Annotated in this window: 47 protein-coding genes, 2 tRNA genes and 4 pseudogenes (2 of these 53 cut by a window edge); 29 read left to right on the top strand and 24 right to left on the bottom strand. The window is 55.2% G+C overall.

Annotated elements, in window-relative coordinates; all coding sequences use genetic code 11:
• A protein-coding gene (gene fumC, locus ACL2XF_RS08255) for a class II fumarate hydratase (RefSeq protein WP_410015062.1) crosses the window boundary here: on the bottom strand, positions 1-819 show its 5' portion. The gene continues 579 nt to the left of window position 1, outside the view; 819 of the gene's 1,398 nt are visible here — the first part of the coding sequence; its start codon is at positions 817-819; its stop codon lies off the left edge, out of view.
• Between the two features lie 181 nt (positions 820-1,000).
• Between fumC and manA the strand changes: the two genes are divergently transcribed.
• From manA to ACL2XF_RS08240, 3 genes and pseudogenes are all read left to right on the top strand, one after another.
• Positions 1,001-2,176 carry a mannose-6-phosphate isomerase gene (gene manA, locus ACL2XF_RS08250; RefSeq protein WP_410015061.1) on the top strand — a complete coding sequence of 392 codons (1,176 nt, stop codon included), beginning with the start codon at positions 1,001-1,003 and terminating at the stop codon, positions 2,174-2,176.
• Between the two features lie 135 nt (positions 2,177-2,311).
• A complete protein-coding gene (locus ACL2XF_RS08245) occupies positions 2,312-3,829 on the top strand; it encodes a YdgA family protein (RefSeq protein WP_413728407.1) in 1,518 nt (505 codons plus the stop codon).
• Between the two features lie 42 nt (positions 3,830-3,871).
• Positions 3,872-4,462 (top strand): annotated as a pseudogene (locus ACL2XF_RS08240) (adenosine deaminase family protein); the annotation flags it as partial.
• A gap of 232 nt (positions 4,463-4,694) precedes the next feature.
• On the opposite strand, the gene ACL2XF_RS08235 reads toward ACL2XF_RS08240, so the two are convergent.
• From ACL2XF_RS08235 to ACL2XF_RS08225, 3 genes are all read right to left on the bottom strand, one after another.
• Entirely contained in the window at positions 4,695-6,377 is a 1,683-nt protein-coding gene (locus ACL2XF_RS08235; RefSeq protein ID WP_410015059.1) for a S8 family serine peptidase, read from the bottom strand.
• Between the two features lie 302 nt (positions 6,378-6,679).
• Positions 6,680-8,431 (bottom strand): S8 family serine peptidase, encoded by a 1,752-nt coding sequence (locus ACL2XF_RS08230; protein ID WP_413722881.1) that lies wholly within the window; start codon positions 8,429-8,431, stop codon positions 6,680-6,682.
• A 129-nt stretch (positions 8,432-8,560) separates the two neighbouring features.
• Positions 8,561-10,324, bottom strand: coding sequence for a S8 family serine peptidase (locus ACL2XF_RS08225; protein WP_413728406.1), 1,764 nt, complete (start codon positions 10,322-10,324; stop codon positions 8,561-8,563).
• A 336-nt stretch (positions 10,325-10,660) separates the two neighbouring features.
• On the opposite strand from ACL2XF_RS08225, the pseudogene ACL2XF_RS08220 reads away from it, so the two are divergent.
• Both ACL2XF_RS08220 and add read left to right on the top strand, forming a co-directional pair.
• Positions 10,661-11,209: pseudogene (locus ACL2XF_RS08220) on the top strand (YdgA family protein); the annotation flags it as partial.
• 230 nt (positions 11,210-11,439) lie between these two features.
• The gene (gene add / locus ACL2XF_RS08215; RefSeq protein WP_413722883.1) at positions 11,440-12,435 is read left to right on the top strand and encodes an adenosine deaminase; all 996 of its coding nucleotides are present in this window, start codon (positions 11,440-11,442) and stop codon (positions 12,433-12,435) included.
• Between the two features lie 190 nt (positions 12,436-12,625).
• Here add and ACL2XF_RS08210 read toward each other — a convergent pair whose 3' ends face one another.
• The 8 genes from ACL2XF_RS08210 to ACL2XF_RS08175 form a co-directional block, all read right to left on the bottom strand.
• Positions 12,626-14,422, bottom strand: a complete 1,797-nt coding sequence (locus ACL2XF_RS08210; protein ID WP_410015054.1) for a S8 family serine peptidase — start codon at positions 14,420-14,422, stop codon at positions 12,626-12,628.
• Positions 14,423-14,535: 113 nt separating this feature from the next.
• A complete protein-coding gene (locus tag ACL2XF_RS08205) occupies positions 14,536-16,314 on the bottom strand; it encodes a S8 family serine peptidase (RefSeq protein WP_413722885.1) in 1,779 nt (592 codons plus the stop codon).
• A gap of 632 nt (positions 16,315-16,946) precedes the next feature.
• Positions 16,947-17,960 (bottom strand): bile acid:sodium symporter family protein, encoded by a 1,014-nt coding sequence (locus tag ACL2XF_RS08200; RefSeq protein WP_413722886.1) that lies wholly within the window; start codon positions 17,958-17,960, stop codon positions 16,947-16,949.
• 66 nt (positions 17,961-18,026) lie between these two features.
• Positions 18,027-19,073 carry an oxidoreductase gene (locus ACL2XF_RS08195; RefSeq protein ID WP_410015051.1) on the bottom strand — a complete coding sequence of 349 codons (1,047 nt, stop codon included), beginning with the start codon at positions 19,071-19,073 and terminating at the stop codon, positions 18,027-18,029.
• Positions 19,074-19,168: 95 nt separating this feature from the next.
• A complete protein-coding gene (gene araC / locus ACL2XF_RS08190) occupies positions 19,169-20,104 on the bottom strand; it encodes an arabinose operon transcriptional regulator AraC (RefSeq protein ID WP_410015050.1) in 936 nt (311 codons plus the stop codon).
• Between the two features lie 115 nt (positions 20,105-20,219).
• On the bottom strand, positions 20,220-21,203 hold the full coding sequence (gene araH, locus ACL2XF_RS08185; RefSeq protein ID WP_410015049.1) for an L-arabinose ABC transporter permease AraH: 984 nt from the start codon (positions 21,201-21,203) through the stop codon (positions 20,220-20,222).
• Positions 21,204-21,220: 17 nt separating this feature from the next.
• A complete protein-coding gene (gene araG, locus ACL2XF_RS08180; protein ID WP_410015048.1) occupies positions 21,221-22,750 on the bottom strand; it encodes an L-arabinose ABC transporter ATP-binding protein AraG in 1,530 nt (509 codons plus the stop codon).
• A gap of 156 nt (positions 22,751-22,906) precedes the next feature.
• On the bottom strand, positions 22,907-23,896 hold the full coding sequence (locus ACL2XF_RS08175; protein ID WP_413722887.1) for an arabinose ABC transporter substrate-binding protein: 990 nt from the start codon (positions 23,894-23,896) through the stop codon (positions 22,907-22,909).
• 377 nt (positions 23,897-24,273) lie between these two features.
• Between ACL2XF_RS08175 and ACL2XF_RS08170 the strand changes: the two genes are divergently transcribed.
• Entirely contained in the window at positions 24,274-25,959 is a 1,686-nt protein-coding gene (locus tag ACL2XF_RS08170) for a ribulokinase (RefSeq protein ID WP_413728405.1), read from the top strand.
• Positions 25,960-26,032: 73 nt separating this feature from the next.
• Positions 26,033-27,538 (top strand): L-arabinose isomerase, encoded by a 1,506-nt coding sequence (gene araA, locus ACL2XF_RS08165; protein ID WP_410015045.1) that lies wholly within the window; start codon positions 26,033-26,035, stop codon positions 27,536-27,538.
• A gap of 126 nt (positions 27,539-27,664) precedes the next feature.
• Here the strand turns inward: araA and ACL2XF_RS08160 are convergent, their stop codons facing one another.
• A complete protein-coding gene (locus tag ACL2XF_RS08160; RefSeq protein ID WP_413728404.1) occupies positions 27,665-28,702 on the bottom strand; it encodes a S66 peptidase family protein in 1,038 nt (345 codons plus the stop codon).
• 239 nt (positions 28,703-28,941) lie between these two features.
• On the opposite strand from ACL2XF_RS08160, the gene ydgT reads away from it, so the two are divergent.
• The 11 genes and pseudogenes from ydgT to gstA all read left to right on the top strand — a co-directional run bounded on the left by ydgT (position 28,942) and on the right by gstA (position 38,390).
• Complete coding sequence (gene ydgT, locus ACL2XF_RS08155) at positions 28,942-29,157, top strand: transcription modulator YdgT (protein WP_331120310.1); 216 nt, start codon at positions 28,942-28,944, stop codon at positions 29,155-29,157.
• Positions 29,154-29,597, top strand: a complete 444-nt coding sequence (locus ACL2XF_RS08150; RefSeq protein WP_413722889.1) for a DUF2569 domain-containing protein — start codon at positions 29,154-29,156, stop codon at positions 29,595-29,597. Before ydgT ends, ACL2XF_RS08150 begins: the two co-directional genes overlap by 4 nt.
• Positions 29,598-29,706: 109 nt before the next feature.
• Entirely contained in the window at positions 29,707-30,288 is a 582-nt protein-coding gene (gene rsxA, locus ACL2XF_RS08145; RefSeq protein ID WP_410015042.1) for an electron transport complex subunit RsxA, read from the top strand.
• Positions 30,288-30,867 (top strand): annotated as a pseudogene (gene rsxB / locus ACL2XF_RS08140) (electron transport complex subunit RsxB). Before rsxA ends, rsxB begins: the two are co-directional and overlap by 1 nt.
• Positions 30,860-32,716 (top strand): annotated as a pseudogene (rsxC, locus tag ACL2XF_RS08135) (electron transport complex subunit RsxC); the annotation flags it as partial. The pseudogenes rsxB and rsxC, both read left to right, overlap by 8 nt.
• 24 nt (positions 32,717-32,740) lie before the next feature.
• Positions 32,741-33,793, top strand: a complete 1,053-nt coding sequence (gene rsxD, locus ACL2XF_RS08130; RefSeq protein WP_413728403.1) for an electron transport complex subunit RsxD — start codon at positions 32,741-32,743, stop codon at positions 33,791-33,793.
• Between the two features lie 9 nt (positions 33,794-33,802).
• A complete protein-coding gene (gene rsxG, locus ACL2XF_RS08125; protein ID WP_413722891.1) occupies positions 33,803-34,438 on the top strand; it encodes an electron transport complex subunit RsxG in 636 nt (211 codons plus the stop codon).
• Entirely contained in the window at positions 34,431-35,123 is a 693-nt protein-coding gene (locus ACL2XF_RS08120; protein ID WP_410015038.1) for an electron transport complex subunit E, read from the top strand. Before rsxG ends, ACL2XF_RS08120 begins: the two co-directional genes overlap by 8 nt.
• Before the next feature lie 4 nt (positions 35,124-35,127).
• A complete protein-coding gene (gene nth, locus ACL2XF_RS08115) occupies positions 35,128-35,772 on the top strand; it encodes an endonuclease III (RefSeq protein ID WP_413728402.1) in 645 nt (214 codons plus the stop codon).
• A 306-nt stretch (positions 35,773-36,078) separates the two neighbouring features.
• Positions 36,079-37,614 (top strand): dipeptide/tripeptide permease DtpA, encoded by a 1,536-nt coding sequence (dtpA, locus tag ACL2XF_RS08110; protein WP_413722893.1) that lies wholly within the window; start codon positions 36,079-36,081, stop codon positions 37,612-37,614.
• A 170-nt stretch (positions 37,615-37,784) separates the two neighbouring features.
• Positions 37,785-38,390, top strand: a complete 606-nt coding sequence (gene gstA, locus ACL2XF_RS08105) for a glutathione transferase GstA (RefSeq protein WP_410015035.1) — start codon at positions 37,785-37,787, stop codon at positions 38,388-38,390.
• A gap of 41 nt (positions 38,391-38,431) precedes the next feature.
• Here gstA and pdxY read toward each other — a convergent pair whose 3' ends face one another.
• From pdxY to anmK, 5 genes are all read right to left on the bottom strand, one after another.
• Positions 38,432-39,295, bottom strand: coding sequence for a pyridoxal kinase PdxY (gene pdxY / locus ACL2XF_RS08100; protein ID WP_410015034.1), 864 nt, complete (start codon positions 39,293-39,295; stop codon positions 38,432-38,434).
• A gap of 82 nt (positions 39,296-39,377) precedes the next feature.
• A complete protein-coding gene (gene tyrS / locus ACL2XF_RS08095) occupies positions 39,378-40,652 on the bottom strand; it encodes a tyrosine--tRNA ligase (protein WP_413728401.1) in 1,275 nt (424 codons plus the stop codon).
• A gap of 65 nt (positions 40,653-40,717) precedes the next feature.
• Positions 40,718-41,368: a pyridoxamine 5'-phosphate oxidase gene (gene pdxH, locus ACL2XF_RS08090; RefSeq protein ID WP_413722894.1), complete on the bottom strand. Its 651-nt coding sequence runs from the start codon at positions 41,366-41,368 to the stop codon at positions 40,718-40,720.
• 72 nt (positions 41,369-41,440) lie between these two features.
• Positions 41,441-41,749 carry an MliC family protein gene (locus ACL2XF_RS08085; protein ID WP_410015031.1) on the bottom strand — a complete coding sequence of 103 codons (309 nt, stop codon included), beginning with the start codon at positions 41,747-41,749 and terminating at the stop codon, positions 41,441-41,443.
• A gap of 148 nt (positions 41,750-41,897) precedes the next feature.
• Positions 41,898-43,001, bottom strand: coding sequence for an anhydro-N-acetylmuramic acid kinase (gene anmK, locus ACL2XF_RS08080; protein ID WP_410015030.1), 1,104 nt, complete (start codon positions 42,999-43,001; stop codon positions 41,898-41,900).
• Between the two features lie 331 nt (positions 43,002-43,332).
• Here anmK and slyB point away from each other — a divergent pair, with 331 nt between their 5' ends.
• On the top strand, positions 43,333-43,800 hold the full coding sequence (slyB, locus tag ACL2XF_RS08075; protein ID WP_410015029.1) for an outer membrane lipoprotein SlyB: 468 nt from the start codon (positions 43,333-43,335) through the stop codon (positions 43,798-43,800).
• A 112-nt stretch (positions 43,801-43,912) separates the two neighbouring features.
• Here the strand turns inward: slyB and slyA are convergent, their stop codons facing one another.
• Together slyA and ACL2XF_RS08065 are read right to left on the bottom strand one after the other, a co-directional pair.
• Positions 43,913-44,347 carry a transcriptional regulator SlyA gene (slyA, locus tag ACL2XF_RS08070; protein ID WP_162365814.1) on the bottom strand — a complete coding sequence of 145 codons (435 nt, stop codon included), beginning with the start codon at positions 44,345-44,347 and terminating at the stop codon, positions 43,913-43,915.
• Between the two features lie 574 nt (positions 44,348-44,921).
• Entirely contained in the window at positions 44,922-45,167 is a 246-nt protein-coding gene (locus ACL2XF_RS08065) for a DUF1289 domain-containing protein (RefSeq protein WP_413728400.1), read from the bottom strand.
• Between the two features lie 225 nt (positions 45,168-45,392).
• Between ACL2XF_RS08065 and gloA the strand changes: the two genes are divergently transcribed.
• Positions 45,393-45,800: a lactoylglutathione lyase gene (gene gloA, locus ACL2XF_RS08060; protein WP_413728399.1), complete on the top strand. Its 408-nt coding sequence runs from the start codon at positions 45,393-45,395 to the stop codon at positions 45,798-45,800.
• 119 nt (positions 45,801-45,919) lie between these two features.
• The gene (rnt, locus tag ACL2XF_RS08055; protein WP_410015026.1) at positions 45,920-46,585 is read left to right on the top strand and encodes a ribonuclease T; all 666 of its coding nucleotides are present in this window, start codon (positions 45,920-45,922) and stop codon (positions 46,583-46,585) included.
• Between the two features lie 73 nt (positions 46,586-46,658).
• Here rnt and ACL2XF_RS08050 read toward each other — a convergent pair whose 3' ends face one another.
• The gene (locus ACL2XF_RS08050; protein WP_410015025.1) at positions 46,659-47,006 is read right to left on the bottom strand and encodes a Grx4 family monothiol glutaredoxin; all 348 of its coding nucleotides are present in this window, start codon (positions 47,004-47,006) and stop codon (positions 46,659-46,661) included.
• 411 nt (positions 47,007-47,417) lie between these two features.
• Between ACL2XF_RS08050 and ACL2XF_RS08045 the strand changes: the two genes are divergently transcribed.
• Positions 47,418-48,311, top strand: a complete 894-nt coding sequence (locus tag ACL2XF_RS08045; protein WP_410015024.1) for an NlpC/P60 family protein — start codon at positions 47,418-47,420, stop codon at positions 48,309-48,311.
• 62 nt (positions 48,312-48,373) lie between these two features.
• On the opposite strand, the gene ACL2XF_RS08040 is transcribed toward ACL2XF_RS08045, so the two are convergent.
• Entirely contained in the window at positions 48,374-48,463 is a 90-nt protein-coding gene (locus ACL2XF_RS08040) for a YnhF family membrane protein (protein WP_162365808.1), read from the bottom strand.
• Positions 48,464-48,700: 237 nt separating this feature from the next.
• Here ACL2XF_RS08040 and purR point away from each other — a divergent pair, with 237 nt between their 5' ends.
• A complete protein-coding gene (purR, locus tag ACL2XF_RS08035; protein ID WP_410015023.1) occupies positions 48,701-49,717 on the top strand; it encodes an HTH-type transcriptional repressor PurR in 1,017 nt (338 codons plus the stop codon).
• A 445-nt stretch (positions 49,718-50,162) separates the two neighbouring features.
• The gene (cfa, locus tag ACL2XF_RS08030; protein ID WP_413722897.1) at positions 50,163-51,314 is read left to right on the top strand and encodes a cyclopropane fatty acyl phospholipid synthase; all 1,152 of its coding nucleotides are present in this window, start codon (positions 50,163-50,165) and stop codon (positions 51,312-51,314) included.
• A 253-nt stretch (positions 51,315-51,567) separates the two neighbouring features.
• Here the strand turns inward: cfa and ACL2XF_RS08025 are convergent, their stop codons facing one another.
• Entirely contained in the window at positions 51,568-52,209 is a 642-nt protein-coding gene (locus ACL2XF_RS08025) for a riboflavin synthase subunit alpha (RefSeq protein WP_410015021.1), read from the bottom strand.
• A 205-nt stretch (positions 52,210-52,414) separates the two neighbouring features.
• On the opposite strand from ACL2XF_RS08025, the gene ACL2XF_RS08020 reads away from it, so the two are divergent.
• From ACL2XF_RS08020 to ACL2XF_RS08000, 5 genes are all read left to right on the top strand, one after another.
• Complete coding sequence (locus ACL2XF_RS08020; RefSeq protein WP_410015020.1) at positions 52,415-53,788, top strand: MATE family efflux transporter; 1,374 nt, start codon at positions 52,415-52,417, stop codon at positions 53,786-53,788.
• Between the two features lie 150 nt (positions 53,789-53,938).
• A tRNA-Val gene (locus ACL2XF_RS08015) sits at positions 53,939-54,015 on the top strand.
• Positions 54,016-54,023: 8 nt separating this feature from the next.
• Positions 54,024-54,100, top strand: a tRNA-Val gene (locus ACL2XF_RS08010).
• 578 nt (positions 54,101-54,678) lie between these two features.
• On the top strand, positions 54,679-56,091 hold the full coding sequence (gene pykF, locus ACL2XF_RS08005) for a pyruvate kinase PykF (RefSeq protein ID WP_410015019.1): 1,413 nt from the start codon (positions 54,679-54,681) through the stop codon (positions 56,089-56,091).
• A gap of 341 nt (positions 56,092-56,432) precedes the next feature.
• Positions 56,433-56,672 carry a major outer membrane lipoprotein gene (locus ACL2XF_RS08000; protein WP_410015018.1) on the top strand — a complete coding sequence of 80 codons (240 nt, stop codon included), beginning with the start codon at positions 56,433-56,435 and terminating at the stop codon, positions 56,670-56,672.
• A gap of 300 nt (positions 56,673-56,972) precedes the next feature.
• Here ACL2XF_RS08000 and ACL2XF_RS07995 read toward each other — a convergent pair whose 3' ends face one another.
• On the bottom strand, positions 56,973-57,671 hold the 3' portion of the coding sequence (locus ACL2XF_RS07995) for a L,D-transpeptidase family protein (protein WP_413728398.1). The gene runs 372 nt beyond the window's last position; 699 of the gene's 1,071 nt are visible here — the last part of the coding sequence; its start codon lies beyond the right edge, outside the window; the stop codon is at positions 56,973-56,975.

Here is a 57,671-nt window from a genome sequence, read left to right as displayed (position 1 = left end):
CGCGTCGCAGGTGGCCAGCGCTTCGAATTTATTCGGCGCGGTCACAAAAGGCTGTTGGGTCAACTCCGCCAGCGCCTTGGCGACACGCACCGCATATTCGGGATGGGTGTTCAGCCCGGTGCCCACCGCGGTGCCGCCCAGCGCCAGTTCGGCCAGATGGGGCACGCTGTGTTCGATATGGGTGAGATTATGATCGAGCATGGCGACCCAGCCGGAAATTTCCTGTCCCAGCGTCAGGGGGGTGGCATCCTGCAAATGGGTACGGCCGATTTTCACGATAGTGGCGAAGGCGGCTGATTTTTGCGCGAGCGTCGCGCGCAACGTCTTCAGCTGCGGGATTAAATGTTCGCGCAGCGCCACAACGGCGGCCACGTGCATGGCGGTGGGAAACACGTCATTGGAGCTTTGGCTCTTATTGACATCGTCATTGGGATGCACCAGGCGGCCTTCGCCGCGCTCTCCGCCCAGCAGCTCGCTGGCGCGGTTCGCCAGCACCTCGTTCATATTCATATTGCTTTGCGTGCCGGAACCGGTTTGCCAGATGGCCAGGGGAAACTCCAGCGGGTGGCTGCCGGCCAAGACCTCATCCGCCGCGCGGATAATGGCGTCGGCGCGCTCAGCGGGCAGTAAACCTAAATCTTTATTCACCGCTGCGGCGGCGCGCTTGGTTTGCGCCAGCGCAGCGATAAGCGCGGGCGGCATTTTTTCACTGGAAATGCGGAAATGTTCAAGGGAACGCTGCGTTTGCGCCCCCCATAAGCGCTCCGACGGCACCTCGATCGGGCCCATGGAATCTTTTTCTATGCGGGTTGCTGCCATTTTTCCTCCTGGTATTCTTCCTAAAGATCAATATCCTGCCCGTGCGCGATGCCACGAGGACGGGACATCGATAGTCTGTCTTTGCTAGACTGACATTGATAGTATAGCGCCGAAGAAAAGCTTACCATTATGCGACCGCCTCGCGTTATCACATTTAGGCTTCACCAAGGGCAGTAAATCCATGAAAAAAATGATCAACTCGGTACAGCATTATGCCTGGGGCAGTAAAGACGCCCTCACCCGCCTGTATGGCATCGCCAACCCGGGCCAGCAGCCGATGGCCGAGCTGTGGATGGGCGCGCACCCCAAAAGCAGTTCGCGTATCAGCGACGATCGGGGCAACGAGATTTCCTTACGGGACTACATAGCGCAACAGCCCGAGGCGACGCTCGGCGCGGCGGTTGCCCGGCGTTTTGGCGAGCTGCCGTTCCTGTTCAAGGTCCTGTGCGCGCGGGAACCGTTGTCCATTCAGGTTCATCCCAGCAAATCCGCGGCTGAACGCGGTTTTGCCCTGGAGAACGATCGTGGCGTCCCTCTTGACGCCGGCAATCGTAATTACAAGGATCCCAACCATAAACCGGAACTGGTCTTTGCACTGACGCCGTTCCAGGCGATGAACGGATTTCGCGAGATGACCGCCATCGTCTCCCTGCTGCAGCCGGTGGCGGGCGCTCATCCCGCCATTGCGCATTTTTTGCAACATCCCGATGAAACACATCTGGCGCAGCTGTTCGGCGATTTGCTCAGCATGGCCGGCGAGGAAAAATCCCTGGCCCTCGATGTGTTGAAAAGCACCCTTGGCCATCAGCACGGCGAACCCTGGGCGACCATCGGCAACATAGCGGCAGAGTATCCTGAGGACTGCGGCTTATTTTCGCCGCTGCTGTTAAATGTCATCACCCTGCAACCGGGCCAGGCTATGTTTCTTTATGCCGAAACGCCCCACGCCTATCTGCGCGGCGAAGCGCTGGAGGTGATGGCCAATTCCGACAATGTTCTGCGTGCCGGCCTTACCCCTAAGTATATCGACGTGCCTGAACTGCTGGCCAACGTACAGTTTATCGCCAAGCCCGAGAACCAACTGCTGGCCCGGCCGGTGGCGGAAAACGGCGCCCTGCGTTTCCCAATCCCGGTGGAAGATTTCGCCTTTGCGCTGCACAACCTGTCTTCCAAGGCCCAGGCACTGGCCCAGGACAGCGCCGCCATCGTCTTCTGCGTCGACGGGCAGGCGGTGCTGGAAAAAGACGGCCGGCAACTGACGCTGAAACCGGGTGAATCCGCGTTTCTGGCAGCCGGCGATTCACCGGTCAATGCCAGCGGCAATGGCCGTCTTGCCCGGGTTTACAACGAACTGTGACAACACAGCCCACGCATTGGCCGGCAGTTGCTATTATTAGAACCATATACACGTGGCGGCAACAGAGTATTTTGCCTGCGCCCCGGGGCGGTCAGTCAATCTGGAACAGGAAATTATAATAAGGATGAACCAAGCATGAAAAAAACACTTATAGCGGTTGGCGTGATTATTGTCCTCGGCGCGGCCTGGACCGCAAGCGCATGGTATACCGGCAAACAGTTCGAGCAGCGCCTGCCTACGGTGGTCGCCGACGCCAATGCCCGTATCAAGGCGGCGTTCCCCGAAGCCGGCGTCAACCTGGTTATCGAAGACTACCAGCGCCGTCTGTTCTCCAGCCACGTTAACCTGGTGCTGGTATCCGACGGCACCACCGGCGAAAACAAACCCCTGAAACCCGGCGATCGCCTGGTGGTCAACGAAGCCATCGACCATGGCCCGTTCCCGTTCGCCGAGTTAAAAAAAGGCGTGCTGATCCCCAGTATGGCCTCGGTACGCAGCCAATTGGCCGCGACGCCGCTGGTTAAACCGCTGCTTGACGCCAGCAAGGGACAGTCGCCGGTCACCGCCCTGACCCGGGTGGCGTATAACGGCGATACGGTATCGGTTATCGATGTGATGGCCCTGGATTTTAACAGCCCCGCCACCGTATTCCGCACCAGCGGCGGGACGTTTAACGCCGCGATAGACCATGACATGGACAAGATGTCGGTCGACGGCAGTATCGCCAGCCTGTTGATCGGCGGCCTGAACCAGTGGCAACAGCATGAGCAGGTTACCGTGCAGGAGTTCAGCCTCGACAGCAGCACCCATAAAGGCAAGCTGGATTACAGCGTCGGCGACAATACCATGAAGGCCAAGACGCTGGTGTACAATGTCGACGGCAAGGACATGCTCAGCGTCGATAACCTGTCGCAGGTGACCAGCGTTAACGAGGAGGCGGATAAGCTCAATGCGCAGGTGGCCTATAACCTGGATGCGCTGCATGTGCAGGGGCAGAATTTCGGCGCCGGCAAGCTGGTTATCAAGCTGTCGAATCTTGATCCGAAAGCGATCGCCGATTTCAGCGAAAAATATCATGCCCAGGCGCAGCAGATCATGCAACAGACCGGCCAGGCCGATCCGGCGACTCAGCAGCAGTTGATAAGCCAGGCGCTGTTCCAGAACCTGCCGCTGGCGCTGAAAGGCAGCCCGTACCTGACCATTGCGCCGTTCAGCTGGAAAAACAGCAAAGGAGAAAGCGCGTTTAACCTGACGCTCAATCTTAACGACCCGTCCCAAGCTCCCACCACGCCGGCGACGCCGGATCAGCTGTGGGCGCGGTTTGTCAACAAGCTGGATGCCAAGCTGACCGTGCCGCTGGACATGGCCACCGAAACCACCACCCAGTTCGCCAGACTCCAGGGCTATAACGACGAGGATGCCCAAAAACTGGCTAAACAGCAGGTACAAGGACTGGCGGCCATGGGCCAGATGTTTAAACTGACCACCGTCAGCGATAATACCCTGACCAGCAGCTTTCAATATGCCGATAACCAGGTCAACCTGAACGGACAGAAGATGTCGCTGCAAAGCTTTATGGGCCTGTTCGGCCTGTTCGGTTTGCCGGAAGGCGAGACACCACCGGTCCAGCCGCAGGCGATACCGCAACCTTAAACCTTTCAGCCTGATGACCGCCCCGGCGCCGGGGCGGTCTGTTTAATCCAGACGTTATCTTCCCCATCCGCCGCGCCGCGGGCGCGATCCTATTTGGAGGCCTTCCTGGCCTGCCGCGACGGTATCACCGCGCTGGATCTGGCCGGCGATGAACTGGGGTTTCCCGGCAGCCTGTTCCTGAGCCATTTCACCCGCGCCCGCGACGCCGGGTTGCACATTACCGTGCACGCCGGAGAGGCCGCGGGTCCCGAGAGCATCTGGCAGGCCATTCATGAACTGGGGGCGGAGCGTATCGGCCACCGTGTAAAGGCCATTGAAGATCCGGCGCTGATGGATTTTCTGGCGCAACATCGCATCGGTATAGAAAGCTGCCTGACGTCCAATGTGCAGACCAGTACCGTGCGCTCGCTTGAAGAGCACCCGTTAAAGCAGTTTCTTGAACATGGCATTCTCGCCACCATCAATTCGGACGATCCGGCGGTACAGGGTATTGATATCGATTATGAGTATCGAGTGGCCGCGCCGCGGGCCGGCCTTAACCCACAGCAGATCCAGACCGCCCGGCGCAACGGTTTGGTTATTGCTTTTTTAAACACAGCCGAAAAACAAGCGATTTTAAACCGCAACGGGTAAACCATAGCTTGACCACCCGACCATAAGCAACTTGCCTGCAGGTGCTTATGGTAATATCTGAATGATTGATATCTATAATTGAATAATCGAGCATTATATCCATGACGGTGACACTTAATTACTTATAAGTTGTTATGTGTTATTTAGCGATATTAATCAATAACATCTGAAATTCTCACTAAACAATGATATGTTTCACTAATGTTTTTTAGACGCTCGTGATTATGCTTTATTATGGGATTCTCGTCCATAACGTTACCGCCAGCTGCGGTTGCCAGCCGATATTGGAAACATGGCGTGACCTGCAGACATAGTTTAATCCCAAATGGCTGACCCTGTCGCCCACTTCATATTGTACCCCTACCCGCCACAAGGGATATTGCGGCGGTGGCGGGCCGGCGATTTCATCCACCCGCGCCAGCGCGGCGGCGACGTTCGGCCGTACGCCGATATCTTGTCCATTCGCCTCCCGACCGCCGGTCTGGGTAATAATCTCGAATATTTGCCGCGCATTAAACGTAAGGTGGTGCCTGGCGCGCGCATAGCCCAGCACCAACGCCAAAGCGCCCGTCACCAGGGGCGTCGCGCTGGAAGTGCCGTTAAATGCAGAGGTGTAAAGCCGGTTAGGCGGGTCAAAATTCTGCAGATCCCCCCATCCTAGTGTAGTGACATTCCACCCCCAGGAGTTAAGGGTGGAGTAAAGATTATAATTCGAAAAAGAAGTCCTCCGGCCGGTCTCTGGGTAGCTGGCGCCGATCATAAACCCGCCGCTATCGCCAAAATCATTAAACAAAGGATGGTTCCTGACGCTTACCCCTCCGTTACCGGCGGCAAAAGCCACCGTCGCGCCGGCGCGCACGCACCAGTTTATCCGGTCCCACCATTCGATGACTAATACCATAGGGAATGGAATTGAATCACCCACCGAAAGATTGATGCCGATCACATCACCAGGTGATAAATCCCCCATGATCCGGTCCAGGCTGTGAATATCGTTATAATGGAAAAAGAATCGGCAACCGAAGGCAATGCCCGTCACGCCAAAACCGTTATTGGCGGCGACGATACATCCGGCCCCCGCGGTACCATGCTCCCTATTACCCTCCGGACGATTGGAATTTACGGTGATATTACCGATTAAATCTTCATGCTGGGGATTGACGCCAGAACCCATATACCTGACGGTGGCGCCATTGCCGGTGGCTCCCCTGGCCCAGGCATTCCTGACATTCATGCCGTTCCCCGGATTCAGGTAGCCTTGCAGCGGCGTGAAATCGGGCGTCGGACCATTCAAGGGAGTATCAAATGACGGGTCCTTGTCGCCGTACCAAGGTGCCGGCAGATGGGGCGAGGCATGGCGCGCTTCGTCATAAGGGCGCGGACCGTCGTCGTCGGGCCGCGGCGCAAATTTATTTTTACTTGCAAGCGCGCAATATTCCACATAGTCCAGGCATTCAAGCTCCTGCGCCAACGCCAGTAGTTCGTCATTGCAGAGTTCGCTATCAATCCGGTAGAAATTTCGCAATTCATTATAGATTGGCGATAATTTTCTTTTTTTATTTATCATCTCCCGGTCAAAACAGGGCAGGAAATGAATACATTTCCGATATTTATAAAATAATACGGCATTATGTTTTTTTTCCTCGAAAAGCTGTTTTTTTCCTTTATCATAAAACTTAATTTCTATATAGTTATCCACACCCTCGATAATTTTCAGCTTGCCTTTCGGGTTGTTGATTTCCCGTTTTTGCGGCTGAGGTTGCCAGTGGCACTCCGGGACAATAATAGGGTCTGTCCATAATACACCGCACTTATCGTACCCCGATAAGACTTCAGCGGAAATCCTGTATTCCGACGGAAAAGGGATGCTGAAGCCGACCAGTTCATCGCCTTCGGCCTCCTTGTTATCTATCATGCCATCCAGCCCATATAGGGTAAATTTCACTTTACATTCGGGCGCCGCACCTTCACAGCGAATATAGAGAGGGCCTTCAGGGGAATAAGCCCTGTAGTATTCGATAGTCAAACCCATGATTGTCACCTACATAAATTTATTGGATCTTAATCGGTTTTGGGCGTAAACACGGCATTTCCTCCCGGCCAGCACCGACATTTGGATATAAACACATTTCATTTGTCATGATTCTGATCTATTTAAGTCCAAGATCAATTCCCTACATTCACTAATATTTTTTAGACGTTCGTGATTGTGTTTTATTATGGGATTCTCGTCCATAACGTTACCGCCAGCTGCGGTTGCCACCCGATATTGGAAACATGGCGTGACCTGCAGACATAGTTTAATCCCAAATGACTGACCCTGTCGCCCACTTCATATTGTACACCTACCCGCCACGGGGGATATTCAGGCTCTGGGGGCGGCGTTCCGCCACCGGCCATTTCATCTACCAACTCCAGGGCGGCGGTGACGTTAGGCCGGACACCAATACCTTGTCCTTCCCCCTCCCGTCCGCCGGTAAGGGTGACGATTCTGAACATTTCAGCGGCGTTTAATGGACGATAAAGCCGGCGTATGGCATAACCTTGAACTACCGTTAAAGCTCCGCACACTAAAGGCGTGGCGCTGGAAGTGGCGCTAAAGGTAGCGGTATAAGTGCGGTTCGGCGGATCGAAATTTTGTAAGTCACCCCATCCGATCGTAACAACACTATCACCCCAGGAATTTAGCATTGAATAAAGATTGAAATTACTGCTATGTCTAATCAGACCAGAGTGTGAGTCAGCACTGCAAATCATAATACCGCCACTGTCGCCAAAATTATTAAATTGAGGAAATTGACGGAGATTGAGCCCGCCGTTACCCGCGGCAAATACCACCACCGCCCCGGCCCGGGTACATAAATCTATCCGATCCCACCAAGATGCCAGATGTACCATGGGCAACAAGAAACCATTGATGTTAAATTGATTATTTATAATGATCAAATCACCCGCCGATAATTCCACTAAAATGCGGTCCAGATTTTCTATACCGGTATCATGAAAAATCAATTTGCAGCCATAGGCTATACCTGTTATGCCAAAACCATTGTTGATACCCCTAACGGCGCCTACTCCCGCAGACCCATGATTCCGGGCACCTGGACGATTGGAATTTACAGTGATATTACCTATTAAATCTTCATGCTCTTGATAAACACCAAACCCCATATATCGTACTGTCGCGCCAACGCCGAATGCCCCCCGGCTCCAGGCATTTCTGACATTCATACCCAACCCAGGATCCAAATACCTTTGCAATGGCGTAAAATCAGGCGTCTGTCCAATAAAGGGCGCTTGCGGTTCATAGCATTGGTGTTCAATATTATCAGGCGGTGGCGGGTATTTGTTTTTACTTAACAAACAGCAATATTCAACATAATCCAGGCTCTCCAACTCCTGGGCTAATGCCAGTAGTTGGTAATTATCGAGATTAATCTTTAGTCGGTAAAAATTACGCAGCTCATTATAAATAGGTAACAAACAACATTTTTTATCGATTTGATTTTTATCAAAACAGGGTATGAAATCCAGATGCCGTCTATATCTATAAAAAAGCGGTATCTTATACGATCTTTCCTCAAATATCTGTATTATTCCGCCATCATAAAATTTAACCTCAATGTAATTATCCTCTCCTGGAAAAATATCAAGATTACCTTTCAGACTTTTAATATCCAGTGTTTTTTCACATTGCCGCTCGCGGAAATCGGGAATATCGATAGGGTTAGTCCACAATAAGCAGCACGCATCGTCTCCCTGGCTAATTTCAGCGGAAATTTTATACCATGAGGGAAACGGCACGGTAAAACGCGCCTGTTCATCTCCGTTGGCCTCTTTTTTACAAATAATATTGTCCTGCTCATACAGGCTAAATACCACCTTAGCCCCCGATTCAGCACCTTTACATCGAATAGAAATAGTTCTTTCAGGAAGATCTTCAGTTGAATAATTGAGCATTATATTCATGACGGTGCCCCTTAATCACTTATAAGTTGTTATGTATTATTTGGAAAGATTAATCAGTAATATCTGAAATTCTCACCAAATAATGATATGTTTTACTAATCTTTTTTAGACGTTCGTGATTATGTTTTATTATGGGATTCTCGTCCATAATGTTACCGCCAGCTGCGGTTGCCAGCCGACGTTGGAAACATGGCGTGACCTGCAGATATAGTTCAACCCCAAATGACTGACCCTGTCACCCACTTCATATTGTACACCTACCCGCCACAAGGGATATTCTGGCGGCGGTGGCGTCGGCTCGCCCGGTCCTAACAGGTAGTCCACATATTCCAGTGCGGCATGCACATTAGGTCTGGGACCAATTAAATCAGCTTCGCCTTCACGATGGCCCGTCACGCGGATAATCTGATACAGTTGGTCGCCACTAAAAATCACATGATAAGCCGATTTTGCATAGGATTGGATAAGGGCCAGAACGCCCGCGATTTGGGGGGCCGAGGCGGAGGTGCCGCCATAATTGGCGGTATAAGTCCGGTTGGGATGACCCAGGTTGAGCAAATCGCCCTCGCCGGTGGTAGCGACATCCATTCCCCAGGCGGCAATCATCCGGGTGAAATTGTAATTTGAGAACTCCAGCCGCCTCCTGTTGTCTGGATGACTGGCGGTGGCGAGGATAACGCCGCTATCGCCAAAATTATTAAATTCGACCGATTGACTCAGATCTAATCCTCCATTGCCGGAGAGTAGCACCACCACTACACCGCTGCTTACCAGCAAACGATACATACTCCACCAGGCTTGATGGTGCACCAACGGTAAAGCTGAATAATCCCAGCCTAAAGAGGCAGTAACAATATCCCCCGGAAGGGCATCACGTACAATCTTTTCAAAATCGGTGAATGTATTTATGTAGGCAAACAAGCGACAGTCGTAAGCGATCCCCATCATGCCGATCCCGTTATTGCTGGCGGCGATAACGCCGGCCGACCATGTGCCGTGATCTCTATTCTCATATGAATTGTTAACGACGGTAATATTACCGATCAAATCTTCATGGTCCGGCCATACGCCGGTATCCTGCATATGTACCGACACGCCACGTCCGGTAACATTCCTGGCCCACGCCGCCCTGACGCTCATGCCTCTTGTCGTATTGTCAAGATACCCCTGGTGCTGGGTCAAATTCGGCGTCACATTAGCAATATCAACTTCCTGCGGGTATGTCTCCCATTCAGAGGGTAACGATTCCGACGTCGGATCGCCCGATAAGCTGCAGTATTCCACATAATCCAGCCGTTCAATTTCTTGCGCCAGCTGCAGTAAATCATCATTTACCAGGTTTTGCCGCACCCGATAAAGTTCACGCAATTTTTTGCTCAACGGGAATTTTTTTATGATACCGCTTAGCGTTTTTTTATCAAAACAAGGCGCGAAATCAATATAACGCCTGGCTTTGAAAAACAAAGGAACGTTATGCCTGGCTTCACACTGAAGTTTTTTATATCCACCTGGATAAAATTGTATTATAAAATCCTGTCTACCCTCTGAGGTTATTTTCAGTTTGCCTTTTATGTCTGTCATATCTTCAATTTTGCAATTTGTCGGCGGTAGAAAATGCGAGGAGGGCAATGTGGAGATTATGTCAGAACATAGCTCAACATCCTGTCCATTAGACAATTTTAATTGAGCATGTAAATAATAGTCGCAACCTGATGTAAGCTTAAAAGTCACCAGCTCATCGCCATAAGCTTTCTTTTTTATAGAAAAATGCTCTTTTTCTTTCCCTTCGAATAAGGTGTAGATTATATCAAAATCAGACTCTTCACCAATGCATCGCGCATAAATATTGCCATCTGAAGCATTGTTTCTAAAGTAATCTAATTTTATATTCATAACAACCCTCTACGGTTTCTCACAGGATTATGTTATTTAAAATAGACGATATAGCGAAATGCCAGTGTAAAATGACATACAAAATGTAATAGACATCACCGATTAATTTATAATAGCCACCATTTTCCATACAGGCAATTGCCTATTTTAACTGGCATCATCCTATGTCTTGATACGGTTTATCTCATTAATACACTGAGTTAATGGAATGATATCCAGCTTTGACAAAGCTTGCCCCTCTACTTTGCTAAAAATTGGCAATCTTGACCACAGAGTAAAGGCAGCATCCAACCTATATCGGTGGTTATTATAAAAACTTAGAAAAAATAACGGCATTTAGATCCTGCGACTCAGCAGCAGTTGATAAGCCAGGCGCTGTTCCAGAACCTGCCGCTGGCGCTGAAAGGCAGCCCGTACCTGACCATTGCGCCGTTCAGCTGGAAAAACAGCAAAGGAGAAAGCGCGTTTAACCTGACGCTCAATCTTAACGACCCGTCCCAGGCTCCCGCCACGCCGGCGACGCCGGATCAGCTGTGGGCGCGGTTTGTCAACAAGCTGGATGCCAAGCTGACCGTGCCGCTGGACATGGCCACCGAAACCACCACCCAGTTCGCCAGACTCCAGGGCTATAACGACGAGGATGCCCAAAAACTGGCTAAACAGCAGGTACAAGGACTGGCGGCCATGGGCCAGATGTTTAAACTGACCACCGTCAGCGATAATACCCTGACCAGCAGCTTTCAATATGCCGATAACCAGGTCAACCTGAACGGCCAAAAAATGTCGCTGCAAAGCTTTATGGGCCTGTTCGGCCTGTTCGGCCTGTTCGGTTTACCGGAAGGCGAAACCCCACCGGTCCAGCCGCAGGCGATACCGCAACCTTAAACCTTTCAGCCTGATGACCGCCCCGGCGCCGGGGCGGTCTGTTTAAGACGTTACCCTCCCTATCCGCCGCGCCGCGGGCGCGATCCTATTCTTTTGCGCACGCTGCATTCCTCAATGTCTCCGTTTGTTCCTGAAGCGTAATCCCACCCAGGCCGGCTAACCAATCTCTGCTAACTCTTCGCAAACACGTTATAATCAGGCTATATTTCACCAGAATAAGACTGTTGCCGATGATTGATAAACACCTTCCCCTGACCGATCTCCATCGCCACCTTGACGGCAATATCCGTGCGCAAACCATCCTCGATCTGGGCCGCCAATTCGGCATGGCGTTGCCGGCCGATAATCTAGAGGATCTGCGGGCGCATGTGCAGGTCACCCAAACCGAGCCGGATCTGGTCAGTTTCCTGCAAAAGCTGGACTGGGGCGTGGCGGTGCTGGGTTCTCTGGAGGCTTGCCGCCGCGTGGCCTATGAAAACGTCGAGGATGCCGTCCGGGTGGGGCTGGATTATACCGAATTGCGCTTCTCACCTTATTATATGGCGATGAAACACCAGTTGCCGTTGCAAGGGGTGGTGGAAGCGGTTATCGCGGGAGTCAGCGACGGCTGCCGTGATTTTGGCACCCAAGCCAGGCTGATTGGCATCATGAGCCGCACCTTTGGCGAAGACGCCTGTTTGCAAGAACTGGAGGCCCTTCTCGCCTGCCGCGACGGTATCACGGCGCTGGATCTGGCCGGCGATGAGCTGGGTTTCCCCGGCAGCCTGTTCCTGAGCCATTTCACCCGCGCCCGCGACGCCGGGCTGCGCATTACCGTGCACGCCGGCGAGGCCGCGGGTCCCGAGAGCATTTGGCAGGCCATTCATGAACTGGGCGCGGAGCGTATCGGCCACGGCGTAAAGGCCATTGAGGATCCGGCGCTGATGGATTTTCTTGCGCTGCATCGCATCGGTATAGAGAGCTGCCTGACGTCCAATGTGCAGACCAGCACCGTGCGCGCGCTGGGAGAACACCCGTTAAAGCAATTCCTTGAGCACGGGATCCTCGCCACCATTAACTCGGACGATCCGGCGGTCCAGGGTATCGATATTGATTATGAATACCGGGTGGCGGCGCCGCAGGCCGGGCTGACCCCAAGCCAAATACAGACCGCCCGGCGCAACGGTCTGGAGATTGCTTTTTTAAACGCGACGGAAAAAAAGTTGCTCCTTGACAAGGTACGTTGAAACTACAGCCCTAGCCCTAGCCCTAGCCCTAGCCCTAGCCCTAGCCCTAGCCCTAGCCCTAGCCCTAGCCCTAGCCCTAGCCTTGGCATTGGCATGGTTTCTCCCCCTTAGCGCCTGTTTCCAGGAGGTGCTAAGGGGGTTCTGCCATAATTCATATCCCTAAAGATTAAAGCCCCAATCCGCAATTTCGTTAGATTATCAATTGCCATAATGAAACGGCTACCCCAGGCTCCCAGCTGATAATCGAACGATGGGCTTGTCTACACCGATAAACGCTCCAAAAATAGGACACCCGATCGTTTACCGCGTATTGCGTATTGGGAGCCCAGGCGGGATAAGGCAGCACCGGAGGGGGCGGCGGTGACGGCAGTGGCGGCGGCACAATGCCGCCGCTGACCAATTCATCCACCCGCGCCAGGGCAGCGGCAAGATTCGGTCGGAAGCCTATTCCCTGCCCCGCGGCTTCGCGCCCGCCGGTTTGGCTAAGGATATCGAAGATAAAATCCCGATTAAAAATAATATGATACTGATTACGGGCATAGGCTTGAACGACCGCCAGGCATCCACCCACCATTGGGGTAGCACTGGAGGTCCCGCTAAATGTCCGGGTATAAGTGCGATTAGGTGGATTTAAATTTTGCAAGCCTCCGTAGCCGGTAGTAGTGACGCTATCGCTCCAGGCGTTTAACGTTGGATGATTTAAATTAAAATTGGTTCTGGTCCCCCGGAGGCCGCTAAAAGAATCACAACCGCCAATCATAATGCCATTACTATCGCCAAAATCATTGAACCGGGGAAACTGGCTCAGGTTAACCGAGCCATTGCCGCCGGCGAATATCACCACCGCGCCGGCCTGCGCGCACCAGCGGATCCTGTCCCACCAAATAACGTTATGGACAATTGGCAATACTATTGAAAGATCATTTTCAAGCATGGTTTGTGTATTAAGCACGACGATATCACCAGGAATTAACTCCATCATAATTCGGTTCATATCTGAAATGAGCGATTCATAGACAAATAGCCGGCTTTGATAGGCAATTCCAGTAACGCCAAAACCGTTGTTAACTCCCCGGATAATGCCCGCCGCCGCGGTACCATGGTCGCCGCCTCCGGGTCGATTGGTCCGTACGGTGATATTACCCCATAAATCTTCATGATTAGGATGTACCCCATAGTCCAATAAGCGAACGCCCGCACCATTGCCTGCGGCACCCCGACTCCATGCGCTCCTGGCATTCACCCCTAAACCGGCGTTTAGATATCCTTGCAAGCCAGTGAAATCTGGCGTTTGATTATTCAATGACGCCCCGTCATCCTGATGAAGGCCGTCGTGCTCAGTTAGCGACGGCGGCGGTGGTTCAACCAGTGTGTTCGATAACCCGCAGTATTCAACATAGTCAAGCGCTTCCAGTTCTTGCGCTAATGCTAGTATTTCTTGATTATCAACATCAATGTTGAGGGTATAAAAATTTTTAAGCTCCTGATAAACCGATGAAATTTCGCATTTTTTTTCCACCCCTTGAGGATCAAAGCAAGGCGTCAATAAAATGTGCCGTCGGTATTTTTGAAATAAAGGCACTGTACACACCTCTTCATTGTACAGTTTATCAATACCTCTAGGATAAAACTTTACCTCAATATAATTCCCAGGAGCATTAATATACGCTAATTTACCTTTTAACCATGGTCTTGATGATTTTCTATCCTCCGCCTTCAAACTGAATTCCGACATAACAATATAGTCCGTCCAAAGCACATGACATTGACCTTGTGCCGAAGAGATTTCTGCTGCTATTCTATATACTGAGGGATAAGGTACGGAAAAAATTACCAGCTCATTTTCCTCAGCATACTTATGTTGAATGATATTATCCTGCGCATACAGCGAAAAATTAACGTTGCATCCACGTAAATCGCCTTCACATTTTATAAAAATGAGGCCGTCAGAACAATATTTACTAAAATAATCGAGAGTTATATTCACAATCATTATCCTTATGTCGTTAGCTGCTAATAATCACTCTATCAACACATTCCGTTTCACTTATTGCAATAAAAATTTTGAGTGATGTAATTTTCTTGCAAAAATAATCACTATTATTGTATCTGTCGCCATAATGTCGGAGCCAAGTTTGGCTGCCAGCCGATATTGGCAACATGCCTCGTTGTAGATACGTAAAACAATTCTAAATGAGTGACCCGATCGCCTACTTCATATTGCCGTCCGACCCTCCAGAAAGGATATCTCGGTGGTATTTGTGGGGGAAGAGGAGAGAGAGGCGGTGGCAGCAATCCTTGACTCAACAGGTTGTCAACATAGTTTATCGCAGCCTCTGCATTTGGCCTGGGGCCGATTAAATCAATTTCACCTTCGCGATGGCCCGTATCCAGGATGATCCGATACAATTGATCGGCGTTAAATATAATGTGGTAAACAGATCTGGCATAGGATTGTATCAAGGCCAGCACGCTTGCCACTTGAGGCGCCGCGGCAGAAGTGCCGCTATAATTGTCACGATAGGTTCGATTTGGCGATCCCAAATTGAGTAAATTACCACCTCCGGTGGTGGCGACATTTTCTCCCCAGGCGGCAACCACCCGGTGAAAATTAAAATTTGAAAATGGTAATCTTCTGCCCGTGGCGCGATGACTGGAGGTCGCCAGAATAACGCCGCTATCACCGAAGTCATTTATTCCAGATCGGAACAAATTTAACCCTCCGTTTGAGGCGGATATCACTACCACACCGCCGCTTTGAATCAATAGTTGGAAAAGACTCCAGCGATGTGGGTCATCTATCAGCGGGAAGTTTCCAGTACTTAAGGAAATTGTGACTATCTCCCCCGGTAAGGCGTCACGGATCATTCTTTCAAATTCATTCAGTTGACCAGCATAGGCGAACAAACGGCAGTCATAAGCGATGCCCGTCATACCAAAGCCATTATTAAGCGCAGCAATAATCCCGGCGGTTGAGGTTCCGTGTGTTCTATTGCCCGTTGAATTGGATACTACAGTTATATTTGTAACGAGATCCTCATGAGTATTATAAACACCAGTATCCTGCATGCGGACCCCCACGCCCCTGCCGGTGATATTTCTTGCCCAAACCGCCCTGACGCTCATGCCCCAGGGCGAGTTATCCAAATAACCCTGGTGTTGGGTTAAATTTGGCGTCACGTTGGCCGGCTCAATTTCCTCTCGCCAACTATCCTCATCATAGGAGGAAGCGTCTTCCTTCGCCTCGCCAGATAAACTACAGTATTCCACATAGTCCAGTTGCTCAAGTTCTTGCGCCAACAGCAATAATTCATTATTGTTGAGGTTTTGCTCCACCCGATAAAGTCCACGCAGTTTCTCAAACTGCGGCAATATTTTTATCTTTGCACGTATATCTTCTTCATCAAAACAGGGGATAAAACGAACAATCTCACTGAGTCCGTAAAAGAAAGGAACATTATTATCTTCCTCGCGCTGTAACTGTTCGAAACCGCAGGGATAGAATTGTATTCTAAAATTTTGTTTTTCATTTGTGGTTATGTTTAGCCTGCCTTTTAAATTATTTATATTTGTTATCCCACATCTTTGCTGGCTTGTAAATTCCGGCGTGTAAACGGTTGAGAATATATCCGACAATAATTCTTCAGTCCCATGCCCCTCCCCTTTTACCAACGCACGCAGCTGATAAAGCGTACCTGAGCACAGCTTGAATATTACCAGCTCATCACCCCATGCGCTTTGCTCAGCAGCAAGCTTGCCAGGTTCGCCACAGTCATAGAGGCTATATTCAATGAAAAAATGTTGCTCCCCACCAAGGCACCGAGCATACAAATTCCCGTCGGGCTTATAATCTCTATAATATTCAAGCTCAATATTCATATTATATATCTCCAAAATTCCTATTTTATTGAGAGGTCCGACTATAAATCGCTTGCACGCGGACGCTTAAGGTAATGCCTGATACATTAAGAGAGATGGGGTCGACACACGAAGTCTATTTAAAATAATCGATTTCTAAATTCATGCACGACGCCCAAGGTAAAACCCATGGCAAAATAGTGAGTTACCCTTGATATAACCCTCCGCAGGATGGCATATAATCATTCAATCAGACGATAGAGCGAAATACCTGTCTAAAATGACATACAAAATGTAATAGGCATCGCGGATTAATTTATACTAGCCAACATGTCCCATACAGGCAATTGCCTATTCTGATTAACCTCACCCTATGCCTATATACGGTTTATCTCATTAATACATTGAGTTAATGGAATGACATCCAGTTTTGACAATACTTGCCTCGCTAATTTGCTTAAAATTGGCAATCTTTACCACCGTGTAAAGGCAGCCTCCAACCTATATCGGGGGCTTATTATATAAACCTAGGAAAAATAACGGCATTTAATTTGAAAATGCCTGTTTCTGTATGGTTACAGCTTATGCCCACCAGACGGCATCATCGGCCCGGACAATGTATTGTCAAAGCCAATGAATGCTCATTACTAGTGTTATTTATTAACGGCGGGATTGGAAGGAATGTTTTTCATCTGCTGTGCCTGCCGGCGGGCATATCGCGCCGCCAGCACCGCGCACACCATCAGCTGCACCTGGTGGAAGATCATCAGCGGCAGCACCATGGTGCCCACCATGGCGGCGGGAAACAGCACGTTGGCCATAGGGATTCCGTTGGCCAGGCTTTTCTTGGAGCCGCAAAAGACGATGGTCACCTCGTCGGCGGTGTTGAATCCCAGCAAACGCGCGGTCCAGGTATTGACCACCAGGACGATGGCCAGCAGCACCAGTGAGAACACCAGGATGGAGACCAGCGACCAGCCGGTGATCTGATGCCAGATCCCCCCCACTACCGCCTCGCTGAAGGCGGTATACACCACCAGCAATATTGATGACCGGTCTGTAATATTCACCAGCTTTTTATGCCGCGCCACCCATTTGCCAATCAGCGGCCGCGACAAATGGCCCAGGACAAAAGGCACCATCAGTTGCAGGATAATGGAACCTATGGCATGCAGCGTATTGGTCGCGCCGCCCTCCTGGGTATGCATCAGCAGGCCCACCAGCACCGGCGACAAAAATACGCCCAGGATGCTGGAGGCCGACGCGCTGCAGATGGCGGCGGCCACGTTGCCGCCGGCCACCGAGGTAAACGCGATGGCCGACTGCACGGTGGCCGGCAGCGCGCACAGATACAGAAATCCCATATACACCGGCGAGGATAACAATGAAGGCACAAACACCTTCATGGCGATGCCCAGCAGCGGAAATAACGCAAAGGTACTGAGGAACACCACCAGATGCAGCCGCCAGTGGCTCATACCGCCTACGATCGCTTCACGCGACAGCTTGGCGCCGTGCATAAAAAACAGCAGCGCAATCGCCGCGGTGGTGAGATATTCAAAAAAGACCTTGATCAAACCCCGGCACGGAAAGAGTGACGCCAGAATCACCACGGTGACTAAAACCAGCAAAAACTTATCAATCTTTAAACGCTGAAACCACGCCATGTCACTGCCCTTACCACTGTAAAAACCAAAGGCGCCGCCGGGCGCCCGTAAAAATCCACCTTGGCATTAACCGTTCTTCACCGCCAATGTTTTTTTCTGTGCCGACGACAGCACGCCCAGCTCGATCAGCTCCATTACCTGGATGGCCGAGGCCGCGGTAACCGGGTTTTCGCCCACGCCGAGGATGGCGTCGCGAATGCCGGCATAATACGCGGGATAATTGCCCGGCTGGGTGCGCACCTGATGTTCGGTCAACGCATCGCCGTCGGCCAGCGTCAGCATACCGTCCTGGGCATCGACGCCCCATTTCGGCTGCGGCGGATAAACGCCCGCTTTCAGTTGCGCTTCCTGGGGGTCCAGCCCGAACTTGACGAAGCTGCCCTTGGTGCCGTGCACGGTAAAACGCGGTGTCGCCGCCGCCGCCAGCATGCCGCCGTGCAACACCACGCGCCGCTGCGGGTAGATAAGCGTGGCATGGAAGTAATCATCGGTCAGCGCGCCGGGGCGCAACAGGGCCAGGTCAACGTTAACCGCCACCGGCATGCCGAACAGCTGGATGACCTGATCGACCAAATGCGGCGCCAAATCATACCAGATGCCGCTGCCGGCCCCTGGCTGTTCACGCCAGCGCGGCATCACCTGCGGCCGGAAACGGTCGTACTGCGAGGACAAATAGACCACGTCGCCGAGAACGCCGTCTTTAATCAGCTGCCGCACGGTGAGGAAATCGCTGTCCCAGCGCCGGTTGTGGAACACCGACAGCAGCACCCGCTGGTTTTCGGCCAGTTGTTTAAGCTCATAAGCCTGCGACAGCGTCACGGTAAAGGGTTTATCGACGACCACATGCTTGCCGGCCGCAAGCGCCTGTTTGGCGAGGGGAAAGTGGGTTTCGTTCGGCGTGGGGATAATCACGAGATCAACCGCGGGATCGTTAATCACAGCACCCGGATCGGCGGCGACCTTCATGCCCGGAAAGTCAGCCAGCACCTTGCCGGCGTCGCTCGATGAGACGGCTGCCAGGGTCAGTCCAGGCGTGGCGTTAACCAACGGCGCGTGCAATGTTTTGCCGGCAAAGCCGTAACCAATAAGTCCGATACCGATATTTTCAGCCATTGTCGTTCCTCTTTTTTGGCTAACACAGCAATGTCCCCACTGCCTTATATTAGCGCTGGGGACATTATTATCGGACTCACATTAACAATAAATTATCAGCCTCCGATAGCCTTTTCGCTTTGCAACTGCCAATTATGAGACGCCTGGATACTGCGGCCGGGATAATTAATCTCGCTGCTGCGGCGGCGGAAGTCGCTGGGGCTGACCCCGACGCGTTTACGGAATACCCGCGAAAAATAGAGCTGGTCGTCATACCCCACCACGCGGCCGATGGTGGCGATGGATTCCTGCGTGGTCTGCAGCAGCAGTTTGGCGCGGATTACCCGCTGGTCCTCGCGCCAGCGCAGGATATTGATGCCAACCTGCTCGCGAAAGAGATGCGCCAGCCTGGAGGGGGATAAACAGACATGCCGCGCCACCTCGTCGATGCGCAGTTCGCCGGAGAGATTGCCGGTGATAAACTGGCAGGCCTCGATAATACGCGGATCCATGATTTTGCTTGGGCTTTGCGGGTCCTCCTCCATGGCGCGCAGCAGCATGCGTTCAAGCAGGTTCATGCCCAGTTCTTCCGAGAAACGGCGTCCGGAACGTTGGGTTTGCTCGATATTGGCCAGCAACCGGTCGAATTCGGTCAGCAGATTATCATTGCCGAGCCGCAGGCGGCCGACGTCATGGATTTTGCTGTGCCATTCCAGCCAGTCGGCCCAGTACGCACGCGGGCGAAAATACACCCAACGATGATACCAGCAGTCGCTGTCCGGGGAGCGGCCGTAATAATGGGCGGATTTGGGTGGAAACAGCAGCAGGTCGCCCGGATTACAGACGAAGGAACGCTCGCCTTCAAAAATCTTACCCTGCCCCTTGATGGTCAGGTTAAGAATATATCCCTTCATGCCGTCGGGCCGGTCGATGAAGAAGTCCAGCGGCCCGCCCGCTATAATCGGCGTCAGGCCGGCAACCAGATAGGCATTGAACATATAGCCCGGTAATAAGGGATTGGATTGCGTCTCGTGAGTCATTCGATGATACATCTCACCTCCGGACAGGTTGTCGTCTGATTGAGAATATCCTAAAGCGCGGACAATAGCGTGCCAGGGTCGTAAAACTGTGAGCGGGCCGGCCGCGATGCGACCGGTCCGCGTCGGTTTATACCGTACGTTTGGCTTTTTGTTTGTAGCGGTCGAAAATCACCGCCGCCAGCAGGATGACCCCACGCACCACGTATTGCGAGAACGGCGAAATATTCAGCAGATTCATGGCGTTTTCCACGGTGCCGAGGATCAGCACCCCGGCCACCACATAGGAAATCTTGCCAATGCCGCCTTTCATCGATACCCCGCCCAGCACGCAGGCGGAGATGACGATCAGCTCATAACCCAATGAGGTCATGGGCTGGCCGCTGGTCATACGCGAGGCGAGGATAATACCGGCCACCGCCGACACCAGTCCGGACAGGATAAAAATAATGATCTTGGTGCGCACCACCGGCACCCCCGCCAGCCGGGCGGCTTCTTCATTACCGCCAATGGCCAGCGTGTTGCGCCCGAAGGTGGTTCTGTTGAGCAGGAAACCAAAGATGGCCATGCACAGCGCCATGATCCAGATGGGCGCGGGCAGGCCCAGCCAGTTGGCGTAGCCCAGCACGAAAAAGCGTTCATCTTCGATGCCCACCGCTTTACCATCAGAAATAATATACGCCAGACCGCGCACGATTTGCATGGTGGCCAGGGTGGTTATCAGGGCATTGATTTTCAGCTTGGCGATAACAAAACCGTTGACCAGGCCGCACAGTACGCCAAGCACCAGTCCCGCCGCCACGCCGAGCCACAGGCTTTCGGTTGAGTTGATGACCACGGCGGTGGTGACGCCGGCACAGGCGATAACCGAGGCGACCGACAAATCGAAATCGCCGGAAGCCAGGCAAAACAGCATGCCGCAGGCGACGATACCGGACATGGAAATAGCCAGGCCGAGGCCCTTCATATTGATAAAACTGGCAAAGTTCGGCACAAAAAACGAGCAGGCGATAAACAGCACCACGAACACCACCAGCATGCCAAAATTATCCCAGACGCGGCCAAAGCCCAGCGTTTTTTTCGCTTTCGGGGAGGGGGTAGTAACAGTCGACATCTTAGACTCCTTCACAATCAGGCAACCGCGTCAGCGGGGCTGGTATCGGTTGTGTGCAACATTGCCAGACTTAACGCTTTCTGTTCAGTGGCATCGGTGTGGGTGAGCTCGCCGGAAATGGCGCCTTCGCGCATCACCACGATCCTGTCGGCCAGCCCCAGCACTTCAGGCAGATCGCTTGAGGCGAACAGCACGGCGATACCGCGTTTGGCCAGCTCATATATCACGTGGTAAATTTCGTGCTTGGCGCCGACGTCGATTCCGCGCGTCGGTTCGTCGAGCATGATGACTTTCATATCCTCCGACAGCCAGCGGCCGAGAATGGCTTTTTGCTGGTTGCCGCCGGACAGGTTCATGATCAGTTGCTCGGCGGAGGGCGTCTTGATATTCAGGGAGCGGATATGTTCCTCGGCGTTTTCCTTTTCCCAGCGGTCGTTAATCAGGAAACCGGCCTTGATGGTCTTGCGCCGGGCGCTGATATTGATATTTTCCCTTACCGAATGCACCGGTATCAGGCCGTCGGCTTTGCGATCTTCCGGACACAGCAGCAACCCTTCGCGGATGGCGTCGATGGGCGAGCGGATATTAAGCGGCTTGCCGTCCAGCAGCAACTGCCCGCCGGTAATCAGCGTACCGCCGAACAGCCCCTTCATCAGTTCGCTGCGTCCCGCGCCCACCAGGCCGAACAGGCCGACGATTTCACCGGCGTGCACCGACAGCGTAATCGGCGTTTTCACGCCAGCGGCCTTGATGCTGTCCAGCTGCAGCCGTACCGCGCCATGATCGCGCGGCTGGTAACCGTAGATATCACCGAGATTGCGTCCCACCATGGCCTGCACCAGCTTGGTGTGATCGACCTGGGTCATATCGTCGAACGTGCGGACGTACTTGCCGTCCTTGAATACCGTGATGGCATCGCCGAGGGTAAAAATCTCCTCCATGCGGTGCGACACGTAGAGTATTACCCTGCCCTCGGCCCGCAGTTCGCGGATCACCCGGAAAAGCTGTTCGATTTCACGCGCCGACAGCGAACTGGTCGGCTCGTCAAAGGCAATAATTTTAGCATTGCGGGTCAGCGCCTTGGCGATTTCCACCATCTGCCACTGGGCGATGGACAAATATTTGAGCGGTGTGTCCGGCGCGATATCCAGCCCCAGGTGTTCCAACTGCAGTTTGGTTTCATAATGCAGGATGGCGCGGTTAACCATGCCGTATTTATTGGGCAACTGGCCGAGGTAGATATTTTCCGCCACGGTCATTTCCGGCACCAGGTGCAACTCCTGGTAGATAATGGCGACGCCGGCATCCAGCGCATCGGCGGTGGAATTAAAATGGACCGGCTGGCCTTTGATAAGGATTTCACCCTGGGTCGGCGTATAGCTGCCGCTGAGAATTTTCAGCAACGTGGATTTGCCGGCGCCGTTCTCGCCCATCAGGGCGTGGATCTGGCCCGGATAGCAGTCAAAACTGATATCATCCAGCGCCTTTACGCCGGGAAACGTTTTTCCGATGCCGCGAAACGACAGATAGGGTGTCTGAATTGTCATGAACACATCCTCGCGTTAACTGATACGAACGGTGCGCCGGCAATCCCACGGCTGTAACCATCAGGGGTCTTGGCTGACACGTGCACATCCTCTTGATGAATGACATCGTCATGGACAGGGACGGCGCATAGCCGTCCCGGGAAACAGGCGCCGCGGTTATTTACCGCCCAGCCCTTTCTTCGCCAATTCTTCTTTAAAGTTGTCGCGGGTAATGACCACCACATCGGTCACTTCGGTGAATTTGGGCGGTTCAACGCCTTTGGTTACCCAATCGTTAAGCATCTGGATGCTCTTGTAGCCGTGAACGTCCGGACTTGGCAGCAGAGACCCGTAGAAGCCGGTCGCATTGGCTTTGGAGAGTTCGCTTACCGCATCCACGCCGTTGATGCCGATGCCGATAACGTTGGGCGCCTTGAAGCCCTGGCCTTCGGTGGCGCGCACGCCGCCGAGCACGGTATTGTCGTTCATGCCGATGATCAGCCAGTTTTTCACGCCGGAATGCTGTACCAGCAGTGAGTTGGCGGCGTCAAAGGCGCCAGGGATATCGTTGGATTTCGTCGGGACGGTATAGATTTGTTTTGCCGGGAAACCGGCGGCTTTTAATGCGTCCATCGAACCGGTAGTGCGGCGGCGGGCGGTATCGAGCTCATCGGCGGTAATAGCCATGACGCCGGTGTCAGCCACGTTCCAGCCGCGCTTGTTCATTTCTTTCCACAGTTCCTGGCCCTGGCGTTCGCCAATCTTGGTGGCCGCCATCATGACCAGGGGAACGGTGTCCATCGGTTTGCCTTTGGCGGTGACGAACTGATCGTCAACGGCAATGACCTTCATATCATAGCTACGGGCCTTGGCGACAATGGCCGAGCCCAGTTTTGGATCCGGGGTACAGATAACAAAACCCTTGGCGCCGCTTGCCGCCAGGCTGTCGATAGCGTTAAGGGTTTTCTCGCCATCGGGCACGGCGATTTTAATCACATCAAATCCCAGGTCCTTGCCGGCTTTATCGGCAAAACGCCATTCGGTCTGGAACCAGGGTTCTTCCGGCTGTTTAACCAGAAAACCCAGTTTCAGATTTTCCGCCATAGCCGATTGAGACATAACGGCAGCCAATCCGATTGCCGCCAGTGCCTTAGTGAATTTATGCATGTAACTCTCCGGTATTTTTTATCGCCTCGCTTCAAAATGCTGAAGCGTGTAAGCGTTATCAGTCGGGAAGATGAATCCGCTTGGAACGTCTAAGCGGCGGATTTATCGCCGTTAGTCCGACCAGGCCCTTTAGACGGGAGTAGTTTTAGCCTTAATGTGTTACTAAAATGTAGAGCGTTATCACAGTTCTCAATAACAGCTGATTTGTGCATAGATACAGCAAATTCCACCTCCCCGCGCGTTTTTGAACACCATCACATTTCAGCCATCAGCGACAGGAATGTGCATACTTCCAGCCAACCGCTCCTCACGGCCGGCTCAAAACCCCCTTATGGTTGTGCACATCATCCGTTTTCGGGTAAACAGGAGAGAACAGCATGAATGAAGAGGCCATCAGCCTCGGGCTTGATTTCGGCAGCGACTCGGTACGCGCCCTGGCGGTAGGATGCCAAAGCGGTAAAGAGCTGGCGACCGAAGTGGTCTGGTACCCGCGATGGCGCGAGGGCCAGTATTGCAAACCCGCGCACAATCAATTCCGCCATCATCCCAATGATTATCTTGAATCCATGGAACAGGCGATCCGCGCTGTGGTAAACGCCCTCACCCCGGCCCAGCGCCTGCGCGTCGCCGGCATCGGCGTCGATACCACCGGCAGTACCCCCGCCCCTATTGATGAGGAGGGCCGGATACTGGCATTGCGCCCGGAATTCGCCGACAACCCGAACGCCATGTTTATCCTGTGGAAGGATCATACCGCCATAGAAGAAGCCGAGGCGATAAACCGGCTGTGCCACGACGGCGCGCATCCGGATTACACGCGCTACATCGGCGGCGTGTACTCCTCTGAATGGTTCTGGGCCAAAATCCTGCATATTACCCGCCAGGACGCCCAGGTACGCCGGCAGGCGGTATCTTGGATTGAGCTTTGCGACTGGGTACCGGCCGTGCTGTCCGGGACCACGCGGCCGCAGGACATCAAGCGCGGCCGCTGCGCCGCCGGACATAAATCCCTTTGGCATCCCGACTGGGGCGGCGTGCCGCCGCGAGACTTCCTTGAGGCGCTCGATCCGGTACTGACCGAACGGCTGCAATATCCGCTTTTCACCGATACCTATACCGCGGAAGCGCCGGTCGGGCGCATCACCGCCGCATGGGCGCAGAAGCTTGGCTTGCCGGAGACCGTTACCATTGCCGGCGGCGCCTTCGACTGCCATATCGGCGCGGTGGGCGCCGGCGCGCAGCCCTATACCCTGGTTAAAGTCATCGGCACATCGACCTGCGATATCCTTATCGCCGACGAACAGCGTGTGGGCGATCGCACTATCGCCGGCATCTGCGGCCAGGTCGACGGCAGCGTGGTACCGGGATTTATCGGTCTCGAAGCCGGTCAGTCGGCCTTTGGCGACATTTATGCCTGGTTCGGACGTTTGCTGGGCTGGCCGCTGAAACAGGCGGTGCAACACAACCCGGCCCTGAAACCCGCTCTCGACGGTATCCAGGAACAGATGCTGAACGCGCTGGCGCAGGCCTGGGCCAGCGAACCGTCCCTTGAGCATCTGCCGGTGGTGCTGGACTGGTTCAACGGCCGGCGCACGCCTTACGCCAACCAGCGCCTGCAGGGCGTGATCACCGGCCTCAATCTGGGCACTGATGCGCCGGCGCTGTTCGGCGGACTGATTGCCGCCACCGCCTTCGGCGCCCGCGCCATCATGGAATGCTTTGAAACCCAGGGCATCCCGGTGGAAAACGTGCTGGTGATGGGCGGCATTGCCCGCAAATCGCCGATTATCATGCAGGTATGCGCGGATGTGATGAATCGTCCGCTGCAACTGGTGGCCTCCGATCAATGCTGCGCCCTCGGCGCGGCTATCTTCGGCGCGGTGGCGGCCGGCGTTTATCCGGATATCGCCGTGGCGCAGCAGGCCATGGCCAGTCGGATTGAACGCACCCTGCAGCCGGACCCGGCCAGGGTCGCGCAATTCGAGCGGCTCTACCAGCGCTATTTGGAATGGAGCGAGCTTGCGGAACCGGCTTACGCGGCGGCGGCGCACAGCGATCGCTGATTAATAATTTACCGGGCGGCACGCTACGCGCCCGCCCGGCCCCTCCCTTAAACGGAGACGCACAGGAGTCATCATGGATAATTTTAAGCAGCACGAAGTCTGGTTCGTCATCGGCAGTCAACATCTTTATGGCCCGGAAACCCTGCGCCAGGTCGCCGACCATGCACAAACGGTGGTCCAGGGTCTTAATAACGAGGCCGGCCTGCCGGTCAAGCTGGTCTTGAAACCTTTGGTCAAATCGCCCGATGAGATTCTCGCGCTGTGTCGTGAAGCCAATTACGATACCCACTGTATCGGCCTGCTCACCTGGCTGCATACGTTTTCACCCGCCAAGATGTGGATCGGCGGCCTGAGCATCCTCAACAAGCCCCTGCTGCAGTTCCATACCCAATATAACGCGCAGATCCCCTGGGAAACCATGGATATGGACTTTATGAACCTTAACCAGACCGCCCATGGCGGCCGCGAGTTCGGGTTTATCGGCGCACGCATGCACCTTAATCACCAGGTGGTGGTCGGCCACTGGCAGGATAAGCAGGCGCATCTGACCATCGCCAAATGGATGCGCGCCGCCGCCGCCAAACAGGAAAGCCAACAGCTGATCGTCGCCCGTTTCGGCGACAATATGCGTGAAGTGGCGGTCACCGAAGGCAACAAGGTCGGCGCGCAGATCCAGTTCGGCTACTCGGTGACCGCGTACGGCCTGGGCGACCTGGTCAGCGTGGTAAACGAAGTGTCCAAGGGGGATATCGATACCCTGGTGGCGGAGTACGAAGCGTCCTATATCCTTACCGATAAAATCAAGGTCAACGGCGAAAAACGTGAAAACCTGCTGGACGCCGCACGTATTGAACTGGGGCTGAAACGTTTCCTGGAACAGGTGGGCGCCAAAGCCTTTACCTCCAACTTTGAAAACCTGCACGGTCTGAAGCAGTTGCCTGGCCTGGCGGTACAGCGCCTGATGCAGCAGGGATATGGCTTCGGCGGCGAAGGCGACTGGAAAACCGCCGCGCTGCTGCGCATCCTGAAGGTGATGGCCAGCGGCCTGCCGGGCGGCACCTCCTTTATGGAGGATTACACCTATCACTTCCAGCCGGGTAATAACCTCGCCCTCGGATCGCACATGCTGGAAGTGTGCCCAAGCATCGCCAAGGAAGAAAAACCCACGCTGGACGTGCAGTTCCTCGGCATCGGCGGCAAAGCCGATCCGGCGCGGCTGCTGTTCTCCACCCCGGCCGGCCAGGCGGTCAACGCCTCGGTAATCGATATGGGCGATCGTTTCCGCATGTTGGTAAGCGTCGTGGATGCCATCGAACAGCCGCATCCGCTGCCTAAGCTGCCGGTCGCCCGGGCGGTATGGAAAGCGCAGCCGTCGCTGGAAGTGGCGGCCGAAGCCTGGATCCTGGCCGGCGGCGCGCACCACACGGTATTCAGCCAGGCGCTCGATCTCGACCATATGCGCTTATACGCGGAAATGAATAATATCGAGCTGCTGGTGATCGACAACGACACGCGCATCCCGGCGTTCAAGGACGCATTGCGCTGGAATGAGCTTTACTACAAGCTCTGCGCTAAATAACGACGACGTCAGTCCTGCCGCGGCTCGCTCGCGGCAGGGTTTATATCGCCTCTGCGACGGATTCGTCGGCGGGGTTGCGCCTGCCTGTTGTGTTATTATAGCGACTGCCTGGACGTGCCTTTTGACTTACAACTGCTGAGTGACTGAACTCCCCTTTTCAGTGAAAAGGACCGTGGCACTTGCGCCGTTGACCAGAGAAATTTGAGGCGGAATATGGCCTATATCCACGTCATACAGCACAGGAACGGCAAGGTCCCCAAGGGCGGCATGTAGGGCATCCAAATAATTTTGTTGTGTTGGGTCGTTCACGGCCGGCGCCGCACTTCTGCCTATAAGCACACCCTTTAAGTCACTGAACCAGCCATGCAAGCGTAAACTAAATAATGCCCGCGTTAACTCGCAGGGGCCCATTTCCACATTTTCAAAATACAGGATCACCCCTTCGTGACTATTTTGTGCCTGGAACAAGGGTAGATTACCGAAGGAGGTACCTGCTAACCTCGATATGATTTCCAGACATCCGCCAATCAGACGGCCTTGAAAACGGGCGGAAGAAGTGACGCCATCAAGGCGCTGCCACTGTGTTTTTTGTGTCAGATGAAAACCAGCATCTGATGCCATGCCCCATTGATTTTCGTTCATTTGAAATGCTGCTGACGCGTGCTGTTCACATACAGCCCCCCGGTCACTCTCCAGAATGCTCCATATCGCTTGCGTGGTCGAATCTAACTCTTTCGCACCAAGATCCATCAGGTTTGGTCCATGCACTGTTGCCCAGCCAGAAAGCGTTGTCAGCGGGAAATGAAATGTACATAAATCTGAAAAACCGACAAACCATTTGGGTTCAGTCCGGGCTAACCGTTCGAAATCAAGTAACTCGAGTAATTCGATTGCCAGATCGCCTCCCCATGGGGGCATAACCGCCTTAACCTCAGGATGGGTTAGATAAAACATCAGTTCTTCCGCCCGCGAAATTTTGCAGGCGCTTTTATTTTTATACTGCGACCGTAAGCAATCGCCTTCAACTACCCTAAATCCTTTTTTTATAAGGTTATTTATGGCGAGGTCCAACCGAGGATGCAAATGCTGCGGCACCCCAGATGATGGGGCGGTTATAGCAATCAAATCCCCTGGAACCAGTTTGGGCGGAAAGCGAATCTTCATGTATTGATCCTTATTTGCAAAGTAATTCCATCGTCCACAGTTCGAGATTAAATGCCAAGCCTGGCTGGCTGGCAAAGTTCACATACTCATACAAGAAAGACGGGAGATTGCCAGCAGTCCCAGGCGTTGCCTATGCGCTTGCCGCCGCGTTTTTTCATATTTAACCCAGGAATATCTAGACACCCCGACAGCAGTGAATATACTACTTTGCTATTATTCCCTTCCCTGAACACCAAATCATGACTGCGTACGACTATTTATTAACATTCCGCCGTGTCAGCACGCCGGAAAGCCTGGAAAAACTATTCGATCATCTCAATTATTCGCTGGTTGACGATGCGGAAATCATCAATATGTACCGCGCGGCGGATCACCGCCGGGCCGAACTGGTCTCCGGCGGCCGTTTATTCGATTTGGGCCAGGTGCCGAAGTCGGTCTGGCGGTACGTCGTTTGAGCGCGATCAACACCGCGCCGCGTATCGGCGGCTGGTTATGGCTGCCGGCCGCCTACCTGCTGATGGCCCTGCTCAGCGCCAGCATTATGCTGGTGATTTTCCTGCTGGCCCTGCTGCAACGCCCGACGGCGGACAGCACCACCATCGCGGCGGTCTTTACCCTGCAGTGGTATGCGTCCATGGCCACCACGCTGGTCATGTGGGGGTTCACCTTTTGGACCCTGCGCCTGTTGTTTCGCCGTTCGACCCGCTTTCCCAAAATTTTTATCCTCTGGCTGCTGGCGGGCGTGCTGCTGGCGCTCAAGGCTTTCGCCTTTTCCCCGGTCACGGATGAACTGGCGCTGCGCATTTTATTCTGGCCGCTGCTGGCCGCGGCGACCATGGTGCCCTATATTAAACGTTCGCGCCGGGTTAAAAACACCTTTATCCACGCCTCATAGCACCGCCGTTGTCCTTATCGGTCTCCCGATAATAACCCTACAATTACTATGTTGTTGAAATGGACTTGATGCCGGATAATACGTCGCTTCTTTTTAATTAGGTACGGCAATGAATGGTTACCTGTTACTGTTTATCGGCACCATGCTGGTAAATAATTTCGTTCTGGTTAAATTTCTTGGGCTTTGCCCCTTCATGGGTGTGTCCAAAAAACTGGAAACGGCAATGGGTATGGGCATGGCCACCACCTTCGTCATGACGCTCGCCTCGATTTTTTCCTGGCTGATTAACAGTTTTATCCTGCTGCCCCTCGACATCACCTATTTGCGCACCCTCTCGTTTATTTTCATTATCGCGGTGGTGGTGCAGTTCACCGAACTGGTGGTGCGCAAAACCAGCCCGTCGCTGTATCGCCTGCTGGGCATTTTCCTGCCGCTTATCACCACCAACTGCGCGGTGCTTGGCGTGGCCCTGCTCAATGTTAACCTCAATCATAATTTTCTGCAGTCCGCCGTCTACGGATTCAGCGCGGCGGCGGGCTTTTCGCTGGTCATGGTGCTGTTCGCCGCCATTCGCGAACGCCTGGCGGTGGCCGATGTGCCGGCGCCGTTCAAGGGCTCATCCATCGCCCTGGTCACCGCCGGTCTGATGTCGCTGGCGTTTATGGGCTTTACCGGTCTGGTGAAATTCTGATGCTGTCGCTATGGTGGGCTATTGGATCGCTAAGCGTTCTGGCATTGGTGGCGGGCGCCCTGCTGGGCTACGCCGCCCGCCGCTTCAGGGTGGAGGGCGACCCGCTGGCCGGGCAGATTGATGCGCTGCTGCCGCAAAGCCAATGCGCCCAGTGCGGTTATCCCGGGTGCCGTCCCTATGCCGAGGCGGTGGCGGGCCAGGGTGAAAAAATCAATAAATGCGCGCCCGGCGGCGAACAGACGATGCTCAAGATTGCCGGACTGATGAACATCGAACCGCAATACCTGGACGACGAAACATCGGCAGGCCAGACCGGCGGCGACGGTGGCCTGGATCGATGAGGGCAATTGTATCGGTTGCACCAAATGTATCCAGGCCTGCCCGGTAGACGCCATTATCGGCGCTACCCGGGCGGTGCATACCGTGGTCAGCGACCTGTGCACCGGCTGCGATCTCTGTGTCGCCCCCTGCCCGACCAATTGTATCGAAATGCGGCCGGTGGCGGTTTCCACCGACAACTGGAAATGGGATCTGAACACCATACCGGTCCGCCTCATCCCCATGGAACAGCATGTTTAAGCTCTTTGCCGCGTTGCGTAAGGATCGCCTCTGGGATTTTCCCGGCGGCATCTATCCGCCGGAAATGAAAACCCAGTCAAGCGGCGTGCCGCTGCGCCGTCCGCCCCTGCCGGCCAAATGCATTATTCCCCTTAAGCAGCACCTGGGGCCGGAGGGTGAACTGTGCGTAACCGCGGGTGACCGCGTGCTGCGCGGACAGCCCCTGACCGAGGGGCGGGGTCGCACCCTGCCTATCCATGCGCCCACCTCGGGAACGATTGAGGCCATTACGCCCCATACCACCGCCCATCCGTCGGCGCTGGCGGAACTCAGCGTTATCCTCACCCCCGATGGCGAAGATCGCTGGTGCGAACGCCGGCCCGTGGCGGATTACCGTCAGCGGGACGCCGGCTATTTGCTTGAACGCATCCATCAGGCCGGCATCGCCGGCCTGGGCGGCGCGGGCTTTCCCACCGCGGCCAAGCTACAGGGCGGATTGGGCGCGGTAAATACCCTGATTATCAACGCCGCGGAATGCGAACCTTATATTACCGCCGACGATCGGCTGATGCAGGAGCACGCGCTTGAGATAGTCGGCGGCATCGATGTGCTGGTCCATATTCTGCGGCCGGCGCGGGTTATCATCGGCATTGAGGACAATAAACCGGCCGCCGCCGCCGCGATGGCCGCGGCCATTGCTGATGGCGCCGGCTACCTGCTGCGCGTCATCCCGACCAAATATCCGTCCGGCGGCGCCAAGCAGCTCACGAAGATCCTCACCGGCCGGGAAGTGCCGTTCGGCAGCCATTCAGCCGCCATCGGTGTTGTCATGCTGAATGTCGGCACCGTCTTCGCCATTAAACGGGCCATTATCGATGGCGAAGCCCTGACCGAACGGGTGGTGACGCTGACCGGCGACGCGCTTAAGCGTCCGGGCAACGTCTGGGGACGTCTGGGCACGCCGGTCGGTCATCTGCTGCGCGACGCCGGCTTTACACCGCAGCCGGGCCAGCTGGTGATCATGGGCGGACCGCTGATGGGTTTTACGCTGCCGGTGCTGGATGTGCCCATCGTCAAGATCAGCAACTGCATCATGGCCCCCGCGGCCAGCGAAATGGCCCCGCCGGAGCCGGAACAAGCCTGTATCCGCTGCGGCCTGTGCGCGCAGGCCTGTCCCGCCGGTTTGCTTCCCCAACAGCTCTATTGGTTCAGCCGTGGCCAGGAGCACGAAAAAGCCCGCGGCCATCATCTGGCGGACTGCATCGAATGCGGCGCCTGCGCCTATGTCTGCCCCAGCAATATTCCCCTGGTGCGCTATTACCGGCAGGAAAAGGCGGAAATACGCGCCTTGGATCTGGAAGCGCAGCGCGCGCGGGCGGCCAAGGCGCGCTTTGAAGCCAAGCTGGCGCGGCGCGAGCGGGAAAAACAGGCGCGTGAAGCGCGCCACCGGCAGGCCGCTGTCAAGCTTGACGCGCGGGACGAACCGATGATAGAAGCGGCGCTAAACGCCTTGCCCGACGCCGGCCATGACGCGGCGGCGGTAGCAGAGCCGTCGGGGCCGCCTGCGGCGACCGTCATGCCGGCTTGCGCCGAAGAGGCTACGCCGGATCTGCGCAAAGCGGCGGTAGCGGCGGCCATCGCGCGCGTGAAAACGCGCAAAGCCGTGTCCGGCGCGCAGCCAATAAGTGACAACGTAGCGAAAAATGCCGCAAGCGACAGTACCGGCGCAACCGCCCGTCCGGCGCAGGCCGGCGCAGACAACAGTACGGCGACGTCGCATCCCGCGACCGCCGATGCCGCCGATGCGCGCAAAGCCGCGGTGGCGGCGGCCATCGCCAGGGTCAAGGCCCGCAAGGCCGCAGCAGAGGCAACCATAGGGTCCCACGAGGAATAAATGGCTTTCAGGATCGCAAGTTCCCCCTTTACCCACAACCGGCAAAGCACCCGGCGCATCATGCTGCAGGTCATGGCGGCCTGCCTGCCGGGTCTGCTGGCCCTGAGCTATTTTTTCGGCTACGGCACCCTGGTGCAAATCCTGCTGGCCGCGTTGGCCGCCTGCCTGGCCGAAGCCGCAATGGTGGCGCTGCGCCGCCAGCCGGTCGGTCCGCGGCTTGCCGACGGCTCCGCGCTGCTGACCGCGGTGCTGCTGGGGCTGAGCCTGCCGCCGCTGGCGCCCTGGTGGATGATCGTGCTGGCTACGGCGTTTGCCATCATCATCGCCAAGCAGCTTTACGGCGGCCTGGGACAAAATCCGTTTAACCCGGCCATGGTCGGGTATGTGGTGCTGCTGATCTCGTTCCCGGTGCAAATGACCAGTTGGCTGCCGGAAGCGGGGCTGCGGCTGCATACCGCTTCGCTTGCGGACACCTTATGGCTGATCTTCGCCGGCCACACGCCGGGCGGCCTGGATGTGCAGCAGCTGCGCGCCGGGTTCGACGGCATGACCCAGGCGACGCCGCTGGATAATTTTAAAACCGGTCTGCGCGGCGGGAAGGATGCGCTGGCGATGCTCGGGCAACCGCTTTACAGCGGCCTGATGGGCGGATTGGGGTGGCAATGGGTCAATATCGGCTTCCTGGCGGGGGGCCTTTATCTGCTCTGGCGCAAGGTGATCAACTGGCAGATTCCGGTCAGCTTCCTGGCGGTGCTGATGATTTGCGCCAGCCTGGGCTGGTGGTGCGATGCGCGCGCCAGCGCCCCGCCGCTGCTGCATCTGTTCTCCGGGGCCACCATGCTGGGCGCTTTTTTTATCGCCACCGATCCGATCACCGCCTCGACGACAGATAAAGGACGGTTGATTTTCGGCGCCCTGGCGGGTCTTCTGACCTGGCTCATCCGCACCTATGGCGGTTATCCTGAGGGCGTGGCCTTTGCGGTGCTGCTGGCCAATATCTGTGTGCCGCTGATTGATTATTTTACGCAACCCCGCGTATACGGCCATCGCTAAGGAGCGCCGATGTTCAGGATGATGCGCAAACACGGTATTACCCTGGCGCTGTTCGCCGCGCTCACCACCGGCCTGACGGCCTTGGTGCATGGGCTGACCGAACCCGGCATCGCCCGCCAGGCCGTATTGCAGCAACAGCAGCTATTGGATCAGGTTGTGCCGCCGGCGCTGCATGATAATGATATGCTGGCTGAATGCTATCTGGTGGTCGACGATGCCCTGGGCAACGCGCAACAGCACCGGGTCTATCTGGCGCGCAAAAACGGCAGGCCGGCGGCGGCGGCCATCGAATCCACCGCCCCGGACGGCTATTCCGGCGCCATCCAGCTCTTGGTCGGGGCCGACTTTGCCGGCAACGTGCTGGGCACTCGGGTTACCGAACACCATGAAACGCCGGGACTGGGCGATAAAATCGAGCTGCGCGTTTCCGATTGGATCACCCATTTCAGCGGGAAAAAGGTCGGCGCGGCGCAGGACAGGAACTGGGCGGTAAAGAAAGACGGCGGGCAGTTCGATCAGTTCACCGGCGCCACCATTACCCCGCGCGCCGTGGTAAACGCGGTTAAACGCACCGCTGACTATTTACAGAGTATGCCGGGCGACATCGACCAGTTGCCCCGCTGTGGAGAAAACGCCGATGAGTGAAGCCGGACGCCTGATGCGCCAGGGGCTGTGGACCAATAACTCCGCCCTGGTGCAATTATTGGGATTATGCCCCCTGCTGGCGGTGTCCAATACCGTCACCAACGCGCTGGGGCTGGGGCTGGCCACCACGCTGGTGCTGGCTTGTACCAACGGCTGGATTTCCGCTTTCCGCCGCTGGGTGCCCGCCGAGATCCGGATTCCTGTTTATGTGATGATCATTGCCGCCGTGGTGTCCATCGTGCAGATGCTGATGAATGCCTACGCCTTCGGCCTATATCAGTCTCTGGGGATATTTATTCCGTTGATCGTCACCAATTGCATCGTGGTGGGACGGGCGGAAGCCTACGCCTCCCACAATCCGGTGGCCCTGTCGCTGCTTGACGGGGCGGCCATGGGCCTGGGCGCGACCTGCGCCCTGCTGGTGCTGGGCGCCATGCGCGAGGTGCTTGGCAACGGCACGCTGTTCGACGGCGCCGACCTTCTGCTGGGCAGCTGGGCCAAAGGGCTGCGGGTGCAAGTGTTCCATTTGGACAGTCCCTTTTTGCTGGCCATGCTGCCGCCGGGCGCGTTTATCGGCCTGGGATTCATGCTGGCCGCCAAATACCTGATAGACCAGCGGATGAAGGCCCGCCAGCGGCGCGCGGCGGCGGAGCGCGTGCCAAACGCCGGACAGGCGCGGGCATAATCTGATGAATAAACTCAAACGACTGGCTATCCTGAGCCGCCTGCGCGCCAACGATCCCAACCCGACCACCGAGCTGAATTATACCTCGCCGTTCGAACTGCTGATCGCGGTGCTGTTATCGGCGCAGGCCACCGACGTCAGTGTTAATAAGGCCACCGCCAAACTGTTCCCGGTGGCCAATACTCCCGAGGCCATGCTGGCGTTGGGGGTGGACGGCATCAAGTCCTACATCAAATCCATCGGCCTGTTTAACAGTAAAGCGGAAAATATCATCAAGACCTGCCGGATGCTGATTGAGGGCCACCAGGGCCAGGTGCCGCAGGATCGGGCGGCGCTGGAAGCCTTGCCCGGCGTTGGCCGCAAAACCGCCAACGTCGTGCTCAACACCGCCTTCGGCTGGCCGACTATTGCGGTGGATACGCATATTTTCCGGGTGTGCAACCGGACGCGGTTCGCTCCCGGCAAGAACGTCGAGGAGGTAGAGCAGGCCTTACTGCGGGTGGTACCGCCGGAATTTGTCGTTAACTGCCACCATTGGCTGATCCTGCACGGCCGGTACACCTGCGTCGCCCGCAAGCCGCGCTGCGGCGCCTGCCTGATAGAAGACCTGTGCGAATACAAAGACAAGGTCTATGGCGACACCGCGTAAATCTCCCGCCATCGGCCCAGGCCGGTGCCATTACCCCGGTACACGCAGGCGCCTGTCTTCAGCACGATAAACCACTGCCTTCCCGTGGCGTTTCATGATGAAACGCCATTGCCAGGCCGCGTTCACCCGGCATCGTGCTTTTTTATTTAATTGTAACGGGATATTATTCAAGCCTTGCCTATTGAGCTGAAACCCGGAAGATCCCCCCTCAGACTAATCTTATAACAATGCAGACGGGGCGCGGGCAACGGCGTCACCCCTGCTTATTTTTGCCGCTAACGCGGTGAAAACGGCAACGAGGTATTTGTGTCTACGGCAAACCACACCGCACCACCGGAAAAAATCAGCGTCAACGCATTTAAACAGCCCAAATCGTTTTATCTTATTTTCTCCATTGAGTTATGGGAGCGCTTTGGCTATTACGGCTTACAGGTCATCCTGGCCGTCTACCTGGTCAAGATGCTCGGCATGTCCGAAGGACAGTCCATCACGCTGTTCGCCTCGTTCAGCGCGCTCGTGTACGGTTTTGTCGCCATCGGCGGCTGGCTGGGCGACAAGGTGCTGGGGACCAAGCGCGTGATCGTCATCGGCGCGCTGGTGCTGGCGGTGGGCTATACCATGGTCGCCTATTCCAGCCATGCCGTCGCCTGGGTGTACCTGGGCATGGCGACCATCGCGGTCGGCAGCGGGTTGTTCAAGGCGAATCCGTCTTCGCTGCTCTCGACCTGCTACCGTAAAGACGATCCGCGCCTGGACGGCGCCTTCACCATGTATTATATGGCGATCAATATCGGCTCGTTTGTCTCCACCCTGGCGACGCCGTGGCTGGCGGTCCGTTTTGGCTGGGGGGTCGCGTTTTCGCTCAGCGTGGTGGGGATGTTGATCACGCTGGTGAATTTCCTCGTCTGCCGCAGTTGGGTGCGTGATTACGGCTCCAAGCCGGATTTCGCCCCGCTGCAATGGGGACGGCTGGCAGCCGTTATCGCCGGCATCGCCGCCGCCATCGCCCTGTCGAGCTGGCTGCTGCATCACCAGACCATCGCCCGCTGGGTACTGGGCCTGATTTCCGTGGGAATCATCCTGGTGTTCGCCAGGGAGACCTTCGCCCTGCATGGCGCGGCGCGCCGGCGGATGCTGGTGGCTTTTTTAATGATGATGGAAGCAGTGGTGTTTTTTGTGCTTTACAGCCAGATGCCGACGTCGCTGAATTTTTTCGCCATCCACAATGTGGGGCACAGCCTGTTCGGCTGGTCGTTCCAGCCGGAACAGTTCCAGGCCCTGAATCCGTTCTGGATCATGCTGGCCAGCCCGCTGTTGGCGGCATTGTACAACGCCATGGGCGATCGTCTGCCGATGCCGTTTAAATTCGCCGCCGGCATGGTGCTGTGCTCGCTGGCCTTTTTTGTCCTGCCGCTGGGCGCCCGTTTTGCCAATGACGCCGGTATCGTCTCCATGAACTGGCTCATTCTCAGTTATGCCCTGCAAAGCATCGGCGAGCTGATGATTTCCGGCCTGGGCCTGGCCATGGTGGCGCAGCTGGTGCCGCAACGGCTGATGGGTTTCATCATGGGCGCCTGGTTCCTGACCACCGCCGCCGCCGCGCTTATCGCCGGCTACGTCGCCAACCTGATGGCCGTGCCCGCCGACGTGACCGACGCCCGGCTTTCGCTGGCGGTGTATGGCCACGTGTTTATGCAAATCGGTATCGTCACCGCCGTGATCGCGCTGCTGATGCTGGTATTCGCCCCACGGCTTAACCACATGTCGCGCCCGGACGACGTTCCCGCCGCCGCCCCGCCCCACGGCCCACTGACGGACGATACCCCCGCCATCGTTGGCTAATCCATATCGTATTATCGTTATCATCATGTTCCGCCATAGGGCGAAACATGATGATATTTTTTTGTCCCATCCCTGCCAAGACGCTATCTTGCCGCCATGGTTAAACGTATCCTGTCATGATGAAATATCCTGCGATATCACACCGCGCCCATCCCGTTAAGGAGTGCCCCATGAAACTTTTTTATAAGCCCGGCGCCAGCTCGCTGACCGTGCATATCGCCCTGCGTGAGGCGGGAGTGGACTTTACGATAGAAAAAGTGGATTTGGCCAATCTCAAAACCGAACACGGCGAAGATTACCGGGCGATAAATCCCAAGGGACAGGTGCCGGCCCTGCTGCTCGATGACGGCACCGTGCTCACTGAAGTGGTGGCCATCGTCCAATATCTGGCGGATTTGGTGCCGGATCGCCATTTGATCCCGCGGGCGGGCACCTTGTCCCGCTATCAGGCGATGGAATGGCTCAATTACGTGGCCAGTGAAATGCATAAAAGCCTTGGCCCGTTGCTGCAGCCCGATATGCCAGAGGATTACAAAAGCCTGCTGCGCCAGCAGCTGGACGCCAAATTGCTTTATCTGGATCGGGAGTTGGCCGATGGCGATTACCTGCTCGGCACCCGCTTCACGGTGGCCGACGCCTATCTGTTCACCATGCTGACCTGGGCGCAGGCCCTGAAGTTTGATTTACCGGCGACGCCGGCGGTGGCGCGGTATTTTAAACGGGTGGCGGCGCGTCCCACGGTGGACGCGGCGCTGGCGGCGGAAGGGCTGAAATAGCGTTCACGGCGGCATGACGCCGCCGGTAAAGATGACTAACCCTATTTGATCTCTTTGGCGGGAAAGTGATGCTGCGGCAAGGCTATCTGATCCTGCGCCGCCACCACCTGCAGCTCATACTCATTCATCTCTTTGGTCAGTTTCATGACCTCGTACACCGCGGCGGTAACATGCTCCAGCGCCTTGACGGGCGACAGCCCCTTCAGCAGGTTGACCAGCAGCAGGCCGCTGGTTAAATCACCGACGCCCACCGGCTGGCGATCGCCAAAATCCACCAGCGGACGGCTGGTATGCCAGGCATGCTCCTTGCTCACCAGCAGCATTTCAAAATTGTTTTTATCATAGCCGGCATAGCTGAGGTATTTTACCAGCACCAGCTTCGGTCCCTGGGCGCACAGTTCGCGGGCGGTGGCGATGGCTTCATCGATATTATTGACCGCATGGCCGCTGAGCTGCTCCAGCTCAAGCAAATTGGGCGCGATGATATCGGCGTTCGGCAGGCCGCGCTTGCAATGAAATTCCGCCACCCCGGGAGCCACGATACACCCTTTTTCCGGATGGCCCATTACCGGGTCAAGGAAATACCAGGCGTCGGGATTGGCTGCTTTTACCTGGCGCACAATCTCCAGGATATGTTCGCCCTGCTCGGGCGCCCCGATATAACCGCTCAGCACCGCGTCGCAGTTTTTCAACTGGTCCACGGCGGCAATACCTTTCACGATTTCGGTTAAGTGCGCGGCGGGCATCACGCAACCGGTCCAGTGACCATACTGGGTATGATTGGAAAACTGGACGGTATTAAGCGGCCAAACATTGACCCCCATGCGGCGCATGGGAAACACCGACGCGCTATTACCCGCATGCCCGAACACCACATGGGACTGGATAGACAGAATATTCTTCATTACGTTGCCTTAAAGCCCTTGGCCTGGCGGCCGCATCGACACAAAGCAGGAGGCCGGCGGCCTCCTGTAGCAGTTATAAAAATCATTCCCAGCAAATCAGGCAGTAGTTTTTCTTGCCGCGGCGCAGCAAGGTATAACGCCCATACAAGCGATCGGCGGCGCTGAAGACATACTCCGCCGAAGATTGTTTTTCGCCATTCACCGCGATGGCATTAGAGCCGATCAGGGTTCTGGCCTGGCCCCGGGACGGCACCAGTCCCGCATCCACCAGCGCCTGCTGCAGATCCGCGCCGTCGCTCAGGGCGATGGTGGGCATGCCGTCCTGCGCCAGTTGCGCCAGATCGTTGGCCGTCAGGGCCTGCAGTGAGCCGGAAAACAGGCTGTCGGTAATCCGCACCGCCGCCGCCAGCCCGGCTTCGCCGTGCACCATCCGGGTCACCGCCTGCGCCAAGACATACTGCGCGCGCGGCGCGCCGTCGGTGTTGCGGTCTTCCTCTTCCAGGGCGTTAATCTCTTCCATGGGCATAAAGGTGAAGAACTTCAGGAAGCGGTAGACATCCGCATCGGCGGTGTTAATCCAGAACTGATAGAATTTATACGGGCTGGTCTTGGCGGGATCCAGCCATATCGCCCCGCCTTCGGTCTTGCCGAATTTGGTGCCGTCCGCTTTGGTGATAAGCGGCACGGTCAAGCCGTAAACCTGCTTCTGGTTCATGCGCCGGGTCAGGTCGATGCCGGAGGTAATATTACCCCACTGATCCGACCCGCCGATCTGCAGCTCGACGCCGTATTGCTTGTTCAGCGACGTGAAGTCATACCCCTGCAGCAGGTTGTAGGAGAATTCGGTAAAGGAGATACCGCTGTCGTCGCGGTTAAGCCGCTGCTTGACCGCTTCCTTGTTGATCATCTGGTTAACCGAGAAATGCTTGCCGATGTCACGCAGGAAGGTCAACACATTCATGCTGCCGAACCAGTCGTAGTTGTTGGCGGCCACGGCGCTGTTTTCGCCGCAGTCAAAATCCAGAAACGGTGACACCTGGCGCTTGATTTTATCCACCCATTCCTGCACCGTTTCGGCGGTATTTAATTTACGTTCGACGGCCTTGAAACTCGGATCGCCGATAAGTCCCGTGGCACCGCCCACCAGCGCCACGGGACGGTGGCCGGCCAGTTGAAAACGCTTCAGGCACAATAGTGGCACCAGATGTCCCAAGTGCAAGCTATCGGCGGTCGGATCGAAACCGCAATACAGTGACAGCGGCCCCTGAGCCAGGCGCTCGGACAGCGCGGCCTCATCCGTGACCTGGGCAATCAGGCCCCGCTCTTGCAATTGTTGTATCAGGTTGCTGCTTGCCATCAAAAAACTCCATTATTGCTGTAAGTATCGGTGCCCAGGCACCCTAAAGTCATGTGCCGGCGGCGTCAGGGCGCCAGACGGTCTATCGCCCATCCCTCGTCCCGGCGCTGGTAGATAAACCGGTCATGGAGCCGGTGCTCGCCACCCTGCCAGAATTCCATTGTATCAATATTCACCCGGTATCCCCCCCAAAAACTGGGCAACGGCACTTCACCCTGCTGAAATTTCTGCTTTAACTCGAGAAATTTGCTTTCCAACACCCCGCGCGCGGATATCCGGCTGGATTGACGGGAAACCCAGGCACCGATTTGGCTGTCTTTGGGCCGGCTGTGAAAATATTTCATCACTTCCACCAGCGACAATCGCTCGGCGCGTCCCAGCACCATGACCTGGCGTTCGAGCGCATGCCAGGGAAAATGCAGGCTGATGCGGGAGTTATGCGCCAGGTGCCCGGCCTTGCGGCTGCCGAGGTTGGTGTAAAACACCATGCCGCGGCTGTCGAAATGCTTGAGCAGCACCATGCGCTGATAGGGCTGGCCGTGTTCATCCACCGTCGCCGCGCACATCGCGGTGGGGTCGGGAAGCTGCGCCTCGCAGGCCTGTTGCAGCCAGCGCTCAAACAGAGTCAGCGGTTCAGACGTCAGATCCGCGCGCCGCAAGCCCCCGCGGGTATATTCGCGGCGCAAAGCGGCGATATCGATTTTTTGTTCAGTCATAGTGATATTCTGCGTCGGGCCAGGGCGTTATTGTGCGCCGCGTGGCTAAAAATCTCAATCATTTAGCACCGTTCAACCGGCGATAATACAGTCGTTTATGATGACTTTACCTTCGCGTTCGACAAACGCGTTCGGGCCTTTCGACCAGAACGTATAGTGCCCATCGCTATAGCGCGTCCCGGAGGCGGACATCACCTGCGGCAGGTTAAGCTGTTTGCCGTCGAGAATAAAACTGACCTGCGCCGGTTCCGTGCGTTGGCGTACCGTCAGCGGCGTGGTGCCGCATTGATAACGCAGCGTTTGCTCGCCCGGGCCGCGATTGAACTGGCTACAGGCGGTAACGGTAATCACACAGGCAAATATAATAAGCCGATTAATCATAGTTTCCCCTTGGTTTACGCCGCCGTCATGCGGCGGGATAGGTCGTCCGGGCCGCGCGTCGTGCCGCGGCTCCTGGCCACCTTAATCAACCCGGCCGCGCCGCTGAAGCGGACCTGTCTGAAAAGCGCGGCGGCGGGGACGCAAACCTTTATACCGGATAAATGGCCCCCAGCAGCGTTTCCCTGCTGGCGCCGGTAACCGACGGCAGATTGCCCGGCAAACCCGATAAAGTGCGAAAGGCCAGCCAGGCAAAGGCCAGGGCTTCCATATCATCGCCGCTCACGCCGTATTTATCGGTGGAACTGACCTCCATACCGGGCAACAGCGCGGACAGCCGGGCCATCAGCAGCGGATTGCGCGCCCCGCCGCCGCAGACCAGAAGACGTTCGCAGCCGCCCGATAGCAGCACTTGTTCCGCAATGCTCATGGCCGTTAATTCCAGCAGCGTCGCCTGCACATCCCGCGGCGGTATCGGCACGAAATGGGTGAGCTGATACGTCAGCCAGCCAAGGTTAAAATATTCCCTGCCGGTGCTTTTCGGCGCCGGCTGGGCAAAATAACCGTCCGCCAGCAACTGCTGCAGCAGCCCCTGGTGCACCTTGCCCCCCAGGGCCCAGACCGCATCCTTATCGTAAGGAACGGCCTGGTGGCGCCAGGCCCAGGCATCCATCAGGATATTGCCGGGACCGGTGTCGTAGCCGCGGATCGGTTGGCCGGGCAGCAATAACGACAGATTGGCAATGCCGCCGATATTGAGCACCATGCGCCGCTCGCCGGGATGCGCCAGCAACGCGTGGTGGAAACCGGGCACCAACGGCGCGCCTTGGCCGCCGAACGCCATATCGCGGCGGCGGAAATCCCCCACGGTGGTAATGCCGGTCAGGGCGGCGATGCGATTATTGTCGCCGATTTGCATCGTGCAGGGCGCCTCGGCGTCCGGCTGATGCCAGACGGTTTGTCCATGGTTGCCGATGGCGGTGATCTCGTGCGCCGCCACGCCGGCGCTCTCTAGCATGGCCAGCACCGCCTCGCTGAAAAGTATGCCCAGGCGGGTATCCAATTGCCCCACCTGTGACAAGGTCACGGATTGTCCCTGGCATATGGCCAGAATTTGGTGTTTGAGCTCCTGTGGTATGGGATGCCCGTAACTGTATTGCTGCGCCACGGTATGCTCGTCGATGGCGGCAAGCACCACATCCACGCCGTCAAGGCTGGTTCCGGACATTACGCCTACATAGCGACCTGTTCTCATTGGCCTGCCCTTTTCCTTCGCAAAAATTTCATTTATCGATTCCGGATGTCTACGTTAAACAGGTTTGATGAATCAGGCTATGAAAAGCCGTCAAATTTTGGAAGTTGTTACAATAAAATAACCTGGCGGGCAAAAGCTTAGCGTTAAAATCATTGCTATAATTAAGAAAAGAGGTCTGTTGATTCATTGTTTATGAATTCTACAATATTATCGACTACAGTAGGCTATCGAAGTAGCGCCTGGAAACAGATACTATTGACGATTGCAACAACATTGGCATTTGTTCTGTCTCGGTTTGCCTTGACGAACGGCGTATAACAGGAGTTTTTCAATGATGAAACGTTTGCTCGTGGTCACCCTGGCTGGATTGACGCTGGCGGGCTGTGCCAGCAACAACAGTCTTTCCGGTGATGTCTATTCCGCCAATGAGGCTAAACAGGTACAAAGCGTGACGTACGGTACGCTGGTAGGCGTAAGGCCGGTACAAATCCAGGGCGGAGAGGATTCAAACGTTATCGGCGCCATCGGCGGCGCGGTATTGGGCGGGTTCCTCGGCAATACCCTCGGCGGCGGCACCGGCCGCAACCTGGCTACGGCCGCCGGCGCGGTGGCGGGCGGCGTGGCGGGACAGGGCGTCACCAGCGCCGCCAGCCGTTCGCAGGGCGTGGAACTTGAAGTGCGCAAAGACGACGGCAATACTATCATGGTGGTGCAAAAACAAGGAAATACGCGGTTCAGCGTAGGACAACGCGTGGCTATCGCCAGCAACGGGCGCAACGTGACGGTTTCTCCGCGTTAATTACCGCCCCGCCGCCGCATAACGCAGCGGCGCAAGCGAAAGACCTTGGCATAAAAAAACCGGCGCTATTTGCCGGTTTTTTATAGAGAACATGTCGTTGAACCACGCTATGTCAGGACTTATTATAAAGCTCGAGGATATTCTTCTCCAGCCGTGCAATCATATTACTCAGAAAATGAATCTCCTGCTCTGAAATACCCGTCAGGATTTCATCCCGGGTACTATTGATGACATGGTTCACTTCTTTGATGATGGGCTCTGCGGACTCCGTCAATTTAATACGTTTCGCCCGCCGATCGTTCGCACAGGTATGGCGAGTGATCAGCTTTTTCTCTTCAAGCTGATCAAGCGTTCGAACCAATGAGGGCTGCTCAATGCCGATAGCCTTTGCCAACTGAATTTGCGACTGCTCCGGCGGAAGCTGGCAGATATTATGCAACGTGATCCAATGCGTTTGTGTCAGTTCTAGCGGTTTTAAGCGATGGTCAATCAAAGCGCGCCAAACACGAACAAGTCGCGCCAAATCAGATCCTAATGGCGATTCCAATTCTCTCTCCTTATAATTAAGCTGATTAAGCTTGTTCCCTGGATTCCCATCCATTCTAATGGGTGGAATGGCAAATTACAAATATATATATATATGAATAAGGTTGAAGTTAAGTTGAGCTAGATGTAATACCCATGTTGTTCCTTTGAAATATGGGACAGCACCGCTGAGCGCATTACTCCTTGCCGGTCGTCAGCCTTGACGAGGGTTGCGGCCCTTCATTGCGTAAAACTTTCCGCTTAGTATAGGGTAAGCGTTGGAAACCTCATATAATCCGTCCCTGGCACTGGTTGCCCCGGCATTCTCACATCAACGCCTATAGTATGCCAAGCGGATTATTCATGACTGTATCACTATTATTGTCATTCATCGTGATTTATTGTTAATTTAAGTTAAATGAAGACATAACAAATATCATTATGTCATGTATTCGGTCTAATAATGTAATAACAATATATAAATAACAAGTTATTAGCGTGCATATTAATAATTAACTATGAGTGCCGGGGTTGTGATAATCGCCATCCCGACGTTCAAGATACTCAGTGGAATAAGGTTGCACGCCTGCGGGGTGTTAAAAAAGCGAGGGCTGTTCCGGACCTGCGGGTTCAGCGGGCGTGCTCTTGCCGGCCCGCAGCAGGCGCAGGTAGCGTTGATGACATAGCCGCAGCACTTCGCGCTTTTGGCCGTCGTTCATCGTGATCCAGTCGAAACGTTCCTGGCGGGAGCGCAGGCAGCCACGGCAAAAGCCACGGTCATCGGATTGGCAGACGCCGCGGCAAGGACTGGTTATGATGAAAAACTCAAGCTGTTCCGGCACGTGCCCTCCTGTTTAACTTTTATTGAAGACGTTATTTCCCCGGCTGGCAAGCTTATGACGGCAAAAATCGCTTGCCCGGGGGAAATCGCGCGGTTCTCCGGCCGCCAGGGCAAGCAAGGCAGGAGTATTTCTCCTCCACCGCGCCGAAGGTCTGGGATATACTGTTAAACCACGATCTCACCAAAGGCGATGGATAAACCGTCGTCATTGTCTATAGAGGATATCATGCGCCTGCTTCATACCATGCTCCGCGTTACCGATTTACAGCAATCCATTGATTTTTATACCCAGATCCTGGGCATGCGCCTGCTGCGCACCAGCGAAAATACGGAGTACAAATACACCCTGGCCTTTGTCGGCTACACAGAGGAGACGGAAGGCGCGGTGATTGAATTGACCTATAACTGGGGCGTCGATAGCTACGAGCTGGGCACCGCCTATGGCCATATCGCGCTCGGGGTTGACGATGTGGCCGCTACCTGCGACCGCATTCGCCAGGCCGGCGGCAAGGTGACCCGCGAAGCGGGACCGGTCAAGGGCGGCACGACGGTTATCGCTTTTATCGAAGATCCCGATGGTTATAAAATCGAGTTGATTGAACAAAAACATGCCGGCAAGGGCCTTGGCAGATAAAGTACCAGCCCGCCCCCGCCAAATCCGCTCTCCTGGGGAGCAGGGAGCGGATTCGCCATGCATCCGGCGCTAAAATTTGCCATAATGCGGGCTGTTTTCCTTAAAAATTAAGAACAGGCATGGCTGAACTTGATGATGTAAATACCCTTCGCGGCCGTTTTCGCGGCTTTTATCCAGTGGTAATCGATATTGAATCCGCGGGCTTTAACGCCGCAACCGACGCCTTGCTCGAAATCGCCGCCGTCACCCTCAACATGGACGATGAAGGCTGGCTGGTCACCGACCAATGCCTGCATTTCCATGTCGAGCCTTTTCCCGGCGCGCAACTGCAGCCGGAAGCCCTGGCCTTTAACGGTATCGACCCGACCAACCCGCTGCGCGGCGCGGTGAGCGAGTACGAGGCGCTGCATGAAATTTTCAAAATGGTGCGCAAAGGCATTAAGGATCGGGGCTGCAACCGCGCGATTATCGTCGCGCACAATGCCGGGTTCGACCACGGATTTCTTATGGCGGCGGCCGGACGGGCGGCATTAAAGCGTAATCCTTTCCATCCGTTTGCCACCTTCGACACCGCTGCTCTCAGCGGGCTGGTGCTGGGCCAGACGGTGTTGGCCAAAGCCTGCGCGGCCGGAGGCATCGAATTTGACGCCGGCCAGGCGCATTCCGCGCTCTATGACACCGAACGCACCGCTGAATTATTTTGTGAGCTGGTTAATCGCTGGAAACGTCTCGGCGGCTGGCCTGTTCCCCCCGTCGGCGAGCCTGCCGCCGGCGAGCACGCCTAGCCGATGCTTGCGTCCGGCGGTTAAAAACCCCCGCCGCAAGGGGCGGGGGTTATCCGCAGGCGTCCCGGAGAACTCAGGAAGGGGTCTGGTTTTCCTGGGAGTTGTATTTTACCGCGGTCTCTTTGATCAACGGTTGCAACTCGCCGTGCTGATACATTTCGATAATGATATCGCAGCCGCCGACCAGTTCGCCGTCCACCCACAGCTGTGGGAAGGTCGGCCAGTTGGCGAATTTCGGCAACTCGGCGCGAATATCGGGATTTTGCAGGACATCCACATACGCGAAACGCTCACCACAGGCGGAAAGCGCCTGTACTGCCTGTGCGGAAAAACCGCAGCCGGGCAATTTTGGCGAGCCTTTCATATAAAGAAGAATCGGGTTCTCAGCTATCTGCTGCTGAATTTTTTCAATCGTCGTCATTGTCTCGCTTCCTCAAGCCAGCATCTGGCCTTATCTGCACTGTGCGGGATTACACGCAGTCTCTTCATTTTAGCCACTACCGGCTAAACAAATAAACGTTTTTTTGCCGGCCCGCGCGGTAAAGGCGCGTCAATTCACTCCCGGCCCGCCCACGTAGGACAGGCAATACTATCACTGTAGCGGCTTTTACCCCCTGCCGCCGAACAAAACGGGCTGAAACATTCGGTGCACACCCTCAAAATATGTTGAATAAAGCGCCGCTGAACGCTGTTAAATGCAGCAAAATCGAACTTATTCACGTTTATACACAATAAGTAGTGAATTGATGATGCAATGACGAGGTAAATAGCTTAAATTCCTGTGAGGTGTTGATAACCCCCTATTTTGGGCCACATAAGGATAGCGTTTATCATGCGTTTATGCTTTACGCTTTTTGTGTTGCTTTTTACCCAGTTGTTTTTGAACCTGGCACATGCCGCGCCGAGCGCCGGCGTCAATGCCGATCAGCGCAAATCCCAGGCAGCGGCGGCAAAAACCGGCGACCGGCGCAAACGCAAACCGGTAAAAATAGCCAAGAAAAGCAAACCTGTCGCCAGCGCTCCCGCCGTCAGTGAAAAAGCCAGCATTAAAAAATCGCCGGAACCGGCGCATGAAAAAGCCGGCGTTAAACGGCCTTTGGAACCCGCGGTGGCGAAAACCGGCGCGAAGAAAAGCAAAACGTCCCCTCTTGCCAAGGCATCAAAAACCACGGCGACGAAAAAAATAGCCTCCTTCACTCCGCCGAAAAAAGGCTATAAAAAAGGTTACGGCCGGCACCGGATGATAAAAGATCAGGCGGCGGTAGAACTGGTGGCCAACGATCAGCCGATAAAGATGAGCGAGAGCCATAAGAAACGCTACCAGACCGCCAAGCTTACCGCCATGAATAAACTCCTCTCCCAAATGGGCAAGCCTTACCGTTGGGGCGGCATGTCGCCTAATACCGGCTTTGACTGCAGCGGCCTGATTTATTACGCCTACAAGGATGTGGTACGCATCCATATGCCGCGCACCGCCAACGAAATGTACCACCTGCGCGACGCAGCGCCGGTTAAGAAAGACGAGCTGGAAAGCGGCGACCTGGTCTTTTTCCATATTTCCAATCGCGGCGCGGCGGATCACGTCGGCGTCTATCTTGGCAATGGTCGCTTTATCCAGTCGCCCCGCACCGGCAGCGATATCCGTATCAGCTATCTGAGTGAGGATTATTGGCAGGATCATTACGTGGGCGCCCGCCGGGTGGTCACGCCGAAAAATATCCGCTGAAGGCGCGCTGGAAAAAAAGAGGAGCCAAGGCTCCTCTTTTTTATATCTGAACCGAGAGGGTGTCAGTTCATGACGGCGGTAAAGCTGAAGACAATAATCACCAGCAGCGAGAACACCGTGGTCAGTAACGACATTTTTAAATCGCTGTCCATTCTATCTCCTTAACGTAAACCAGGGCGCCGGCCTTATCCACCGGCCCGCAGAGCAGTTATCGTCAGTTTGCCATAACAGCGATGAAAAAGCTTGCTCCCAACCTGTAGCCGCCACATTTAACACTTTCACTTTGGCGCGGGATGAACGAAAATTAACGGTTAATTCCACAGCGTCGGAAAGTGCTTGCGCCTTCGACAGACATTATTCCAGCCAGGGCGTACGGGAGTATCAAAGGCATGGCAACCATTAAAGATGTGGCAAAACGCGCTAATGTATCGACAACCACCGTTTCGCATGTGATCAATAAAACCCGTTTTGTTGCGCAAGACACTCAAATTGCCGTGCTGGACGCCATTAAACAACTGCATTATTCACCCAGCGCCGTGGCGCGCAGCCTGAAGGTCAATCGCACCAAGTCCATCGGCCTGCTCGCCAGCACCAGCGAGGCGCCCTATTTCGCCGAAATTATCGAGGCGATTGAGCACCATTGCTTTGCTCGCGGTTATACCTTGATATTGTGCAATTCGCACAATGATCTCGAAAAACAGCGCGCCTATCTGGCGATGCTGGCGCAAAAGCGCGTCGACGGCCTGCTGGTGATGTGCGCCGAGTATCCCGAAACGCTGCTGGATATGCTTGAGGAATATCAGCATATCCCCATGGTGGTCATGGATTGGGGTGAGGCCCGCCGTGATTTTACCGACACCATTATCGATAACGCCTTTGCCGGCGGTTATATGGCGACGCAATATTTGCTTAAACGCGGCCATCGCGCCATCGGCGCCATTCCCGGACAGCTGGCGCGCAACACCGGCGGCGGCCGCCACCGCGGCTATCTGCATGCCATGGCGGAGGCCGGCATCCCGTTAAACGACCGCTGGATTGTGCAAGGCAATTTCGAGCCTGAATCCGGCTACCTGGCGATGAAACAAATCCTGGCGCAAACGCCGCGTCCCACCGCGGTCTTCTGCGGCGGCGACATTATGGCCATGGGCGCACTGTGCGCCATTAATGAAATGGGCCTGAGCGTACCCGAGGATATTTCTATCATCGGCTACGACAACGTGCGCAATTCGTGCTTTTTCAGCCCGGCGCTGACCACCATCCATCAGCCTAAAGAGGATTTGGGCGAGGCGGCGCTTACCATGCTGCTCGATAGGATTACCAGCAAACGCGAGAACGCCAAAACCATCGAAGTCCATCCGTCGCTGATTGAACGCCGTTCGGTCGCAGACGGTCCCTTCCCCGCTTAAGGCCACGCGCCAGGCCCGGGCAACGGGCTGGCGCCTCCAGGGTCTGTTGCTATGTAAAGCGCCGTCCGCCTCGGACACAAGATTTTTCATATAATGATCTCTGTGCAAAGAGTTATTGTTTCAGAGAGAAATCATTAAGTTATAATGGGAAATACATTAGCGCGTTAGCTATTGTCTAAATTAAAATGCAGGCTTATACTCAATATCGTTAACAATTATAACGAGTTGTCTAATAAATTTGTATAAAAGTATGTCGTGTTTTCCAACATGACATCACCCTTTTATAAAGCGCCCGGCTAAGTCGCAGTCTAAGGTTTACTTTATATTCCTCTGTTGATGGTGATACTTCAGACACCACGGATAACCGTGGATTCTTATAAAGCCCGCAGGCATGGTGAGTGCTTTTCCTGACGGGGCACTGCAGAAGAAAGGTGATGGAGAAGCTATGAGTTCCTCGTGCGTTGAAGACCTGAGCTTTCATGATAATGATTGGTACCGTATCGTCCATGAATTGCTCTCTGAAGCCGGTATTGAACTCAATGGTTCAAGACCATTTGATATCCGAATCAAGAATCCGGGATTTTTTAAGCGCGTATTGCAGGATGGATCTTTGGGATTGGGCGAGAGTTACATGGATGGCTGGTGGGAGTGTGAGCGGCTGGACATTTTTTTCCAGCGTGTTCTCAGGGCGGGTCTGGAGAATAAACTTCCGCATCATTTAAAAGATACCTTACGCATTGCCGCCGCCCGGCTGATGAACCTCCAGTCGCGCAAGCGGGCCTGGATCGTGGGCAAAGAACATTACGATTTGGGTAACGATCTGTTTGAAAAGATGCTCGATCCCTATATGCAATATTCCTGCGGCTACTGGAAACAGGCGACCACCCTCGAGGAAGCCCAGCAGGATAAGCTGAAGATGATTTGCGAAAAACTGCAGCTGCGACCCGGCCTGACGCTGCTGGACGTGGGCTGCGGCTGGGGCGGGCTTGCCGCCTACGCGGCCAGGAATTATGGCGTATCGGTACAGGGCGTCACTATCTCTGCCGAGCAGCAAAAGCTGGCGCAAACGCGCTGCGAGGGACTGGATGTCACCATTTTGCTGCAGGACTATCGCGATCTGGATATGCAATTTGACCGTATTGTTTCAGTCGGCATGTTCGAACACGTCGGTCCCAAGAATTACGCCACCTATTTCGACGTTATCGATCGCAACCTGAAACGCGACGGTCTGTTCCTGCTGCACACCATCGGCTCGAATATCACCGATATGAATGTCGACCCGTGGATAAATAAGTATATTTTCCCCAACGGTTGCCTGCCGTCGGTACAGCAAATTGCCCATGCCAGCGAAAAGCATTTTGTTATGGAAGACTGGCATAACTTCGGCTCTGATTACGACAAAACGCTCATGGCCTGGTATGAACGTTTTGTCGCCGCCTGGCCGGCGCTGTCCAACAAATACTCCGACCGTTTTTACCGTATGTTCAGTTATTACCTGAATGCCTGCGCGGGGGCATTCCGCGCGCGCAATATCCATTTATGGCAGGTATTATTCAGCCCGGAAGGCGTGGATGGCGGTATTCGCGTACCCCGTTAATACCATGGCACGCCAGGCCCTTTAACACCGCACTCAAGACAGGCGTGGTAAAGGGAGAGCGCGCCGATGGGGGCGATGCGGCCATCTCCTGGCCGCCAGAGCGCCCCATGGCACGCCTGGCCCGCCAACACCGCACTCAAGGCAGGCGTGTTAAAGGGAGAGCGCGCCGATGGGGTCGAAGCGGCCATCTCCTGGCCGCCAGAGTGCCCCATGGCACGCTAGGCCCGCCAACGCCGCACTCAAGACAGGCGTGTTAAAGGGTATTTAACGTCGCGGCAATCGCCGCTTCCCGCTGCGCCAGCACACGCTCCACCGTATCCACCACCGCCTGGGTCTGGGGATCGATTTCAATATTGATCCGCTGCCCCAGCCTTTTTTTACCCAACGTGGTGCGCATCAGGGTTTCCGGTATTAAATGCACGCAAAATTTATCGGCCGCCACCTCGCCGATAGTCAGGCTGATGCCGTCGATGCCGATATATCCTTTATACAGGACATATTTCATCAGCGCTTTGTCCGGCATTCTGAACCAAATCTGCCGATTATTTTCCGACGTCACGATTTTCACAATCTCGGCAGTGCACATGATATGCCCGGACATCACATGTCCGCCGATCTCGGCGTTAAAGGTGGCGGCGCGTTCTACGTTCACCTCATCCCCCACCTGCAGATCGCCCAGATTGGTCACCCGCAGCGTCTCTTTCATCAAATCAAACGCCACCACGTCGCCGTTAATGCCGCTCACCGTCAGGCAACAGCCGTTGTGCGCCACGGAGGCGCCCTCCTCCAGACCGGACAACATCGCCGCCGGCAGGGAAACGAAATGCGTGCGAAAATTCGCTTTTTCTTCAATTGCCACAATGGGCGCGGTGCCCTGAACAATACCCGTAAACATAACCTTGGCCTCTGTAAACCACCGCTGGAATCAGTCAGGCTAGTGTGCACGATTTCCCCAGGAAATCCAAATCCGCCGCCGCACGGATTTGTGTCGTCCCGCACTGGTATAACCGGACAAATGCTTTACACTATGCCGCAGATTTTTAACCTTTATGTTAACTTTCGCCTGCTTATTCCATACACATAAAACCATAGGTGCCTACGTGCAGAAGTACTTCCTGGAAGCGCGTACATTAATGTCCTTGGCCATACCGGTTATTTTCGCGCAAATAGCCCAAACGTCGATGGGCGTGGTCGATACCATCATGTCCGGCTCCGTCAGCGCGACGGATATGGCGGCGGTTGCCGTCGGCACGTCCATCTGGCTGCCCACCATCCTGTTCGGCCACGGTCTGATCCTGGCCCTCACGCCGGTTATCGCGCAGTTGAACGGGTCCGGGCGGCGCGAACGTATCGCCCATCAGGTACGCCAGGGATTCTGGCTGGCGGCGGCCGCGGCGATTTTGGTTATGGCGGTGCTGTATAACTGCCGCCTGGTCATCGAGAGAATGCGCCATGTCGATCCCGTGCTGGCGCAAAAAGCTGTCGCCTACCTGCATTACCTGCTGTGGGGCGCGCCCGGCTATTTGTTTTTCCAGGTGCTGCGTTGCCAATGCGACGGTCTGTCCAAAACCAAGCCCGGTATGGCGATAGGTTTTCTCGGCCTGCTTGCCAACGTGCCTATCAATTACATTTTCATCTACGGCAAATTCGGCATCCCGGCCATGGGCGGCGTGGGGTGCGGCATCGCCACCGCATCCGTCTACTGGCTCATGTATGTGGTGATGTGGCTTTATATGCGCCGGGCCGGCAGCTTTCAGGATTTGCATCTGCCGGGCGGGTTTTCCCGGCCCGACTGGACGGCGCTGCGCCGGCTGGCCGGCCTGGGTTTACCCGTCGCCCTGTCGCTGTTCTTTGAAGTTACCCTGTTCGCCGTGGTTGCGCTGTTGGTGACGCCGCTTGGCATCGTCGCGGTGGCGGGACATCAAATAGCCTTGAACTTCAGCTCCCTGATGTTCGTGCTGCCGCTGTCGATGGGCGTCGCTGCCACGATCCGCGTCGGATTCCGCCTGGGGCAAAATGATGTGGAACAAGCGCGGGTCGCCGCCTGGACCAGCCTGGGCATGGGCGTTATGCTGGCCTGCGTGACCGCGGTATGCACTTTCCTGTACCGGGTGGAAATCGCCCGGCTGTATAACGATACGCCGGCGGTGGTGGCGATGGCCTCCCATCTGATGGCGCTGGCGGCCATCTACCAGATCTCAGATTCGATCCAGGTGATTGGCAACGGCGTACTGCGCGGATACAAAGACACCCGTTCGATTTTTTTCATTACGTTTACCGCCTACTGGTTGCTGGGCCTGCCGTGCGGATATGTGCTGGCGCTGACGGATTATGTCGTGCCGGCCATGGGGCCGAGCGGTTTCTGGACAGGCTTTATCATCGGCCTGACGTCGGCGGCACTGCTGATGACGCTGCGTATGCTTTGGCTGCAGCGCCAGCCCTCACGGCTGATTCTCAATCGGGCGGCGCGCTGACGGCGCCCTGGCGGTTAAAAAACCGGCACGCTGTGTATTAGATGGGCAGTTGTCGGTCGCGGGCGGTAAAAAACGCTTTTTCCTCTTGCATGCGGTGATATTGCCCGTTAATATTCGTCCCGCTGTCAGGCAGATGGCGATGTGTAAAATGCGTTCTTAGCTCAGCTGGTTAGAGCACCACCTTGACATGGTGGGGGTCGATGGTTCGAGTCCATTAGAACGCACCACTTCTTGTGCGTCCGTAGCTCAGCTGGTTAGAGCACCACCTTGACATGGTGGGGGTCGGTGGTTCGAGTCCACTCGGACGCACCATATTATTTTCCTCCCTGGTCTGTACCCCGCTGGTGAACGCAGTTACCTGCATTTTCTTCTTTTTTTTTCTCTCCGTTACGTCAACCTAAAAGCGGCCGGCAAAACAAACATCCGGGATCCCGTGGTGTTAATCCCTCATGGCGTTATTGTTATCTGTTGCTGGTATTTACGTCCATTGTTGCGCACCGGTTACCGATTTTATTGTGCATCTGCGCAACACTTGATACTAAAAATTTGCATATTTACCACAAATGCACTCTTTTTCACGGCTTACGCATTATTTGTGCTGTTTTTATCTTGTTTCCGCCGGCCCAATAACTATAATACAAAACGTTATTTCAATTGAATGGCTTAAGCCCCGTTGATTTGCCAAATACTAATTAAAACAGACTTATCCACTACCGCTTGCCGGCACGTTCGGCCAGATAATTTAGCTATATTTTCATCATTTTCTCACTTTTGTCTCCTATCCTTGAACATGGGGAACAGGCTCGCAAGGCTGCACAATTTTTCGTCGTCGATATTCACCGGCGATATATCAGATTTATCATCCAACACAACTTGCAGATATCATTGTTATGAAAAAGACAAAAATCGTTTGTACCATCGGTCCAAAAACTGAATCGAAAGAAATGCTGTCAAAGCTGCTGAACGCGGGCATGAACGTCATGCGCCTTAATTTCTCCCACGGCGACTTTGAAGAACACGGCAACCGCATTACCAACCTGCGCGCCATCCTGCAGGAAACCGGCAAGAAAGCCGCCATCCTGCTCGATACCAAAGGGCCGGAAATCCGTACCATGAAACTGGAAAACGGCAACGATGTTTCCCTTACCGCCGGCCAGACCTTTACGTTCACCACCGACCAGACGGTAGTCGGCACCAAAGAACGCGTCGCGGTCACCTACCCGGGCTTTGCCAAGGACCTGTCGGTCGGCAATACCGTGCTGGTGGATGACGGCCTGCTGGGCATGGAAGTTATCGACGTTACCGATACCACCGTGGTCTGCAAGGTGTTAAACAACGGCGACCTGGGCGAAAACAAAGGCGTTAACCTGCCGGGCGTTTCCATCGCCCTGCCGGCGCTGGCGGAAAAAGACAAAGGCGATTTAATCTTCGGCTGCGAACAGGGCGTGGACTTCATCGCCGCCTCGTTCATCCGTAAACGCTCCGATGTCCTGGAAATTCGTGAACACCTGAAACAGCATGGCGGCGAACATATCCAGATCATCTCCAAGATTGAAAATCAGGAAGGCCTGAACAATTTTGACGAGATTCTGGAAGCCTCCGACGGCATCATGGTTGCCCGTGGCGACCTGGGTGTGGAAATACCGGTGGAAGAAGTGATCTTTGCCCAGAAGATGATGATCGAAAAATGTAACCGCGCACGTAAAGTGGTCATTACCGCCACCCAAATGCTCGATTCCATGATCAAGAATCCCCGCCCGACCCGCGCTGAAGCCGGCGACGTGGCCAACGCCATCATCGACGGCACCGATGCCGTAATGCTGTCCGGTGAAAGCGCCAAGGGGAAATATCCGTTGGAAGCCGTGACCATCATGGCCACCATCTGCGATCGTACCGACCGCGTCATGCCCAGCCGCATCGACAGCATTAACGACAGCCGCAAACTGCGTATCACCGAAGCCGTATGTCGCGGCGCGGTGGAAACAGCCGAAAAGCTGGAAGCCCCGCTGATTGTCGTGGCGACCGAAGGCGGCAAATCCGCCAAAGCGGTGCGTAAATACTTCCCTAAGGCGGAAATCCTGGCGCTGACCACCAATGCCATTACCGCGCGCCAGCTGCTGCTGTCCAAAGGCGTAACCTGCCAATTGGTGGATGAAATCGCCTCTACCGATGATTTCTACCGCATCGGCAAAGCCATGGCCATCGAAACCGGCCTGGCTAAAAAAGGCGAGATCATCGTCATGGTGTCCGGTGCCCTGGTACCGAGCGGCACGACCAATACCGCGTCCGTTCACCTGCTGTAAATCCGGGTTTACCCACCTGCGCCTCCGGCTTGCCGGAGGCTTTTTTTTGCCCGCAGAGAATGCCGCGCCCGGTAATTCTGTTGTACCGCTCCGACGGCGTGCAATAATTCTATCGCAATAGCACAAAAAGGGCCTGGTTTTTACCCCGACTTAATCGGAGTTTTCTTATGGAAGGTGATGGTTTATCCTTTTTTTTTAACCTCCCTGTAAAACAAGGTGTTTCTTTGAGCATTCAATCGAATTTAATCGCTTTATTGCTAAAAATTGTTCTCCTTAGAAAATACTTTGTGTAATACTTGTAATGCTACATGGAGATTAACTCAATCTAGAGGGTATTAATAATGAATCGTACTAAACTGGTACTGGGCGCGACACTTCTTGTTTTATCTATGGGTATGACTGCCTGTTCAAGCAACGCTAAAATCGATCAGCTGTCCTCTGACGTTCAAACCCTGAACGCGAAAGTTGACCAGCTCAGCAACGATGTCACCGCTATTCGTTCTGACGTTCAGGCCGCTAAAGACGACGCTGCCCGTGCTAACCAACGTTTAGATAACCAAGCTCACTCTTATCGTAAATAAGAGTCATAGACTTGTTTAGAAAATGGCGCACTCACGTGCGCCATTTTTTTTGCCTGAGAAACCGCACGCGCCGCCTCCGCCTCTTCCCCTCGCCGCCTTCCGCCAGCCATGCCACCCGTTTCTTGGCGCCCGGCGCTACCTTTCCGGTTCTGCGTCATCCTGGGGATTCACCTGGCGCGGCGCACAGGCCGTTTTCACCGCACTCCAGGTGTACGGCGTCGGTCCCCCGCCCGTACCCGCTGAAATCATCTCTGTGCCGCCGGCGACGGGCCGTTAATGCCGCCGGTGGACTCGGAGGCCTTATTGTGTCGACAGCGCTCTGTCGCCCGCACCAGGGCCATTTTGAGTGATGCTGGCGACAGGCGCGGCCTTAACCGGTGCTTTAGCGCTTTGTACCGCCGGCGCGTCGGATGGCAGGCTGGTTTGCGCCTCACCGCTGGAAATCAGCACCGGCATGCCGGAACGGCGCGCGATGGCCTCGTCGGCCACGGCGCGGTCGGTAGCGCCATCGGCGAGGAATTTCTTCACCTTGGCGCTGTAGGCGATGCGCATCGTCTGCGGATCGTCGCGATCGTTGCGCGACAGCGGCTGATGGACCTCAATATAACGTTTGCCATCCGGTTCCTGGGCCACCTTGATCGCATCGTTGACCACCTGTACCCGGGTTCCCACCGGCACCGTGTCGAATAAGGCCTGGATATCATCGGGCCGCAGCCGCATGCACCCCGAGCTGACGCGCATGCCGATACCAAAATTGGCATTGGTGCCATGGATGAGATAGACCCCTTTGCCGGCCGCCAGGCGCAGGGCGAACAGCCCCATGGGATTGTCCGGCCCCGCCGGCACGACGGCCGGCAGGGTGATGCCCTGCTCTTCCAGGTAATGCTTGCGGATATTGGGCGTCGGCGTCCAGGTAGGATTGGCGATTTTCTGGGTAATGGTGGTGGTCATCACCGGCGTGGTGCGTCCCAACTGGCCGATGCCAATCGGATAAACGAT

The organism is Sodalis sp. RH19, from assembly GCF_047324215.1.
Taxonomy (GTDB): domain Bacteria; phylum Pseudomonadota; class Gammaproteobacteria; order Enterobacterales; family Enterobacteriaceae; genus Acerihabitans.
Note: the sequence above shows the minus strand (reverse complement) of the source record. Positions and strands in the feature narration are given on the sequence as shown.

Coding starts and splice junctions, on each gene's coding strand:
- ACL2XF_RS08160 (WP_413728404.1), bottom strand. CDS start 28,702: ATGAAGATTCGCTTTCCGCCCAAACTGGTTCCAGGGGATTTGATTGCT.
- rnt (WP_410015026.1), top strand. CDS start 45,920: ATGGCTGAACTTGATGATGTAAATACCCTTCGCGGCCGTTTTCGCGGC.
- ACL2XF_RS08040 (WP_162365808.1), bottom strand. CDS start 48,463: ATGGACAGCGATTTAAAAATGTCGTTACTGACCACGGTGTTCTCGCTG.
- ACL2XF_RS08225 (WP_413728406.1), bottom strand. CDS start 10,324: ATGAATATAAAATTAGATTACTTTAGAAACAATGCTTCAGATGGCAAT.
- ACL2XF_RS08045 (WP_410015024.1), top strand. CDS start 47,418: ATGCGTTTATGCTTTACGCTTTTTGTGTTGCTTTTTACCCAGTTGTTT.
- ACL2XF_RS08050 (WP_410015025.1), bottom strand. CDS start 47,006: ATGACGACGATTGAAAAAATTCAGCAGCAGATAGCTGAGAACCCGATT.
- rsxD (WP_413728403.1), top strand. CDS start 32,741: ATGGCTTTCAGGATCGCAAGTTCCCCCTTTACCCACAACCGGCAAAGC.
- araG (WP_410015048.1), bottom strand. CDS start 22,750: ATGACAATTCAGACACCCTATCTGTCGTTTCGCGGCATCGGAAAAACG.
- ACL2XF_RS08230 (WP_413722881.1), bottom strand. CDS start 8,431: ATGAATATAATGCTCAATTATTCAACTGAAGATCTTCCTGAAAGAACT.
- ACL2XF_RS08200 (WP_413722886.1), bottom strand. CDS start 17,960: ATGGCGTGGTTTCAGCGTTTAAAGATTGATAAGTTTTTGCTGGTTTTA.
- cfa (WP_413722897.1), top strand. CDS start 50,163: ATGAGTTCCTCGTGCGTTGAAGACCTGAGCTTTCATGATAATGATTGG.
- ACL2XF_RS08025 (WP_410015021.1), bottom strand. CDS start 52,209: ATGTTTACGGGTATTGTTCAGGGCACCGCGCCCATTGTGGCAATTGAA.
- pykF (WP_410015019.1), top strand. CDS start 54,679: ATGAAAAAGACAAAAATCGTTTGTACCATCGGTCCAAAAACTGAATCG.
- ACL2XF_RS08195 (WP_410015051.1), bottom strand. CDS start 19,073: ATGGCTGAAAATATCGGTATCGGACTTATTGGTTACGGCTTTGCCGGC.
- rsxG (WP_413722891.1), top strand. CDS start 33,803: ATGTTCAGGATGATGCGCAAACACGGTATTACCCTGGCGCTGTTCGCC.
- ACL2XF_RS08235 (WP_410015059.1), bottom strand. CDS start 6,377: ATGATAGATAACAAGGAGGCCGAAGGCGATGAACTGGTCGGCTTCAGC.
- gstA (WP_410015035.1), top strand. CDS start 37,785: ATGAAACTTTTTTATAAGCCCGGCGCCAGCTCGCTGACCGTGCATATC.
- pdxY (WP_410015034.1), bottom strand. CDS start 39,295: ATGAAGAATATTCTGTCTATCCAGTCCCATGTGGTGTTCGGGCATGCG.
- tyrS (WP_413728401.1), bottom strand. CDS start 40,652: ATGGCAAGCAGCAACCTGATACAACAATTGCAAGAGCGGGGCCTGATT.
- ACL2XF_RS08120 (WP_410015038.1), top strand. CDS start 34,431: ATGAGTGAAGCCGGACGCCTGATGCGCCAGGGGCTGTGGACCAATAAC.
- rsxA (WP_410015042.1), top strand. CDS start 29,707: ATGAATGGTTACCTGTTACTGTTTATCGGCACCATGCTGGTAAATAAT.
- araA (WP_410015045.1), top strand. CDS start 26,033: ATGGATAATTTTAAGCAGCACGAAGTCTGGTTCGTCATCGGCAGTCAA.
- ACL2XF_RS08175 (WP_413722887.1), bottom strand. CDS start 23,896: ATGCATAAATTCACTAAGGCACTGGCGGCAATCGGATTGGCTGCCGTT.
- slyB (WP_410015029.1), top strand. CDS start 43,333: ATGATGAAACGTTTGCTCGTGGTCACCCTGGCTGGATTGACGCTGGCG.
- araH (WP_410015049.1), bottom strand. CDS start 21,203: ATGTCGACTGTTACTACCCCCTCCCCGAAAGCGAAAAAAACGCTGGGC.
- nth (WP_413728402.1), top strand. CDS start 35,128: ATGAATAAACTCAAACGACTGGCTATCCTGAGCCGCCTGCGCGCCAAC.
- ACL2XF_RS08000 (WP_410015018.1), top strand. CDS start 56,433: ATGAATCGTACTAAACTGGTACTGGGCGCGACACTTCTTGTTTTATCT.
- ACL2XF_RS08205 (WP_413722885.1), bottom strand. CDS start 16,314: ATGAATATTGAGCTTGAATATTATAGAGATTATAAGCCCGACGGGAAT.
- ydgT (WP_331120310.1), top strand. CDS start 28,942: ATGACTGCGTACGACTATTTATTAACATTCCGCCGTGTCAGCACGCCG.
- ACL2XF_RS08085 (WP_410015031.1), bottom strand. CDS start 41,749: ATGATTAATCGGCTTATTATATTTGCCTGTGTGATTACCGTTACCGCC.
- manA (WP_410015061.1), top strand. CDS start 1,001: ATGAAAAAAATGATCAACTCGGTACAGCATTATGCCTGGGGCAGTAAA.
- gloA (WP_413728399.1), top strand. CDS start 45,393: ATGCGCCTGCTTCATACCATGCTCCGCGTTACCGATTTACAGCAATCC.
- ACL2XF_RS08245 (WP_413728407.1), top strand. CDS start 2,312: ATGAAAAAAACACTTATAGCGGTTGGCGTGATTATTGTCCTCGGCGCG.
- pdxH (WP_413722894.1), bottom strand. CDS start 41,368: ATGACTGAACAAAAAATCGATATCGCCGCTTTGCGCCGCGAATATACC.
- ACL2XF_RS08170 (WP_413728405.1), top strand. CDS start 24,274: ATGAATGAAGAGGCCATCAGCCTCGGGCTTGATTTCGGCAGCGACTCG.
- anmK (WP_410015030.1), bottom strand. CDS start 43,001: ATGAGAACAGGTCGCTATGTAGGCGTAATGTCCGGAACCAGCCTTGAC.
- purR (WP_410015023.1), top strand. CDS start 48,701: ATGGCAACCATTAAAGATGTGGCAAAACGCGCTAATGTATCGACAACC.
- araC (WP_410015050.1), bottom strand. CDS start 20,104: ATGTATCATCGAATGACTCACGAGACGCAATCCAATCCCTTATTACCG.
- add (WP_413722883.1), top strand. CDS start 11,440: ATGATTGATAAACACCTTCCCCTGACCGATCTCCATCGCCACCTTGAC.